Annotated in this window: 54 protein-coding genes (1 of these 54 only partly in view); 27 read left to right on the forward strand and 27 right to left on the reverse strand. The window is 29.3% G+C overall.

The features are described 5' to 3' along the window. The 3 genes in view from V8G69_RS09775 to V8G69_RS09785 are tightly spaced (at most 1 nt apart) and all read left to right on the forward strand, a layout consistent with a single transcriptional unit that may run on beyond the window. Positions 1-755, forward strand: the 3' portion of a protein-coding gene (locus V8G69_RS09775) for an aspartate carbamoyltransferase catalytic subunit (RefSeq protein WP_394881683.1). 175 nt of this gene lie to the left of the window's left edge; only the last 755 of its 930 coding nucleotides appear in the window; its start codon lies beyond the left edge, outside the window; it ends in the stop codon at positions 753-755. 1 nt (position 756) lies between these two features. Next, on the forward strand, positions 757-1,089 hold the full coding sequence (locus V8G69_RS09780) for a ribonuclease Z (protein ID WP_394881684.1): 333 nt from the start codon (positions 757-759) through the stop codon (positions 1,087-1,089). Then, the gene (locus tag V8G69_RS09785) at positions 1,090-1,998 is read left to right on the forward strand and encodes a ribonuclease Z (protein WP_394881685.1); all 909 of its coding nucleotides are present in this window, start codon (positions 1,090-1,092) and stop codon (positions 1,996-1,998) included. Here the strand turns inward: V8G69_RS09785 and V8G69_RS09790 are convergent. Then, positions 1,991-2,404 carry a hypothetical protein gene (locus V8G69_RS09790; protein WP_394881686.1) on the reverse strand — a complete coding sequence of 138 codons (414 nt, stop codon included), beginning with the start codon at positions 2,402-2,404 and terminating at the stop codon, positions 1,991-1,993. The genes V8G69_RS09785 and V8G69_RS09790 overlap by 8 nt on opposite strands. Before the next feature lie 82 nt (positions 2,405-2,486). Here V8G69_RS09790 and pdxH point away from each other — a divergent pair, with 82 nt between their 5' ends. Both pdxH and V8G69_RS09800 read left to right on the forward strand, forming a co-directional pair. Then, positions 2,487-3,134, forward strand: coding sequence for a pyridoxamine 5'-phosphate oxidase (pdxH, locus tag V8G69_RS09795; protein WP_394881687.1), 648 nt, complete (start codon positions 2,487-2,489; stop codon positions 3,132-3,134). Between the two features lie 165 nt (positions 3,135-3,299). Continuing rightward, complete coding sequence (locus V8G69_RS09800; RefSeq protein ID WP_394881688.1) at positions 3,300-3,794, forward strand: CAP domain-containing protein; 495 nt, start codon at positions 3,300-3,302, stop codon at positions 3,792-3,794. 95 nt (positions 3,795-3,889) lie between these two features. On the opposite strand, the gene fumC is transcribed toward V8G69_RS09800, so the two are convergent. Beyond that, complete coding sequence (gene fumC, locus V8G69_RS09805; protein WP_394881689.1) at positions 3,890-5,287, reverse strand: class II fumarate hydratase; 1,398 nt, start codon at positions 5,285-5,287, stop codon at positions 3,890-3,892. 208 nt (positions 5,288-5,495) lie between these two features. On the opposite strand from fumC, the gene V8G69_RS09810 reads away from it, so the two are divergent. Then, positions 5,496-6,137 (forward strand): peroxiredoxin, encoded by a 642-nt coding sequence (locus V8G69_RS09810; RefSeq protein ID WP_394881690.1) that lies wholly within the window; start codon positions 5,496-5,498, stop codon positions 6,135-6,137. 91 nt (positions 6,138-6,228) lie between these two features. Then, a complete protein-coding gene (locus V8G69_RS09815; protein WP_394881692.1) occupies positions 6,229-6,411 on the forward strand; it encodes a hypothetical protein in 183 nt (60 codons plus the stop codon). 64 nt (positions 6,412-6,475) lie between these two features. On the opposite strand, the gene V8G69_RS09820 is transcribed toward V8G69_RS09815, so the two are convergent. The 3 genes from V8G69_RS09820 to prfB all read right to left on the reverse strand — a co-directional run bounded on the left by V8G69_RS09820 (position 6,476) and on the right by prfB (position 10,557). Next, complete coding sequence (locus V8G69_RS09820) at positions 6,476-9,001, reverse strand: TonB-dependent receptor domain-containing protein (RefSeq protein ID WP_394881693.1); 2,526 nt, start codon at positions 8,999-9,001, stop codon at positions 6,476-6,478. A gap of 94 nt (positions 9,002-9,095) precedes the next feature. Then, positions 9,096-9,437 carry an arsenate reductase (glutaredoxin) gene (arsC, locus tag V8G69_RS09825; RefSeq protein WP_394881695.1) on the reverse strand — a complete coding sequence of 114 codons (342 nt, stop codon included), beginning with the start codon at positions 9,435-9,437 and terminating at the stop codon, positions 9,096-9,098. A 12-nt stretch (positions 9,438-9,449) separates the two neighbouring features. Continuing rightward, a protein-coding gene (gene prfB, locus V8G69_RS09830) for a peptide chain release factor 2 (protein WP_394881697.1) occupies positions 9,450-10,557 on the reverse strand; the annotation gives its coding sequence in 2 pieces (ribosomal slippage) (positions 9,450-10,493 and positions 10,495-10,557; 1,107 coding nt in all). Positions 10,558-10,714: 157 nt separating this feature from the next. Here prfB and V8G69_RS09835 point away from each other — a divergent pair. The 3 genes from V8G69_RS09835 (at position 10,715) to V8G69_RS09845 (ending at position 14,578) form a co-directional block, all read left to right on the forward strand. Beyond that, positions 10,715-11,842, forward strand: coding sequence for an ATP-grasp domain-containing protein (locus V8G69_RS09835; RefSeq protein ID WP_394881698.1), 1,128 nt, complete (start codon positions 10,715-10,717; stop codon positions 11,840-11,842). Positions 11,843-11,998: 156 nt separating this feature from the next. Then, positions 11,999-13,093: a hypothetical protein gene (locus tag V8G69_RS09840; protein WP_394881699.1), complete on the forward strand. Its 1,095-nt coding sequence runs from the start codon at positions 11,999-12,001 to the stop codon at positions 13,091-13,093. Positions 13,094-13,453: 360 nt separating this feature from the next. Further along, on the forward strand, positions 13,454-14,578 hold the full coding sequence (locus V8G69_RS09845) for an ATP-grasp domain-containing protein (protein ID WP_394881701.1): 1,125 nt from the start codon (positions 13,454-13,456) through the stop codon (positions 14,576-14,578). Here the strand turns inward: V8G69_RS09845 and V8G69_RS09850 are convergent. Then, complete coding sequence (locus tag V8G69_RS09850; RefSeq protein WP_394881702.1) at positions 14,575-15,228, reverse strand: hypothetical protein; 654 nt, start codon at positions 15,226-15,228, stop codon at positions 14,575-14,577. The two genes, V8G69_RS09845 and V8G69_RS09850, sit on opposite strands and share 4 nt — an antisense overlap. Before the next feature lie 112 nt (positions 15,229-15,340). Between V8G69_RS09850 and V8G69_RS09855 the strand changes: the two genes are divergently transcribed. Further along, a complete protein-coding gene (locus tag V8G69_RS09855; RefSeq protein WP_394881703.1) occupies positions 15,341-16,369 on the forward strand; it encodes a threonine aldolase family protein in 1,029 nt (342 codons plus the stop codon). A 6-nt stretch (positions 16,370-16,375) separates the two neighbouring features. On the opposite strand, the gene V8G69_RS09860 is transcribed toward V8G69_RS09855, so the two are convergent. Beyond that, positions 16,376-16,684 carry a YbaB/EbfC family nucleoid-associated protein gene (locus V8G69_RS09860; RefSeq protein WP_394881705.1) on the reverse strand — a complete coding sequence of 103 codons (309 nt, stop codon included), beginning with the start codon at positions 16,682-16,684 and terminating at the stop codon, positions 16,376-16,378. A gap of 82 nt (positions 16,685-16,766) precedes the next feature. Here V8G69_RS09860 and V8G69_RS09865 point away from each other — a divergent pair, with 82 nt between their 5' ends. The 3 genes from V8G69_RS09865 (at position 16,767) to V8G69_RS09875 (ending at position 21,403) form a co-directional block, all read left to right on the forward strand. Next, the gene (locus V8G69_RS09865; protein ID WP_394881706.1) at positions 16,767-18,827 is read left to right on the forward strand and encodes a S9 family peptidase; all 2,061 of its coding nucleotides are present in this window, start codon (positions 16,767-16,769) and stop codon (positions 18,825-18,827) included. An 82-nt stretch (positions 18,828-18,909) separates the two neighbouring features. Then, positions 18,910-19,950, forward strand: coding sequence for a PLP-dependent cysteine synthase family protein (locus tag V8G69_RS09870; RefSeq protein WP_394881708.1), 1,041 nt, complete (start codon positions 18,910-18,912; stop codon positions 19,948-19,950). Between the two features lie 193 nt (positions 19,951-20,143). Continuing rightward, positions 20,144-21,403 carry an aminotransferase class I/II-fold pyridoxal phosphate-dependent enzyme gene (locus V8G69_RS09875; RefSeq protein ID WP_394881709.1) on the forward strand — a complete coding sequence of 420 codons (1,260 nt, stop codon included), beginning with the start codon at positions 20,144-20,146 and terminating at the stop codon, positions 21,401-21,403. Positions 21,404-21,452: 49 nt separating this feature from the next. Here the strand turns inward: V8G69_RS09875 and V8G69_RS09880 are convergent, their stop codons facing one another. Together V8G69_RS09880 and V8G69_RS09885 are read right to left on the reverse strand one after the other, a co-directional pair. Then, on the reverse strand, positions 21,453-22,574 hold the full coding sequence (locus tag V8G69_RS09880) for a GNAT family N-acetyltransferase (RefSeq protein WP_394881711.1): 1,122 nt from the start codon (positions 22,572-22,574) through the stop codon (positions 21,453-21,455). A gap of 24 nt (positions 22,575-22,598) precedes the next feature. Further along, complete coding sequence (locus V8G69_RS09885; RefSeq protein ID WP_394881713.1) at positions 22,599-23,597, reverse strand: transporter; 999 nt, start codon at positions 23,595-23,597, stop codon at positions 22,599-22,601. Between the two features lie 156 nt (positions 23,598-23,753). Here V8G69_RS09885 and V8G69_RS09890 point away from each other — a divergent pair, with 156 nt between their 5' ends. From V8G69_RS09890 to V8G69_RS09905, 4 genes are read left to right on the forward strand one after another with little or no spacing between them, the layout of a single operon-like run. Then, positions 23,754-24,023 (forward strand): DUF4834 family protein, encoded by a 270-nt coding sequence (locus V8G69_RS09890; RefSeq protein ID WP_394881715.1) that lies wholly within the window; start codon positions 23,754-23,756, stop codon positions 24,021-24,023. A gap of 30 nt (positions 24,024-24,053) precedes the next feature. Beyond that, the gene (locus V8G69_RS09895; RefSeq protein ID WP_394881716.1) at positions 24,054-26,489 is read left to right on the forward strand and encodes a YfhO family protein; all 2,436 of its coding nucleotides are present in this window, start codon (positions 24,054-24,056) and stop codon (positions 26,487-26,489) included. After that, positions 26,476-27,759 carry a glycosyltransferase gene (locus V8G69_RS09900; protein WP_394881717.1) on the forward strand — a complete coding sequence of 428 codons (1,284 nt, stop codon included), beginning with the start codon at positions 26,476-26,478 and terminating at the stop codon, positions 27,757-27,759. Before V8G69_RS09895 ends, V8G69_RS09900 begins: the two co-directional genes overlap by 14 nt. Continuing rightward, complete coding sequence (locus V8G69_RS09905) at positions 27,759-29,219, forward strand: lipopolysaccharide biosynthesis protein (RefSeq protein ID WP_394881718.1); 1,461 nt, start codon at positions 27,759-27,761, stop codon at positions 29,217-29,219. Before V8G69_RS09900 ends, V8G69_RS09905 begins: the two co-directional genes overlap by 1 nt. 73 nt (positions 29,220-29,292) lie before the next feature. Here the strand turns inward: V8G69_RS09905 and V8G69_RS09910 are convergent, their stop codons facing one another. Together V8G69_RS09910 and V8G69_RS09915 are read right to left on the reverse strand one after the other, a co-directional pair. After that, positions 29,293-30,432 (reverse strand): hypothetical protein, encoded by a 1,140-nt coding sequence (locus V8G69_RS09910; RefSeq protein ID WP_394881720.1) that lies wholly within the window; start codon positions 30,430-30,432, stop codon positions 29,293-29,295. Between the two features lie 234 nt (positions 30,433-30,666). Beyond that, positions 30,667-31,305 carry a hypothetical protein gene (locus V8G69_RS09915; protein ID WP_394881721.1) on the reverse strand — a complete coding sequence of 213 codons (639 nt, stop codon included), beginning with the start codon at positions 31,303-31,305 and terminating at the stop codon, positions 30,667-30,669. Between the two features lie 167 nt (positions 31,306-31,472). Here V8G69_RS09915 and V8G69_RS09920 point away from each other — a divergent pair, with 167 nt between their 5' ends. Further along, positions 31,473-32,540, forward strand: a complete 1,068-nt coding sequence (locus tag V8G69_RS09920) for a DUF3667 domain-containing protein (protein ID WP_394881722.1) — start codon at positions 31,473-31,475, stop codon at positions 32,538-32,540. On the opposite strand, the gene uvrA is transcribed toward V8G69_RS09920, so the two are convergent. After that, entirely contained in the window at positions 32,541-35,321 is a 2,781-nt protein-coding gene (gene uvrA, locus V8G69_RS09925) for an excinuclease ABC subunit UvrA (protein WP_394881889.1), read from the reverse strand. Positions 35,322-35,637: 316 nt separating this feature from the next. On the opposite strand from uvrA, the gene V8G69_RS09930 reads away from it, so the two are divergent. Both V8G69_RS09930 and V8G69_RS09935 read left to right on the forward strand, forming a co-directional pair. Then, on the forward strand, positions 35,638-36,222 hold the full coding sequence (locus V8G69_RS09930) for an RNA polymerase sigma factor (protein ID WP_394881723.1): 585 nt from the start codon (positions 35,638-35,640) through the stop codon (positions 36,220-36,222). A gap of 54 nt (positions 36,223-36,276) precedes the next feature. Continuing rightward, on the forward strand, positions 36,277-36,423 hold the full coding sequence (locus V8G69_RS09935; protein ID WP_394881724.1) for a hypothetical protein: 147 nt from the start codon (positions 36,277-36,279) through the stop codon (positions 36,421-36,423). A gap of 28 nt (positions 36,424-36,451) precedes the next feature. Here the strand turns inward: V8G69_RS09935 and nth are convergent, their stop codons facing one another. Continuing rightward, complete coding sequence (gene nth / locus V8G69_RS09940; protein WP_394881725.1) at positions 36,452-37,111, reverse strand: endonuclease III domain-containing protein; 660 nt, start codon at positions 37,109-37,111, stop codon at positions 36,452-36,454. Between the two features lie 34 nt (positions 37,112-37,145). On the opposite strand from nth, the gene bcp reads away from it, so the two are divergent. Beyond that, positions 37,146-37,601, forward strand: a complete 456-nt coding sequence (gene bcp / locus V8G69_RS09945) for a thioredoxin-dependent thiol peroxidase (RefSeq protein ID WP_394881726.1) — start codon at positions 37,146-37,148, stop codon at positions 37,599-37,601. A gap of 1 nt (position 37,602) precedes the next feature. Here bcp and V8G69_RS09950 read toward each other — a convergent pair whose 3' ends face one another. The 4 genes from V8G69_RS09950 to V8G69_RS09965 all read right to left on the reverse strand — a co-directional run bounded on the left by V8G69_RS09950 (position 37,603) and on the right by V8G69_RS09965 (position 41,980). After that, entirely contained in the window at positions 37,603-39,054 is a 1,452-nt protein-coding gene (locus V8G69_RS09950) for a TonB-dependent receptor (protein WP_394881727.1), read from the reverse strand. A gap of 107 nt (positions 39,055-39,161) precedes the next feature. Next, positions 39,162-40,556: an NAD(P)(+) transhydrogenase (Re/Si-specific) subunit beta gene (locus V8G69_RS09955; RefSeq protein ID WP_394881728.1), complete on the reverse strand. Its 1,395-nt coding sequence runs from the start codon at positions 40,554-40,556 to the stop codon at positions 39,162-39,164. Then, entirely contained in the window at positions 40,556-40,864 is a 309-nt protein-coding gene (locus V8G69_RS09960) for an NAD(P) transhydrogenase subunit alpha (protein ID WP_394881729.1), read from the reverse strand. The genes V8G69_RS09955 and V8G69_RS09960 overlap by 1 nt, the downstream gene beginning before the upstream one ends. A gap of 3 nt (positions 40,865-40,867) precedes the next feature. Continuing rightward, entirely contained in the window at positions 40,868-41,980 is a 1,113-nt protein-coding gene (locus tag V8G69_RS09965; RefSeq protein ID WP_394881730.1) for a Re/Si-specific NAD(P)(+) transhydrogenase subunit alpha, read from the reverse strand. A 195-nt stretch (positions 41,981-42,175) separates the two neighbouring features. Here V8G69_RS09965 and V8G69_RS09970 point away from each other — a divergent pair, with 195 nt between their 5' ends. Both V8G69_RS09970 and V8G69_RS09975 read left to right on the forward strand, forming a co-directional pair. Continuing rightward, positions 42,176-42,937, forward strand: a complete 762-nt coding sequence (locus tag V8G69_RS09970) for an MBL fold metallo-hydrolase (RefSeq protein WP_394881731.1) — start codon at positions 42,176-42,178, stop codon at positions 42,935-42,937. A gap of 8 nt (positions 42,938-42,945) precedes the next feature. Further along, the gene (locus tag V8G69_RS09975; RefSeq protein WP_394881732.1) at positions 42,946-43,446 is read left to right on the forward strand and encodes a hydrolase; all 501 of its coding nucleotides are present in this window, start codon (positions 42,946-42,948) and stop codon (positions 43,444-43,446) included. Here V8G69_RS09975 and V8G69_RS09980 read toward each other — a convergent pair. Continuing rightward, positions 43,443-43,814, reverse strand: coding sequence for a DNA topoisomerase IV (locus V8G69_RS09980; RefSeq protein ID WP_394881733.1), 372 nt, complete (start codon positions 43,812-43,814; stop codon positions 43,443-43,445). The genes V8G69_RS09975 and V8G69_RS09980 overlap by 4 nt on opposite strands. 35 nt (positions 43,815-43,849) lie before the next feature. After that, on the reverse strand, positions 43,850-44,236 hold the full coding sequence (locus tag V8G69_RS09985) for a helix-turn-helix domain-containing protein (RefSeq protein WP_394881734.1): 387 nt from the start codon (positions 44,234-44,236) through the stop codon (positions 43,850-43,852). Between the two features lie 301 nt (positions 44,237-44,537). Here V8G69_RS09985 and V8G69_RS09990 point away from each other — a divergent pair, with 301 nt between their 5' ends. The 3 genes from V8G69_RS09990 (at position 44,538) to V8G69_RS10000 (ending at position 47,873) form a co-directional block, all read left to right on the forward strand. Then, entirely contained in the window at positions 44,538-45,689 is a 1,152-nt protein-coding gene (locus tag V8G69_RS09990; RefSeq protein ID WP_394881735.1) for a M14 family zinc carboxypeptidase, read from the forward strand. 70 nt (positions 45,690-45,759) lie between these two features. Continuing rightward, the gene (locus tag V8G69_RS09995) at positions 45,760-46,239 is read left to right on the forward strand and encodes an Lrp/AsnC family transcriptional regulator (protein ID WP_394881736.1); all 480 of its coding nucleotides are present in this window, start codon (positions 45,760-45,762) and stop codon (positions 46,237-46,239) included. Positions 46,240-46,421: 182 nt separating this feature from the next. Next, positions 46,422-47,873: an MBOAT family O-acyltransferase gene (locus V8G69_RS10000; RefSeq protein WP_394881737.1), complete on the forward strand. Its 1,452-nt coding sequence runs from the start codon at positions 46,422-46,424 to the stop codon at positions 47,871-47,873. Between the two features lie 4 nt (positions 47,874-47,877). On the opposite strand, the gene V8G69_RS10005 is transcribed toward V8G69_RS10000, so the two are convergent. The 8 genes from V8G69_RS10005 to V8G69_RS10040 all read right to left on the reverse strand — a co-directional run bounded on the left by V8G69_RS10005 (position 47,878) and on the right by V8G69_RS10040 (position 57,218). Next, a complete protein-coding gene (locus tag V8G69_RS10005; protein WP_394881738.1) occupies positions 47,878-48,843 on the reverse strand; it encodes a hypothetical protein in 966 nt (321 codons plus the stop codon). A gap of 99 nt (positions 48,844-48,942) precedes the next feature. Continuing rightward, on the reverse strand, positions 48,943-50,097 hold the full coding sequence (locus V8G69_RS10010; protein WP_394881740.1) for a GNAT family N-acetyltransferase: 1,155 nt from the start codon (positions 50,095-50,097) through the stop codon (positions 48,943-48,945). 52 nt (positions 50,098-50,149) lie between these two features. Further along, positions 50,150-51,217, reverse strand: coding sequence for a GNAT family N-acetyltransferase (locus tag V8G69_RS10015; RefSeq protein ID WP_394881741.1), 1,068 nt, complete (start codon positions 51,215-51,217; stop codon positions 50,150-50,152). A 121-nt stretch (positions 51,218-51,338) separates the two neighbouring features. Further along, positions 51,339-52,553 carry a GNAT family N-acetyltransferase gene (locus tag V8G69_RS10020; RefSeq protein ID WP_394881742.1) on the reverse strand — a complete coding sequence of 405 codons (1,215 nt, stop codon included), beginning with the start codon at positions 52,551-52,553 and terminating at the stop codon, positions 51,339-51,341. A gap of 93 nt (positions 52,554-52,646) precedes the next feature. After that, the gene (locus V8G69_RS10025) at positions 52,647-53,801 is read right to left on the reverse strand and encodes a GNAT family N-acetyltransferase (protein ID WP_394881743.1); all 1,155 of its coding nucleotides are present in this window, start codon (positions 53,799-53,801) and stop codon (positions 52,647-52,649) included. Positions 53,802-53,810: 9 nt separating this feature from the next. Beyond that, complete coding sequence (locus V8G69_RS10030; protein WP_394881744.1) at positions 53,811-54,842, reverse strand: GNAT family N-acetyltransferase; 1,032 nt, start codon at positions 54,840-54,842, stop codon at positions 53,811-53,813. Then, positions 54,839-56,605: a NeuD/PglB/VioB family sugar acetyltransferase gene (locus V8G69_RS10035; protein WP_394881745.1), complete on the reverse strand. Its 1,767-nt coding sequence runs from the start codon at positions 56,603-56,605 to the stop codon at positions 54,839-54,841. The genes V8G69_RS10030 and V8G69_RS10035 overlap by 4 nt, the downstream gene beginning before the upstream one ends. A 10-nt stretch (positions 56,606-56,615) precedes the next feature. Then, a complete protein-coding gene (locus V8G69_RS10040) occupies positions 56,616-57,218 on the reverse strand; it encodes a sugar transferase (RefSeq protein WP_394881746.1) in 603 nt (200 codons plus the stop codon). Between the last annotated feature and the right edge of the window lie 453 nt (positions 57,219-57,671).

Below are 57,671 nucleotides of genomic sequence, written 5' to 3' on the forward strand. Positions count from 1 at the left end.
GAACAAGGCTATCGTTTGAACTGGCAGAAAAAAGGTTGTCAGCAGATGTCATTAATTTTTCTTCTGCACAATCATCTGTAAAAAAAGGAGAAACACTTATTGATACGGTTAACAATATCTTATCAATGAAAGTTGACATGGTTGTTATGAGGCATCCAAATCCAGGAGCAGGTGTATTTTTATCAAAGCATGTAAAAGCAAGTATTGTAAATGCTGGAGACGGCGCACATGAACATCCAACGCAAGCTTTATTGGATTCTTATTCTATAAGAGAAAAATATGGAGAAGTTAAAGGTAGAAATATTGTAATTGTTGGAGATATTTTACATAGTCGCGTAGCTTTATCAAATATTTTTGCCTTACAACTTCAAGGTGCAAATGTAATGGTTTGCGGACCAAAAACTCTGATTCCTAAATATATAGATAAGTTAGGTGTTAAGGTTGAATTAGATTTAAGAAAAGCATTGAACTGGTGTGATGTGGCAAATATGTTGCGCGTTCAAAATGAAAGAATGGATATAAGCTATTTTCCAACAACCAGAGAATATACTCAGCAATATGGTGTTAATAAAGAGTTTTTAGATTCTTTAGATAAAGAAATTACCATTATGCATCCTGGGCCAATTAATAGAGGTGTTGAAATTACTAGTGATGTGGCTGATTCCAAACAATCAATCATTTTAGAACAGGTACAAAATGGTGTTGCAATACGAATGGCAGTTATCTACCTATTAGCATCAAAAATTAAGCATTAATATGATTTTAGATCAAAACGGAAATATTTCACTCATTACTCAAGAAAAAGCAACTCCTGTTGAGTTAGTTAAAAAAATAAATGACGTTTACTCAAAGCTTAAAAACGATAATATTATTCTGAACTTAACAAGTTTAAATAAGTTAAATTTAACCGATCTTTTAGAATTTTTAGAGCTTTCGGATGACCATAGAAAATCAAAACATTCTTTTGTTATTGTTTCAGATAAAATAGATTTAGATGAAACTCCAGATGAAATAGTTGTTGTGCCTACTTTACAAGAGGCATATGATATTATTGAAATGGAAGAGATGGAAAGGGATTTAGGTTTTTAGATGAAACTTACAATTTTAGGCTGTTACAGTGCGACTCCAAGAGAATTAACAAACCCAACTTCGCAAGTCATTGAAATTAAAAAACATATGTTTTTAATTGATTGTGGAGAAGGAACTCAAGTACAGTTAAGAAAGCATAAAATAAAATTCAATAGAATTAGGCATATTTTTATCTCTCATTTACATGGAGACCATTTTTTTGGCCTGGCTGGATTAATTTCAACTTTTAGATTGCTTACAAGAGAAGCAGATTTGCACATTTATGGTCCAAAAGGCATTAAAGAAATCATCACGCTTCAAATGAAGCTTGCCGATTCATGGACTAATTATCAACTTATTTTCCATGAGTTGGTTTCAACAGAATCTGAGTTGATTTTTGAGGATGATGAAGTTGAAGTCTATACGATTCCTTTAACTCATCGAGTTTATACTAATGGTTTTCTTTTTAAGGAAAAGGAAGGCGAGCGTAAATTAAAAATGGAAGCGGTATTAAAAAAAAATATAGATACTGCTTACTACAGAAAATTAAAGCAAGGTTTTGATGTAATAAATGAAGATGGTGAGCTTATCCCAAATAAGTTGGTGACAAAATCAGGAAAAAAACCTATGAGCTACGCTTTTTGTAGCGATACGGCTTATAAAGAAGATATTGTTCCTATTATAAAAGATGTTGATGTTTTGTATCATGAATCTACTTTTTTAGAACAACATGAAAGATTAGCTGATCCAACCAAACATAGTACTGCAAAACAAGCAGCTAGTATTGCAAAAAAGGCAAATGCAGGCACATTAATTTTAGGGCATTATTCAACAAGATACGGGAGTTTAAACGACTTTAAAACCGAGGCACAAACTATTTTCAATACTGTTGAATTAGCTGAAGATGGTAAAGTGTTTGAGTTTAATTAAATTCTTTTAGGTTTTTCATCCAATGGATGGCTTCATCTAAATTGATACATCTCTTTATGCTTTTGTTAGAAAATTGTTTTTCAAGAGTTGCGTTCTTATAACTAAAATCATTATAATAAATTATAGCACTGGCTAAAATAATTCCATATTTTTTATCAACTTTTTGCCAAGAATAAGGATCCACAGAATATGAATGTATTCTATTTGAAATATATCCCAATTGAATACCGTGTCCATAAAATTCAATAAGCTTGGACATTACCAGTTTTATTTTTTCCCAATCAAAATGTTCTCCTTCATTCAATTCTGCCACAAAAAAATATTTACACAAATAAAAATTCCCAAAAGAAAAGACTAGTTTTTTATATTCTAGTTCTTTACAATATTTACTGTCTTCGAAACGCATTGCTATTAATTATTGTTTAAATTTATATGATTTTTATTGAACCCTAAAGCAATTAGTTTATAATTATATTCAAAATTTCATAATGAATACAGACTTAAGTAATTACAGAAAATCGTATGAAAAGGAACAGCTGCTTGAAAGTAATATAAGCGATAATCCTATGGAATTATTTCAAAAATGGTTCTATGAAGTTGATACTAATTTTGAAGTTGAAGAAACAAATGCCATGACTATTTCCACTATAGGTTTAGATGGTTATCCAAAGAGTAGGGTAGTACTTCTTAAAAGATACACTTACGAAGGATTTATATTTTATACTAATTATAATAGTGAAAAAGGAAAGGCTATCGAGCAAAACCCAAATGTATGTTTATCTTTTTTTTGGAATAGTGCCGAACGACAAATAATTATAAAAGGAAAAGCCGAAAAAATCTCTGAAAACTTAAGTGATGGCTATTTTGAATCCCGCCCACGAGGCAGTCAGTTAGGGGCAATAGTATCCAATCAAAGTGAAGTTATTAAAAACAGAGATATTTTAGAAAACAAACTCGTTAAACTTGAAAAAGAATTTGAAGGCAAAGAAATACCAAGACCAAATTTTTGGGGAGGATATTTAGTAAGACCTGTAGAAATTGAGTTTTGGCAAGGGAGACCTAACAGATTGCATGATAGAATTAGATACCAACTACAAGACGATTATAATTGGAAAATTAATCGATTATCTCCATAAAAATCGGATGAAATACTGAAAAATATATTTTTGAAACGCATTTCATCGATTAAAAACATAAAAAATCGATTATCTGTTTGTTTTTTATCGATTTTAACATTTTTTTAACATTTGCTTCGGATTAAGTGATTTAAATTTATTGAACCAAATCTAAATTACTTAACCATGAAATCATTAACCCGACTACTTTTGCTAGTATTATTGACTAGTTTTAGTTTTTCTTGTTCTACTGATAGCTTAGATGATAATGCTAATGCTTTAAATGAAAATCTTGTTGTTCCTGAAGCAAAAACCATAGAAATTCAAATTTTAGAATTAATTAACAATCATAGATTAAGTCTAGGATTAAATCCTCTTGGTAAAATGGATATAATAAAAGGTCAGGCTTACACACATACAGAACATATGGTTATTGAAAATGAAGTGTCTCATGATAATTTTTACTCAAGAAGTAATTATTTAAAGGCAAATGCAGGTGCTAAAACAGTTTCAGAAAATGTGGCTTACGGATATACACAAGCATCATCAGTGGTTAATGCTTGGTTAAAAAGTGATTCCCACAGAGAAAATATAGAAGGAGATTATACAAATTTTGATGTATCAGCTGAACAAAATACAGAAGGAGATTGGTATTATACTAATATTTTTATTAAAAGATAAATTAAGGTATATTTTCTAATATAAATCCAATAAAAAACCTCTCAATTTAATTGAGAGGTTTTTTTATATAATAAGATAAGATGCTCTTGAACTTTTTATTTTAATCCACCAACCATCTCTTCAGGTTTAACCCAAGCATCATAATCTTCAGCAGTAACATATCCTAAATTTACTGCTTCTTCTTTTAATGTGGTACCATTTTTATGAGCTGTATTAGCGATTTCAGCAGCTTTATAATATCCAATTTTTGTATTAAGAGCAGTTACAAGCATTAATGAATTATTTAAAAGCTTGGTTATTACTTCACGATTTGGCTCAATACCTACAGCACAATGTTCATCAAAACTCATACACGCTTCACCAATTAATTGAGCAGATTGTAAAACATTTGCTGCCATAACAGGTTTAAATACATTTAATTCATAATGGCCTTGCATTCCGCCTACAGATACAGCTACATCATTACCAATTACTTGAGCACAAACCATAGTTAAGGCTTCACATTGTGTAGGATTTACTTTTCCAGGCATTATAGAACTTCCAGGTTCATTTGCAGGGATTGTGATTTCACCAATACCGCTTCTTGGACCAGAAGCCATCATTCGAATGTCATTAGCAATTTTATTTAAAGATACTGCTAATTGCTTTAAAGCACCAGAAGTTTCAACTAAAGCATCATGGGCTGCAAGTGCTTCAAATTTATTTGGCGCACTTGTAAAAGGAAGTTCAGTAAATTTTGCAATATATTCAGCTACACGTTTGCTATATCCTTTAGGGGTGTTTAAACCAGTTCCAACTGCAGTTCCTCCTAAAGCTAGTTCGCTTAAATGAGGCAATGTGTTTTCTAATGCTTTTAAACCATGATCTAATTGAGCTACATAACCAGAAAGTTCTTGTCCTAAAGTTAAAGGGGTAGCATCCATAAGATGGGTTCTACCAATTTTTACAACACTTTTAAATGCTTCAGATTTTTTCTTTAAGGTATCACGCAATTGTTTAACTCCAGGAATGGTAGTTTCAACCACTTTTTTATAAGCAGCAATATGCATCCCTGTTGGAAACGTATCATTAGACGATTGAGATTTATTTACATCATCATTAGGTTGAATTACTTTTTCTCCTTCACCAATAACTTTTCCTGCTAATTGTTGCGCTCTGTTTGCAATAACTTCATTTACATTCATATTGCTTTGTGTACCAGAACCAGTTTGCCAAATAACTAACGGAAATTGGTCGTCAAGCTCTCCTTTTAAAATCTCATCACAAACTTGCGCAATTAAATCGCGCTTTTCTATTGGTAAAACACCAAGTTCACAATTTGTAAAAGCAGCAGCTTTTTTTAGATATGCAAAGCCATAAATAATTTCTAAAGGCATTGATGCTGACGGACCAATTTTAAAATTATTTCTTGAACGTTCAGTTTGTGCTCCCCAAAGTTTATCGGCAGGTACTTTTACCTCACCCATAGTGTCTTTTTCTATTCTAAAATTCATTTTAAATATGATTTATATACATACAAATTTACGCTTTTTGAAATTCATTTTTTAAGGAATCATAGTTTATTTATTCTATTTTTTAACCATAAAATAATGTTAACACATCTAATTTATACCAAAAATTAGGTAATTTAGTATCACTCAAAAGCAGGCTTATTCAAAAGCAAGCATTTTTTAAAATTAATAATCAAAAAAATATATTAAAATGGCAACAATTAGATTAGGAGACGTAGCACCAAACTTTAATGCAAATTCAACAGAAGGAGAAATCAATTTTCACGAGTGGCTTGGTAATAGTTGGGGTATTTTATTTTCACATCCTGCCGATTACACACCAGTTTGCACAACAGAATTAGGAACTGTTGCTAAATACAAAGCTGAGTTTGACAAAAGAAATGTTAAAGTGGTTGCACTTAGTGTTGATGGTGTTGAATCACATAATGATTGGATCAAGGATATAAACGAAACACAACATACAACTGTGAATTTTCCAATTATTGCTGATGAAGACAGAAAAGTTTCAGAGCTTTATGATATGATTCATCCTAATGCGAATGATAAATTGACTGTGCGTTCTGTGTTTGTAATAGGCGATGACAAAAAAATAAAGTTGATAATAACATATCCAGCTTCAACAGGTAGAAATTTTGATGAATTACTCAGAGTTATAGACTCTTTGCAATTAACTGCTTATCATAAAGTAGCTACACCTGCAAATTGGAAAAATGGTGAAGACGTTGTTATTTCTCCATCTGTAACCAACGAGCAGATTCCAGAGTTTTTTCCAAAAGGGCATAAAGAGATAAAACCATATTTAAGAATCACTCCGCAACCAAATTTGAATTAATAACTGTGTTAATAAATCTTAAATTAAGTTTTGTATAAATACATCGTTTACCTTATATTTGCTTCAAATTTTTAAAAAAGCATTTGCAATTATGTTCACGTTTGACCAATATTTAGGATTTTTAGCATTTTTAACTATATTAACTATAGGTTTTTGGTTAATGATATTTTTAATAACTTTTGTAATTCCTTATTGGATCTTTGGCGCATCTATTGAACGCTTAAAAGAAATAAGAGCTGAAAAGAAAGCAAAAAGAGAAACTGTAATTCATTAATTGAATATATAAAATAAAAAAGGAAGCTAATTTAGCTTCCTTTTTTATTTTATATATAATTTTTTTATCCTTCCATATCAAAATCTTCTCCACCATTTCCACGTCCGCCATTTTCACGGTTTCTCTTTTTCTGTTGGTTAAATCTATACGTAAAGGAAACATTATAGGTTTGTCCTCCTCTAAACTGCATGTCTCTTGTGCTAAAAAAGGTATCGGTATTTGTTTCTCCTTTAAATCGTCTACTATTAAATAAATCACTAATGTTGAAAGCTATTGAAGCTTTCTCTTTAAATAAATCTTTACTAAAAGCTAAATCTGTAGAAAAAATTCCATTTCTAGTGTTTTGTGCATCTTCACTAGGGCCTCTATAATTTAGGTTTGTTTGCCAATCTATATTACCAGGAAGTGTGTATTTATTATTTAAGCGTATATTCCAACTAATATTATCTGCGTCATAATTAACGCCTTGATAATCACCTTTTGTAACAGATTTGAAGAAATTGAAATCTGTATTCATGCGCCATTTTTTAGTTGGGTTATAATTTAAATTAAACTCAAAACCATAGCGGTCATTCGTTGCCAAATTAATTGGTGTTCTTTGTACTACAGGTATTTCTTGATTGTTTATTAAAACGGTTTCCCCAGTTTCAAAACTTACCCAATTACTGTCATTTTTTTCATGCTGATAATAAATGGATGTACTTAATGTAAATTTATTAAATTGATTTAAATACCCTAAATCAAATAAACCAGAATAACTTGGGTCTAAATCTGGATTTCCTTGAAATATATTAGTAAGACTGGTTCTAGAAGGAAATGGATTTAAATGATGTCCTCTTGGTCGTTGTAATCTTCTACTGTATCCTAATGTAAAACTTTCTTTTTCACTCAGTTCATAGCTAAAATTAATTGTTGGAAATAAGCCTGTAATGTTTTTCTTTTTAAAATCACCACTTGTGGGTTGATCAATAGTGGTTTGGGTATTCTCCATACGTAAACCTAATAGATAGGAAAACTTATTTATTTTACTTCCAAACTGAGTGTATAAGGCATTTATATATACTTTGAAATTGAAAATATTAGAAAGATTAGTATCAATTTCAAAAGCATTTGTATTTGTATTTAAAAGTTCAACGGTATAGTCAGTTGTTTTTGTGTTAAAATTACCTCTATAACCAATTTCAAATTGACTATTTTCTCCAATTGGTAATACATAATCTGATTGTAATAAAATGTCTTGTTGGTCATCTAAGGTTTTAACATTTTCACTTTCAATATTTTCACTTATTATCAATGATTGTTTATCTTCATTACTGTCTTCGTATTGAAAATCAAAAGTAAGTTTATGGCCACTTGTTTTAAAATTCTTGGTGAAATTAGTTGAATATTGAATGGTTTTACTACTACCGTTTTCTGGATCTAAACGATTACTTTCTCCAGTAAAATTAAGATTTTCATCAAATTGCAATATTTTGTTTTTAGAATCTTGAGAATTGTCAGAATCTCTGTAGACCAATGAGGTTGTTAACGATGCAGAATCATTAATATACCACTCAAGCCCTGTATTAGTAGTTATTCCCTTTCTTGCATTGTTCCAATCTCTTTTTTCATCTACATAATTTCCTATATTTTTGTATTGAGTATTGGTATATGAGTGACCTATGGATTCTCTATAATTGTAACTTGAAGTATTAAAAAAGTTAACATTACCAGTTCTATAATTTACATTTCCAGAAATTCCAGCAGAATTTGGGTGACCAACATTTGCCGTGATAGCACCATTAAAACCTTGTAGTTTGCTTCTGCGTAAAATAATGTTTAAAATTCCTGCAGTCCCTTCAGATTCATAACGAGCCGAAGGTGATGTTATAACTTCTACACGTTCAATGGATTCGGCTGGAAGTTGACGTAAAGCATCGGTAGAATTTAAACCTACTAATCCAGATGGTTTACCGTTAATTAAAATTCTTACATTATCATTTCCTCGTAAAGCGACGTTACCTTCAACATCAACAGATACTGATGGTATATTGTCTAAAACATCACTTACAGTTCCTCCTCGAACAGTTAAATCTTTTCCTACGTTGTATATTTTTTTATCTAATTTAAGCTCAACAGTAGTTCTCTCTGCTATTACTTCAACGGCCTGAAGCGCTTCTAAGTTAATTTCTAAATAAAAATTACCAATATTTTCATCCTTATTTATTACTCTGTTTTGAATAGTTTGTTTTTTATAAGAAATATATTCTATTAAAATATCATAAACACCAACTTTTACTGGTATGCTGAAATGACCTTTAGAATCTGTAATGCCTCCAGTTTCTATTTTATTTTCTTTCTTATTAAAAAAACTTACAGTAGCATATTCTAAAGGATCATTGGTTTCACTATCAAACACTGTTCCTGTAATGGTTACATCACTAAGTATTGTTGTGGTATAATTTGTTGATTTTATATCATTCTGTTGTGAAAGACCAGTGTTAATTAAAGGTGAATATTTAAGATTGCCTGATTTTTCAGATAATGATTGAGAATTCACCAAAGTAGAAAACGATAGGGTAATAATTGTGGTTAGGAGTATTTTATACATTTATAATTTTTAATATAAGACTGTAAAAATATTCTAAAGTTTAAGCTGTATTGGTTAATGTTTTGTTAAAAGAAAATGTTTAAAAATATACCAATTATAATATGTCGATTATTTTTTCAGATGGTCTTCCAATGACTGCTTTATCACCATTTATTACAATTGGTCTTTCAATTAATTTAGGGTTTTGTACCATTAAACTAATAATATCAGAATCGGTTAATGTTTTGTCTTTAAAGTTTTCTTTCCAGACAGATTCATTTTTTCTGATCAATTCGATAGGTTTAATACCTAGCTTTGATATAATTTCTTTTAACTCTTTTTCATCAGGAGTATTTTCTAAATAATTAACTACTTCAAATTCTTTACCGAAATCTTCTAAGAGTTTTAATCCAATTCTAGATTTACTGCATCTATTGTTATGATAAATTTTGATCATGAGTATTTAATATTAAAATGATTTATCTTCTTCTTTTTGCCCCATCATCATTAAATAAGCTTTTAAAAATGGGCTAATATCTCCATTCATAACAGCATCAACATTGCTGGTTTCATGTCCCGTTCTCACATCTTTAACCAATTTGTAGGGTTGCATAACATAATTACGTATTTGACTTCCCCATTCAATTTTCATTTTGCCTGCTTCAATATCTTCTCTTTGAGCTAATTGTTTTTGCAATTCAATTTCATAAAGTTGAGATTTAAGCATTTGTAGAGCCCTAGCTCTATTATCATGTTGAGAACGTGTTTCTGAACATGAAATTTGAATTCCAGTAGGTTTATGTGTTAATTGGACCTTGGTTTCAACTTTATTTACATTTTGTCCACCAGCGCCACTCGAACGAGCAGTTGTTATTTCAATATCTGCTGGATTAATCTCAATTTCTATGGTGTCATCAACTAAAGGATATACGTAAACTGAGGCAAAACTTGTATGTCGTTTTGCATTACTGTCAAATGGAGAAATTCGCACTAATCGATGAACTCCATTTTCACCTTTAAGCCATCCAAAAGCAAAATCACCTTCAATTTCTATCGTTACAGTTTTTATACCTGCAACATCGCCTTCTTGGAAGTTTAATTCTTTAACCTTAAAGCCATTTTTTTCAGCATACATTAAATACATACGCATGAGCATGCTTGCCCAATCACAGCTTTCAGTTCCACCAGCACCTGCTGTAATTTGTAAAACTGCACTTAAGCTGTCTCCTTCATCAGAAAGCATATTTTTGAACTCAATATTTTCAAGAAGAGAATAAACTTTTTCGTAGTGTTCTTCAACTTCTAACATTGAAGATTCGCCTTCTTTGTAGAACTCGTAAAGAACTTCTATGTCTTCTAAAAGTGATACGGAATTATTATAGTCTTCAACCCATTTTTTCTTTACACGAAGCGATTTCATTACTAATTCGGCTGATTTTGAATCATCCCAAAAATTAGGTGCAAAAGTTTGTTCTTCCTCGTTTTGTATTTCTATAAGTTTGGCATCAACGTCAAAGATAGTGCCTAAGTTTGTCTAGGCGGTTTTTTAGAGCTTTGATTTGGTCTTGAGTAATCATTAACAGAATTTTTACAAAAATAACACTTAAATAGTAATTACAATATTAAAATCGTTTATGTAGGTAAATTATGCATTTGAAAGAATTTATTTGTTTAGCAAAGCTTATTTGATAATTTTATTTTTTAAATTTTGAAATTGTTTAATCATTAACATTAATGAAAAACCATATTACACCATTTTCAGTTTTAGTTTTAGAAGATAACATTAACCTTTTTGTTTTTGTTGTGCATTGTTTGAGCCAAATTAAAGGCATAAACATTTACGTATTATCTAATAAAAAAGATGCTGAAACAAGGTATTCCAGAAAAATCAAAAAGTATATTTTTTATAATAAACCGCCTAGTGAATTAGAATGGATATCAAACATAGATTTTGAAGTTGATAAACATCATATAGATCTTGTCATGCCAGTCAATGAATATGAGATTGAAACTTTGTTAAAGTATCAAGACCAATTTAAAAACAGGGACAAGTTAGTAATTTTGCCGACTTTGGATGATTTTTATAAAGCAAACGATAAAGGTCTTTTAGCAGAGCATTTAAAAAAGAACCAAATTTCAACACCAAAGAGTTTTCTAATAAAAGCTGGTGAAAAAAACATTAATGATGAAAATTTAAGATTTCCAATTTTAGTAAAACCCACAACTGGATTTTATGGTGGAGATGGCATTATAAAATTTAATGATGTTAATGGGGTTAAATTATATTTAAATAATAACAATTTATCTTACGATATCTTGCTTGAGGAATATGTCGAAGGTTACGATTTATGCTGTAATATATTGTGCAAAAAAGGGGAAATCTTAGCATTTACTATTCAAAAGGGTTTATTATGGACAGAAAAGCCTTTCTCCCCACAAATAGCACTTGAATTTATTTATGATGAAAAGTTATATGATACAGTAAAAAAACTAATGAAATCCCTTAATTGGTCGGGTGTTGCTAATATTGATATTAGATTTGATTATAAAACAAAACAATTCATGATTTTAGAGATTAACCCTAGATTTTGGTTGTCAACAGAAGCTTCAGAAATGGCAGGTGTTAATTTTCCTTACTTACTTTGCCTATCAAGTTTGAATGCTGATTTTGAACTGCCAAATTATAAACATAAAAAAATCTTAAATCTAAAGGGGTTAAGCTATAAGACCAAAATGAATAAGTTTTTTGTTTTTAAGTTTAAATTTATCTGTAACAATACTCCAATTAAATATTATTTAAAAGATCCTTTTCCTTTAATTTATATAATGTCCAATAAGATTAAAAGTATGATGAAAAATTAGTTTAAGAATTATACTATTAATAATTAAGATTTCAGATAATCGTTTTTTTATGAGATATAACTAATTTTTAAATGTTTAACATTGAATTTTTATAAATTCGAGTCATCTAAGGATGTGATTAATAGCAAAAAACAAATATTAATTAAAAATCACATTATGAAAATTAAACTTGCCAAAATTTACACTTATTTATTTAGTGTATGTATTCTTTTTGGAGCTGTAAGCTGTCAAACAGAACCTCTAAATACAAATGAAAATTTAACTACTGCTAAATCTTCAAACAGCAAAAGTGCTGCTATCGCAGAATTACAATGGGATGATTGTTCAACCAAAGCAACTCAAGTCGACCTTTTAGCAGGTCAAAACATGTTGGTTGGAAATGTTACAATTGAAAGTGATGGAATAAATTACACAATCACTTACAATATTACAGACGGTGGTTGGTGTTTAACTCAAACACATTTATCTGTTGGAGTTAGTCCATCAGACTTTCCTCATACAAAATCAGGAAACCCTAAAGTGGGTAATTTTGAATATGGGGAATCTCTAGAGTGTGCTTCTTCGGCCTCTTATGTAGTACCTGTTGAAGAAGGCACTTATATTGCAGCTCATGCGGTTGTAAATTGCAAATCAGTTGGGGATGAATTTACTGCAAACATAGAATCTTTGCCAATTACTATTCCAGTTTGTGTTACAGCAAAAGGTGATGGTGATAGTTATTTTGATGTTTCTTTAGGAGGCGAAAGCTTTTTAGCAGGCAACTATAACGCTTGGTGTATAGACCTGCACAAATCTCTAATTGACGGTTTTTGTTTTGAGGCCAATGCATTTTCTATGTATGGTGAAAACTTGCCAAATGTATTTGGAAAACCTGAAAATCTTGGAGCTGTAAACTGGATTGTAAACCAAGATTTTATAGTACAGGGTTACACTTTTGGAGAAATCCAATGGGCTATTTGGGAGTTGTTGGAACTTGATAATAATACAACCTATTGTTGTTTAGGAACTTGGGATAAGACTAAAGGACAAGAAATTGTAGCAATGGCATTGCAACACATGGATTTTATGCCAGCTTGTGGTGACTCAATAGGTATTGCTATTTTACCAACAGATGAATTCCCAGATACACAGCCAGTAATGATAACGATACCTGTTCCATGTGGAGGTGATTGCGAAGAGACTGCTTGGGGTGATGGTTGTAGCTTCCCTGGAAATAATTGGGCTACATATTTCCAATATGGAGAGCAATAACAATTAAATTTAATCATAAAATTAAATATAAAGCCTGATTCATGTGAATCAGGCTTTTCATTATTATAAAACTTTTTTACTTCAAATCTATATTCAAATTTCTTTCTTAATTTCTTCTTAACATTAAATAGGAGTAATGTGTTAAAATCATTAAACAATTAAAAAAGTTAGTTGATTGATTAAAGTGTTCATCTGTTGAAGTTATAGAAATATCTTTTGTTTATTATTAAAAAAAATAAAAACAATGATGTCTTTTTAAAGTTATTGATAGATAATAAGTACATTTAATTGTGTTTTTTCCATGGATATTATTAAAAAAAATAGGAAATATAGAAATCAATAACTAGAAGATTATATAATTTGAAATATAAAATAAATAAAAATCAAATTTCTGTTCTATTACCAGAAACAAGCATATTAAATTTCACAACTGTAGTAGTAAATTGTTTATCTGAACAGAAAAACATAAACATATATGTAATATCTAATTTTGAATTTCCAGAATTGAGACATTCAAATAAAATCTCAAATTTTAGTTACTATCCAAAAACAAAGAGCGAAAGTGAGTGGTTAACTAATATTGAAAAAGAATTAAAAAAATTCTCAATTGATTTTATTATTCCAATAGATGTATATAGCATTAAAACCCTTATTAAAAACAGGAATAATGTTTCATTTTCTAATAAAATAGGTCTTTTGCCAGATTTTAACAGCTTTAATATTGCAAATGATAAATCTTCTTTGGCAAAGCATATGTTAAAAAATAATATTCCATTTCCTAAAACATTTCATTATTCTAAGGAAGAATTATTAGAAAATATTGTTGATCGATATCCAATATTAATCAAACCAATTACAGAATCTGAAGCGGGAGAAGGAATTGTTAAGTTCAATGACTTTAATCAGTTAAAATCGTTTTTATTAAACAATGAATTGAGTTTTAGTTATATTATTCAAAAGTATATTGTAGGATACGATATAGACTGTAGTGTTTTGTGTGAAAAAGGAAAAATAGTAGTATTTACTATCCAAAAAGGAATTTTATCTGGAAAAACAGAATTTGGACCTAATAATGGAGTAGAGTTTTTATATGCTGAAAAATTGTATAGAGTTGTAGAGAAATTAATGAAAACGCTTAATTGGTCTGGCGTTGCTCATGTAGATTTGAGATATGATATGGATGAAGACTCATATAAAGTTATAGAAATTAATCCTAGATTTTGGTCGTCTTTGGATGCTTCATTGGCAGCAGGAATAAATTTTCCTTACATATATCTTTTAAAGAGCCTTAATATAGATTTTGTTAAGCCCATGTATAATCATATAAAATTTTTGAATTTACTTGGTTTAATGAAGACTATAAGAAACAATAAATTATTTATTTTTAATTTAAGGTTTATAATGAAATATACTACTATGAGGTTTTATTTAAAAGATGCTTTGCCATTTGTTTACTTAATTTATAACAAGTTTAGAAATAGTTAATTAAGTGATTTCTTCAAGTATTTATATGAGGTTGTATTAAAAAACAACATCCAACTAACAATTCCTAAAAACTTAAGGCCATCTTCAATAAAATATTCTAAACCACCACTTTCGAATAACATATCTATAAAGATTGATAAGCCTAAAAAGAAAAATGCCGTCCCTAAAATAAAATAATTTTCCAGTAATATTGTTTTGTAAAACCTTATTATGTAGAACAATGAAAAAATCATGTATGAGATTAAAACAATATTTTGAGCAAAATCAAAAGGAATGATCAAGTAAATACCATAATCATGAAACATAAACAAATCATCGAACATTAAAATAGCAGTAAAAATCCCTGAAAAGATTAAAAAAGCAGCATGCTTTTTATAAATATTCAATATAAAAACCCCAGAAAAAATGCATATACTTGCTGTACAGCACCACAATAAAACACCTAAATTTGATATTACCCCAACAAAAGGATTAGAATTAGAATTTAAAGCTGGGTCTCCAGTAAATTTTTCGAATGGGATGCTTAATTTGGTGCCTATTATTAGAACACTAATTAACAGTAATGAGGCTAAAGAATATGTAATTAAAATGGCTGTTTTAAATTTATTTTTCTTCAGCATAGAATTAAATTTTGTATCTATTGTATTCATGTTTATCAAACAATTTAATAATTGTAAGTAATATTAACACAAATCGATATTCAAATTATATTTATTAGTTAATAAGTAAGTATTAACGTTAATTTAAAAAAGAAAATTATAAATGAATAATTTAATTATAGACCTAAGAAGCGACACCGTTACAAAACCAACAAAACACATGTTGGAAGCTATGATGCAAGCCAAAGTAGGAGATGATGTATTTAGTGAAGACCCAACTGTTAACGCTTTAGAATCAAGATTGGCAACTATGTTTGGTAAATCAAAAGCTGTGTTTTTCCCTTCTGGAACCATGGCAAACCAAACGGCTATTAAGTTGCATACCAATCCTGGTGAGCAGGTTATTTGTGATAAATATGCCCATATTTATAATTATGAATCTGGCGGAGCTTCCTTTAATAGTGGTGTGTCTTGCAGACTTTTAGATGGAAACAGAGGCATGTTTACCTCAAATCAAGTGGTTGAAGTTATCAACCCGGATGCCTTTTATTATAGCCAGACAAGTTTAGTAGAAATAGAAAACACCACCAATAAAGGGGGTGGAGCTTGTTGGGATTTTAACGAAATTTTAAAGATAAAATCTGTTTGTGATGAGCATGAATTAGGTTTTCATTTAGATGGTGCCAGAATTTGGAATGCTTTAGTTGCTAAAAATGAAACAACTCAACAATATGGAAAGGTTTTCGATACAATTTCGGTTTGTTTAAGCAAAGGTTTAGGTTGCCCAATAGGTTCTGTGTTAATAGGTAGTGAGGATATCATGAAAAACGCCATTAGGGTTAGAAAAATATTTGGAGGTAATATGCGTCAGGTAGGATATTTAGCAGCCGCAGGACTTTATGCGTTAGATAATCATATTGAAAGATTAGAAGAAGACCATATGAAAGCAAAAGAATTAGGAAGCCTGTTATCGAAACAATCATATATTAAAACTGTTGAACCAGTTGAAACCAATATTGTTATTTTTGAATTAAATAATGATATTAATGAGACAGATTTTGTTCAAAAATTAAAAGACAATAACATTTTAATTATTGGCATGGGAAGTAATAAACTGCGTATAGTTACACATTTAGATTATACAGATACCATGCATGAAATAGTATTAAAAACCTTAGAAAACCTTATTTAAACATATCTAGTCCAGGATATTTGGTAATCCTTCTTTGGCAACAGCTGCAAGTTCAGTTTCATTAACTTTTGTTGCTTTTTCAATGGCTTTATTTAAAGTAAGTATTAAATAATCTTCAAGTTCATCTTTGTTAGTTAATAAATCGTCCGAAATAACAATCTCCTTAATTGTTCTGTTCGCTGTTAAGGTGATTTTTATTTTGTTATCATTACTTTTTTCGTCAATTAAAACGGTATCAAGACGTTTTTTAGTCTCTTCAACTTTCTTTTGGGTTTCTTTTAATTTGCCCATCATATTCATCATATCTCCAAACATAATTTTTAATTTTTTTATTCATTACAAAACTATATAAATTTTATATTTTTGACGCTTTATATTTAAACACAAAATCTTCCTTTTGAAAAAAGCAATAGAGCAACCAATAGCAAAGAAAATTCCAAAAGAACTTAAAATTCATGACGATGTAAGAATTGATAATTATTATTGGTTAAACGATAAAGAAAACCCTGATGTTATTGATTATTTGAATGCCGAAAATGCTTATACTAAGCAAATGATGGCTCATACTGAAGATTTTCAAAAATCTCTTTTTGAGGAAATGAAAGGTAGAATCAAGGAAGATGACACCACGGTTCCTTATAAATTAAATGGTTATTGGTATATCACACGTTATGAAAAAGGCAAAGATTATCCTATTTATATCCGTAAAAAAGAGTCGTTAGAAGCTGATGAGGAAATTTTATTTGATTGCAATGAAATGGCTAAAGACTTTGCTTATTTTAATTTAGGAAGTATTTCGATAAGTCCGGATAATAAATTAGCATGTTTTTCAACAGATACAGTAAGCAGAAGACAATATACTATTCAAGTTAAAAATTTAGTAACAGGTGAAATTTATCCTGACAAGATTTTAAACACTACAGGAAGTGCAACATGGGCAAACGATAATGAGACATTGTTTTATACCATGAAGGATGAAGTTACCTTGCGTTCACATAAAATCTTCAAGCATAAATTGCATTCAAATTCTGATGAAGACTCTCTTGTTTTTCATGAGAAAGATGAAACTTTTAACACGTTTGTTTATAAATCAAAGTCAAAAAAATATATCATTATTGGGTCTTCAAGCACTTTAACTTCAGAATACAGAATTTTAAATGCAGATACACCAGATGGAAAATTTAAGATATTTCAAAAACGAGTTAGAGAGTTAGATTATAGTATTGCTCATTATAACGATCATTTTTATATTATAGCTAATAATGATGGAGCAACAAACTTTAAGTTATTGAAAGTAAATGAGAAAAAGACCCAAAAAGAGTTTTGGGAAGAAGTAATTCCTCATAGAGAGCATGTTTTAATTGAAGATATTGAAATTTTTAAGGATTATTTGGTTGTTAATGAGCGTGAAAATGGATTGAATAACTTAAGAATTATTAGCTGGAATGGTAATGAAGATTATTACTTGCCTTTTGAAAGCGAAACATATACAGCATTTATTAGCAATAATCCAGATTTTGATAGTGAGGCTTTAAGATATGGTTTCAATTCTTTAACATCACCAAGTGCGATAATTGATTATAATTTTTATACAAAACAAAGCGAGGTAAAAAAAGAACAAGAAGTTTTAGGAGGTGATTTTATAAAAGAAGATTATGAATCTAAACGTATTTGGGCAACAGCTAAAGATGGCGTAAAAGTTCCAATATCATTAGTTTACAAAAAAGGTGTTAAGCTAAATGGAGAAAATCCTTTACTTCTTTATGCTTACGGTTCTTATGGTTCTACAATTGATCCATCGTTTTCTACCATAAGATTGAGTTTGCTTAATAGAGGCTTTATATATGCAATTGCACATGTTAGAGGTGGCGAATATCTTGGAAGACAATGGTATGAAAACGGGAAGCTTTTATCAAAACTAAACACATTTCATGATTTTATTGATTGTTCAAAACATTTGATAAGCCAGAATTACACATCAAACAAACATTTGTATGCATATGGTGGTTCGGCAGGTGGGTTGCTTGTAGGAGCTGTAATTAATATGAATCCAGAATTGTACAACGGTGTTTTGGCAGCAGTTCCATTTGTAGATGTAGTTACTACTATGCTTGATGATACCATACCGTTAACAACAGGAGAGTATGATGAGTGGGGTAATCCTAACGAATTTAAATTTTATAACTACATGAAATCATATTCCCCATATGATAATGTTGAAACAAAAAAATACCCCAATATATTAATAACCACAGGTTTATATGATTCTCAAGTACAATACTGGGAACCGGCTAAATGGGTCGCTAAATTGAGAGAATTAAAAACAGATTCTAATAAATTACTTTTTCATATTGATATGGATTCGGGTCATGGTGGTGCTTCTGGTCGATTTGAAAGCTTAAAAGAAGTAGCATTAGAATATGCCTTTTTATTAGATTTAGAAGGAATTCATTGCTAATAAATAAAAAATGTTTTATTTTTGCTCGATTTTAGGTTGCAATAATTTTTAGCTAAATTAGCGTGGCTTTTAAAAAGCATTTATGAAACATAAAAATCAAGTTTTTGACAATGTATTAGATTTAATAGGTAATACTCCACTTGTTAAACTTAATAAGGTAGCTTCAAAATTTAAAGGTGATTTCTACGCAAAAGTAGAATACTTTAATCCAGGTCAATCTACAAAAGACAGAATAGCAACATACATAATAGAAGAGGCAGAAAGGCAAGGTATTTTAACTCCTGGCTCAACTATTATTGAAACAACCTCTGGTAATACAGGGTTTAGCCTTGCTATGGTAGGTATAATTAAGGGATATGATTGTGTTTTGGCAGTTAGTTCTAAATCATCAGCAGATAAGATAGACATGCTAAAAACTATGGGAGCAAAGGTTTATGTTTGCCCTGCTCACGTTAGTGCTGATGATCCTAGATCTTATTATGAAGTTGCAAAACGATTACACGAAGAAATTAAAGGTTCTGTATATATCAATCAATATTTTAATCAGTTAAATATTGATGCACATTATAAATCTACTGGCCCGGAAATTTGGGAACAAACAGAAGGTGAAATTACACATTTAGTTGCATGTAGTGGTACAGGTGGTACAATTTCTGGAACTGCAAAATATTTAAAAGAACAAAACCCAAATATAAAAGTAATTGGTGTTGACGCTTTTGGTTCCGTGATTAAAAAATATCATGAAACAAGAGAGTTTGATGAAGAAGAAATTTATCCTTACAGAATTGAAGGATTAGGAAAAAATTTAATTCCAACAGCTACTGATTTTGATGTTATCGATGAATTTATTAAAGTGACTGATGAAGAAAGTGCTCATATGGCTAGATTAATTGCCAAAACTGAAGGATTGTTTGTCGGTTATACATCAGGCGCTGCTATTCAAGCTATTAAACAGCTAGGAGAAAGAGGGGAGTTTAAAAAAGATGATAAAGTTGTTGTTATTTTTCCAGATCATGGTTCACGTTATATGAGTAAAATATACAGTGATAAATGGATGAATGATCAGGGCTTTTTTGACAGTATTAATGCCGAAGCTTTGCAAACAGTTGAGTATATAAAATAAACTTAGACACTATAAATTAAAGAGATAGTATTGTTAATAAACAAAATACTATCTCTTTTTTTATTTTATTAATAATTCAATACTAAAAATTATGCACAAACCATATAAATATTTAATTTTGCGTCAACTAACTAACAGCTAAAAACATTAGATACTACGTTGGATTTTTTAATAGCATTAACATATACATTTGATGAAAGATTTATTTGAAAAAATTTATAAAGATAAAGGACCACTAGGAAAGTGGGCTTCACAAGCTGAAGGATATTTTGTGTTTCCTAAATTAGAAGGACAAATATCTAATCGTATGAAGTTTCAAGGAAAAGATGTTATTACTTGGAGCATCAATGATTATTTAGGATTAGCAAATCATCCAGAAGTTCGAAAAGTTGATGCAGAAGCTGGAGCAGCATATGGTTCAGCATATCCAATGGGAGCAAGAATGATGTCTGGTCATACAGATCTTCATGAAACTTTACAAAAAGAATTAGCCGAATTTGTAAATAAAGAAGCAGCTTATCTTTTAAATTTTGGTTATCAAGGAATGGTTTCTACTATTGATGCCTTGGTTAATAAAAATGATATTATTGTTTATGATGTTGATGCACATGCGTGTATTATTGATGGTGTGCGTTTGCATATGGGAAAACGTTTCACCTATAGACATAACGATGTTGAAAGTTTAGAAAAAAACCTTAATAGAGCTACAAAAATGGCTGAACAAACAGGTGGAGGAATTTTGGTGATTTCTGAAGGTGTTTTTGGAATGCGTGGTGAACAAGGAAAGCTAAAAGAAATTGCGGCTTTAAAGAAAAAATATAATTTTAGATTTTTAGTTGATGATGCTCATGGTTTTGGAACTCAAGGTAAAACTGGTGCTGGAACAGGTGAGGAGCAAGGTGTGCAAGATGATATAGATGTATATTTTGCAACGTTTGCAAAATCAATGGCTGGTACAGGGGCTTTTATAGCTGCCGATCAAGAAATCATAGATTATTTAAAATATAATTTACGATCTCAAATGTTTGCAAAATCTTTGCAAATGCAATTGGTTGTTGGTGCTAGAAAGCGTTTAGAAATGCTTAAAACTATGCCAGAATTAAAAAACAAACTTTGGGAGAATGTAAATGCTTTGCAATCGGGTCTTAAAGAAAGAGGTTTTGATATAGGGACAACACAAAGCTGTGTAACACCAGTATATTTAAAAGGAAGTATTCCAGAAGCTATGGCTTTAGTGAAAGATTTAAGAGAAAATTTCGGAATCTTCTGTTCTATAGTAGTTTATCCGGTAATACCTAAAGGATTAATTCTATTAAGATTAATACCAACTGCTACTCATACATTGGAAGATGTGAAAGTTACATTAGATGCTTTTGATGCTATTAGAGCAAGGCTTGAAAACGGAACCTACCAGCGTCTTTCAGCTGCAGTAATGGCTGCCATGGGTGAATAAAAGTATTATATTAAATATAAAAAAGTCCGACAAAAAATGTCGGACTTTTTTATGCTATGTTTTTTCTAAAAGTACATCGCCTTTTGTGAGTCACTGGATTAAAATTTTTCCAAATTTGATGTATCGCTATATTATCATCAAGTTCAGGTCCTCTGATACAAGTTTCAATACCTTTTTCGGTAAAAGTCTTATGAAACTCATTAAAAATAATAGCCGTTATTCCTTTGTTTTGATATTCTGGTAAAACTCCTATTAAGTAAAATGTTACCGTTTTGGCATGTTTTTTAGCATGAAATAAATGTCTTATTCCAAAAGGAAATAATTTACCATTCATTTTTTGTAAAGCAGTAGCATAAGAAGGCGTAACTATTCCAAAACCTATTAGTTTATCATCTTTGTCTAATACAAACTTAACATATTCAGGGTTTAAAAATCCAATAAATTTCTTTTTAAAATATTCTCTCTGTTCTTTATTTATTTCTACAAAAGAAGAAAGTACTTCATGAGATTTTGAAAATACTTCAAACATCTCATCAGTGTAAGGCATGATGTCTTTATTTTTTGTGAAATTCAATGCTCTAAGTTGATACCTTTTTTTTATGAGTTCTTGAATTTTAGCAAATGATTCTGGATGAATATTTTTAAAATCCATCTTATTTTCAGAATACTTTTTTGCAACTTCATATCCTAATTTTTCAAAATGTTCAGCATAATATGGATGATTATGCCAAGTTATCATATTTCCAATTTGGTCGAACCCTTCTGTTAAAACCCCAACCTTATCTAAATTTGAAAAGCCAACAGGACCTTCAACATATTCCAGTCCATTTAAACTTCCTATTTCATGAACTTTATTTAAAAGGACTTTGGTGACTTCTATATCATCAATCACATCAAACCAGCCAAAACGCATTTTCTTTTGGTTTTGTTTGTTAACTTCAATCCAATTTACAACAGCAGCTATTCTTCCAACTATTTCATTTTCTTTATATGCCAAAAATAAAGTTGCTTCAGCATCATTAAAAACAGGATTTATTTTTTTATCGAAAGTTCTCATTTCTTCTGAAATTATTGGTGGAACCCAATATTTTGAACCTTTATATAGTTTGAAAGGAAATTTTACGAATTCCTTTAAATCCTTTTTACTTGTTACTTCTTTGATTTTAATCATATTGAAATGAGAGGTCTATGATTTTTAATTGAAATCTTGAGATTTTCGTTTATGTTTTTTATTGTAATCTTCAATAACATCTGTTGTTTTTTTCTTGTTTCTGGATCTTCTTTCTCCTTCTTCTTTTGCAGATGTTCCATTATCTATTTCTTTGTCTTTATGAAAATCCAATCGGTAAGAAGCCCCAAAATTAACACTGAAAACTGAAGGTGTGTCTTTGGTGTTAAATGTTAATGCAGTGTCTAACTGAAAATCTTTTCCCCATAAATAGGCGCCTCCAAATCTAAAAAGATTGTCAGCATAAAAATCACTTTTAATTCCTTGGGTTTCACCAAAAATTACCCATTTAGGGTTAAATGAATGTGTTAGAGTTAAAATATACTGAAAATCGGATTGGTCTGTTCCTATTCTGTCTTTTATTAAATTGATGACAAAAACCCAACCACCATTCCAATTATTTTGTGTTGCTATCATAACTTTTGGGCTAAATCCTTCTATTCCGGGTGCTGTATAAGGATTGTTTTTGGTGTCATAATTAGCACCGGCATAAACTGAAACGGCAGGTATTAAAGAACTCCACTTAAATCTATGGTTAGCTTTCCAGCTATAAAGGTTTGGTTTTTCATTTTCAGAATTCTTATATGGGTCATAAACCAAATATTTAGCGCCTAGAGTAACATATTTAAAGTTAGAACGTGGTTCGTCAAAAGGAATACCGGAAAAATATGTTTTGGTGTCATTTTGGTAGGTTCCTTCAATATTCAGTTCTAATTCTTCAAGCAAAAAACCATATCTGGCTGCAAAATCAATTCCAAACCCAGAAACTTCTGTTCTTAAGGCAGGAGATCTTTCTTCATTTATAATATAAGGGCCAACTTCAAATTGAGCAACATTGGTACCAACAGAAAATGCGCTTCTTGAAACACCAGGTCTATTTGAATTTATGACATCTGTGTATTGGCTAAAGCTATTAAATGTTGTTAAACAAATAATGAAAATTAGGGTAGATTTGATACGCTTCATAATTAAGGTTTTGATTTTGTTATAATTAAAAAATCATAATACTATTTATTATTTACACAATTAAGGCTTTCCAAATATAGAGATTTTATAGTTTTTTTATCATTTTTGAGTCTTTTTTAAAAGTATAGAATTGTATTTTTGTTGAAAATTATTATTATGTTACAATTTGCATCTGCAACTGGGTTAATTAGAACCATCCTAATCATTTTGCTGATTTACTATAGTTTTAAAGTAGTGTCGAGATTGTTTGCTCCATTATTGATGAAATATGTTGCTAAAAAAGCTGATCAACATTTTGGTGGACAGTTTCAAAAACAAAATGAACCACAACAAAAAGAAGGAGAAGTAACTATTGATAAAGTACCTAACACTAAATCTTCAAATAAAAACGTTGGAGATTATATTGATTACGAAGAAATTGATTAATTTTCGCAATCATTGATCTAACATAAATTCATGCAATTTTCAATCAAACGAATTCTACCGCACCTATTAATTCTTATAGGTTTTGTAATTATTTCTTTATTATATTTTAGTCCGGTTATTCAAGGCAAACAAATATTCCAAAGTGATATCATGCAATATATCGGCATGTCTAAACAACTAACCGATTTTAGAGCTGAAACTGGAGAGGAAACTTATTGGACAAATAGTGCATTTGGTGGTATGCCTACGTATCAATTAGGTGCTAATTATCCGAATAATTATATTAAAAAGCTAGATCTCACATTGCGATTTTTACCAAGACCAGCAGATTATTTGTTTTTATATTTAATTGGATTTTATATTCTTTTATTGGTTTTAAAAGTAGATTATAAACTTGCTACTATTGGTGCCTTAGCATTTGGATTTTCAACGTATTTAATAATCATTCTTGGTGTTGGCCATAACAGTAAGGCACATGCTATAGCTTATATGCCATTGGTTTTAAGTGGTATTCTGTTAACTTTTCAAAGAAAATATATCTACGGATTTTTGCTTAGTACAATTGCTTTAGGATTGGAAATTGTAGCAAACCATTTTCAAATGACCTATTATTTGATGTTTTTGGTTATTATTCTGGGAATTGTTTTTCTGATTGATGCTTTTAAAAAGAAAGAACTTGCCCATTATTTTAAATCGGTTGGAATATTGGTGGTTGCTGCTATTCTTGCTGTTTGTTTAAATGCAACCAATATTTTGGCTACGCAAGAGTATGTTAAAGAAAGTACGCGTGGTAAAAGCGAATTAACCATAAATCCAGATGGTTCTCCGAAAGAGATTACTTCAGGATTAGATAGAGATTATATTACTCAATTTAGTTATGGGTTTTTAGAAACTTTTAATTTGTACATCCCAAGATTTATGGGTGGAGGTAATGGAGAAGATGTAGGTAAAGACTCTGCAACCTATGAAGCTTTTAAAAAATTGGGAGCAACTCCAGCACAAGCTTTAGAGGAATCTAAACATGCACCCATGTATTGGGGAGAGCAGCCTATTGTAGAAGCACCTGCTTATGTAGGAGCAGTTATATTGTTTTTATTTGTGCTTGCTCTATTTTTATTGAAAGGCAAAACAAAATGGTGGTTGGTTGCAGGAATTCTATTTTCTTTATTGTTGTCTTATGGTAAGAATTTTAGTTTACTAACGGATTTCTTTATTGACTATGTGCCTTTATATAATAAGTTTAGAGCTGTAACGTCTATTCAGGTTATTTTAGAATTATGTATTCCTATTTTAGCAATTCTTGGGCTTTCTAAAGTTTTTGAAAGTTCAGTTAAAAATGAAGAAAAATTAAAAGCCTTAAAAAATTCTGTTTATATAGCTGGGGGAATTGCACTTGTATTCTTAATTTTTAAATCTTCGTTATTTGATTTTGTAGGTATTAATGATGGTTATTATAGTCAAAACTATGGTCCCGATTTTGTTGATGCCATTAAAGAAGATCGTAAAAGCATATTTGTTGAAGATACTATCCGAACATTGATTTTGGTTTTGTTATCTGCAAGTGTCATTTTTTTATATCTAAAAGAAAAGTTAAAGAAATCTTATGCGTTAGTGATTTTCAGCGCCCTTATTTTGTTTGATTTAGTTGTGGTTGATAAGAGATATGTGAACAATGATGACTTTGTATCTGCTATTCAAGTAAATAAACCTTTTCAAGCAAATGAATTAGATACTGAAATTTTAAAAGATACAACCTTCTTTAGGGTTTATGATATGATATCTGGTCCATCAAAGCCATCTTATTTTCATAATTCATTAAATGGTTATAACGCTGCGGAATTAAAGAGATATAGCGAGTTGTTTGATTTTTATATTGGTACAGAAAAAATGAACTTCAATGTTATTGATATGCTTAACACGAAGTATATTATTGCCCAAAATAAAGAAGGTGCTTTTATATATCCAAATAAGGACGCTAACGGTAATGCTTGGTTTGTGTCAGGATTAAAGACAGTAAATTCAGCTAATGAAGAAATATTGGCTTTAGATAGTTTAAACACTAAAAAACAAGCCGTTATTAACAGTAAATGGATTGATAAAGAGAATTTACCAACAACATTTACGGTTGATTCTACTTCAACTATTTCGTTAATAAAGCATCAGCCAAATTATTTAAAGTACAGATCTAATAATGTAAACAAAGGGTTTGTGGTTTTTTCAGAAATTTATTACCCTCATGGATGGCAAGCCTTTATAGATGGTCAAACTGTCAATCACGTTAATGTTGATTATGTATTGCGAGGCATGGAAGTTCCTGCCGGAGAGCATACAATTGAATTTAAATTTGAACCTCAAGTTATCAAAACAGGTAGTTCTATTGCATTAGGAAGTTCGGTATTGGTTGCTATTTTAGTTATCTTAGGACTGTTGTATCAGTTTAAGCAAAAAAAGCATGACAGTGCGTAAAAAAGCACTTATTATAACATATTATTGGCCTCCTGCTGGTGGACCAGGAGTACAACGTTGGTTAAAATTTGTTAAATATCTTCCTGAGTTTGATATTGATCCCATTGTTTATATCCCTGAGAATCCTAATTACCCAATTCTTGATGGTAGCTTATTAAATGAAGTTTCTGTTGATTTGAAAATTTTAAAACAGCCTATTTCTGAACCTTATAAATTAGCTGGATTGTTTTCAAAGCAAAAATCAAAAACAATTAGCAAAGGCATTATTTCAGAAAAGACAAATCAGAGTTTCCTTGAAAAGTTAATGCTTTACATAAGGGGTAATTTTTTTATTCCGGACGCACGTATAGGTTGGGTAAAGCCATCTGTTAAGTTTCTTTCTGAATACATTAAAAATGAAAAGATTGAAACCATTATTACTACGGGTCCACCGCACAGTTTACATCTTATCGGTTTAGCTCTTAAAAAGCAACTAGGAGTGAAGTGGATTGCAGATTTTAGAGATCCATGGACTAGTATTGGATATCATAGGCATTTGAAATTAACAAAGAATTCGGAGATAAAACATAAAACTTTAGAAAAACAGGTTTTAAATAATGCTGATCAATTAATAGTTACCAGTTTTATTACTAAACAAGAATTTCAAAATATTACAGATAAACCAATTGAAGTTATTACGAATGGGTATGATGTTGGGTTTTCAGAAAAAATTGAGATAGATAATAAGTTTTCTTTATCACATATTGGATCTTTGCTTTCAAAAAGAAATCCAAAAGTTTTATGGAAAGTTTTGTCTGATCTGGTTAATGAGCATAAAGATTTTGCTACAGATTTTCAGCTTAACTTAATAGGACTGGTAAGTGATGATGTGATTGATTCAATAAACAAATATACTTTAAGTAAATATGTTAATAATGTAGGCTATGTTTCACACAAAGAAGCAATTAAATATCAAAAAAAATCTCAAATTTTATTGTTGATTGAAATAGATTCTGAAGATACAAGATGCATTATTCCGGGTAAATTATTTGAATACATGGTTTCTAATAGACCAATAATTGCTTTAGGCCCAAAAGCTTCAGACGTCGAAAAAATTATAAAGGAAACCAATACTGGACATTATTTTAATTATGATGATTATAACTCATTAAAAACACATATATTGAATTATTATAATGCATTTAAAAATGGAACATTACGTTCAAGTCCAATTGGTTTGCAAAAATATAGCCGTAAGGCACTTACAGAATCTTTATCTAAATTAATATAATGGGTGTAGTTGTTTCACAATCAATAAAAAATACAGTTACAACTTATTTAGGTTTTGGTATTGGAGCCATTAATGTATTGTTTCTTTTTACAAACTTTATTAGTGATACTTATTTTGGATTGATCACTTTTATGCTTTCCACCGCTAATATTATGATGCCGTTAATGGCTTTTGGTACTAACAATACTCTAATTAAATTTTATTCTATTTTTAAAACCAGACAATCACAAAACAGCTTTTTAACCTTAATGTTGTTTTTGCCTTTAGTTATTATCATTCCTTTAGGTCTTATAGGCCATTTGTCGTTTGAAGTTATTAGCAATTGGATATCTCAAACCAATCCCATCATTAAAGATTATTATTGGTTAATTTATGTCTCAGCAATTTCGTTTGCATATTTTGAAGTATTTTATGCATGGAGTAGAGTACAAATGCAAAGTGTTTTTGGCAATTTCATGAAAGAAGTGTTTCATAGACTTGCTACCACTGTTTTATTATTTTGCTTGTACTTTAATTTATTAAATGTAGAACAATTAATTTATAGTATTGTAGGCGTATACTTGTTGCGAATGGTGCTAATGGCTGTTTATGCTTTTAGCTTAAGGCACCCTGTTTTTAAGTTTCACAAATTTAAAAGTTTATCAAAAGTTTTAAAATATACTGCCTTAATTATTGTAGCTGGTTCTGTTGCGAATCTTATTTTAGAAATTGATAAGTTTATGTTGGGATATTATGTGGATATAGAAAAGGTGGCCTATTATGGTGTAGCTATTTATATTGCTAGTGTTATTGGTGTTCCATTAAGATCTTTGCATCAAATAATTAGTCCGGTTACAGCTAAACTTCTAAATGAAAAAGACCATATTGAATTAAAGAAGCTTTATCACAAAAGTTCATTAAACTTATTTATAATTAGCGGATTTATTTTTCTTTTGATAATACTGAATATCAATGAATTGTATTTGCTTATTCCAGAAAAATTTAGTGGTGGTTTAGTTATAGTCATACTAATTGGCGTTGCAAAACTTATGGATAGTATTCTAGGTAATAATAACGCTATTTTGTTTAATAGTGATTACTACAAGATGGTATTGTTATTAGGTGTTTTTTTGGTGATTACTACTATTGTATTTAATATGATTTTTATTCCTTTATTTGGAATTAACGGAGCTGCTTTTGCAACATTTATCGCAGTATTATTATACAATCTGTCTAAAATTCTTTTTGTTCAATATGCATTTAAAATGACTCCATTTACATTAGATACATTAAAAGCTACAGGTCTTATTGTTGTAAGTGTTTTGGTGTTTTATTTTTGGGAGTTTCCGTTCCATTCAATTATAAATATTGGGCTAAAAACATTATTGTTTTCTTCTTTTTATGGATTTGTTGTTTATAAATTTAGTTTTTCAGAAGACATCACTACAATTTTGAATAGATTTCTAAAGCCATTAAAATAAAAAACAGAAAACCCTGCGAAGTTGCTTTGAGGCAAACATATCGCAGGGCTTTCCAACTAACCAACCAAAATTTTTATAGTCTTCTTCTAGAATTAGACTTTGTATTATTACTTCTAGAATTATTTTTATTTTGTGAAACTACAGATCTACTTTGAGTAGTACGTTGTGTCACTTGTGGTTTACTTCTAGTTGTTTCACTTTTATTATATGTACGTGAAGTTGAAGTGTTTGGTTTTTGATTAACCGAATTATTTCTTTCTCTTACAACATTATTTGTTCTAGTTGTAGCTTTATTAGTGTTATTGTTTCTAATAACGTTTTCTCTAGTATTTGTATTGCTATTTACTTTAGAATTATTTCTGTTTGTATTTGAATTATTACGTCTTATAACTTCATTATTTGCTCTGTTATTATCACGTGTGGTACGTTGATTACTTTCAACTTTAGCGTAATCTCTTCTGTTATCAGTTGTATATGATCTTGCTTGAGTGTTTTCTCTATGTTCTACATTATTACTTCTGTATGCTGTAGCATAGCTTCTGTTTCTTTCTATAGTAGAGCCACGTCTTGATGCAACAGATGTTGTAGGTCTGTAATTATTATAATATGGTCTGCTGTAAGTATATCTAACAGGTCTATAATATTGTCTGTAAGGTCTGTTATAAACAACACAATGATTGTAAGATGGAACACTGTAATATCTATGCCAAGGTCTGTAAACATAATTTCTATTGTAAATGTTTATATAACCTGTAAAATAAGAGTATTCGTTGTATCTGTTATAATGTACGTATAAACCGCCAACTCTTGATACATAACCATAGTTGTTATAATAAATGTTTACGTTTCCAGCTTGAATTATTCTTCCAAAATTATCATAATAAATAGGCACATTTTCTATTTGAATTACGGCACCATATTCATCATATTGAACATAAGAATTATAGTCATATCCAGAATTAAAACTGATACTTGCATTTGGAGAACCAATAGATACACTTAAGTTTGAACGATTTCCCAAGATATTAAAATCAAATTGGCCATCGCGGAATACTGAAAACTCAATACCACCTTCTACAAATATGAAAGAATTTCCATAACCATTAATATAAGTGGAAGTGGTTTCACTATTTGCTGTAGTGTTGGTTGTGGTTGCTGTAGCTGTTAATCCTGTGAAGATTATCCCTGCTATTAAAAATATATACTTTTTCATAATTGTAAGTTTTAATTGTAATACATGATGATATTTACAAACAGCGTGCCAAAAAAAATAATTAATATGTAAGTTGTTGAAAATCAGATTAAAATAATTTTTAGCTTTATTTTATGTGAATTTAAGTTTAATTATTTTCGAAAGGGAAACAATTAACTTCTTCAGCTTTTCAAATAAAAAATCCCAAAAACTAATTAAAGCTTTTGGGATTTTTAATAACTAATTAAAAATATACTAATGTTTATTTTTTTTAAGTTTTTTTACTTCACCATATTTTTTATAGTAAAAATAATCATCATTGTAGTGGCTGTCATAAAAAGTGTCATCCACCATTGCTATTTGATAATTTAAGTTTCTGTTCAAACGGTTAACGTATCCAGAAGTGTTAACAATTTGACCCCAATGGTTATAGTTTACTCTTAAACCACCAACTTTATAAAGCAATTTATTACCTCTTTTATAGTTAATATCAACAGAACCAATTTGAGTTACATCACCCATTCGATCGTAATAAATTGGAGTATTTCCTATTCGAATAATTTTTCCAAATCTATCTTTTATAATCATGGGTTTATTATAGTAGTCCGAAGTGTATTGTACATTTAAACCTCTAGTTTTAAAACTTGCATTAACTGAGGTTCTTCTTGAGTTTGAGCTGTTGTAATAGCTTTCATGTCTTGTGTCAAAGTCAAAACTTCCATCAGGAAAAATCATAAACTCTATACCGCTTTCAAAAAACACAACAGGTTGTGCATAACGATAACGTTTGGTAATATCTAAATTATTTCCTTTTGGTTCAGGTTTTATGTCTGAAGCTGATACAGTTGTTAAGCTTAATAACAATCCTGTAATAAAAAGTACTAGTGTTTTCATAGTCATAGAATTTTATGTGATGCCTACTCTTTAGCTTTTCGGCTTTCGCTATTTGCTATAAAGATTTCAATTTGCGTGCCAAAATTTTAAATATCTAAATATCAGTATTTTAACAATAAATGATTTATGATTTCTTTTTTATATTTTTATATAAACCAAATGCTTTAATGGAGAAAGAGGTAATTATTTGCAAAAATTGTGAGAAATCATATGAGAAAGGATTTCAATTTTGCCCTCATTGTGGACAAAAAACAGATGATGAACTAACTTTAGGTGTATTGTTTTATAATACCATAAGTAATTATTTTTCTTTTGATGCCCGCTTTTTTAAAAGCTATATTCCTTTAATGTTTAAGCCGGGTTATTTGGCCAAAAAATTTATAGAAGGGAAAAGGTTATTGTATTTGCATCCAGCTCAAATGTATTTGTTTATATCTGTTGTGTTCTTTTTTTTATTTTCCTTCATTACAAGAGAAACTACAGAACAGTTTGATAAAGCACTTAAAAAAGATTTTGATAAAACAGAAACAGTAATAGATTCATTAAAGAACGGTAAATTATTGGATTCTCTAAAAACAGAACAATTTTTAAAACCTATATCAGAAAATAAAATTCCTATAGAAATAGTAAAAAACAACAAAGATTTAGACTCTATTTTAAATAATAAAGACAAAAAAGAGGTAGTGAATACGAGTTTTGGTTTTGATACTAAAAAGATTGATTCTTTAATTGAAATAAATGCAACAGATAGTGAAATTCATAAAGTAATGGGACTTGATGATAATGCCGGAACTTTTAAAAAGAAATTTTATTCGCAAATGCTGAAATTTTATAAGCAACGAAATGGCGGCTCAATATTACAGGCATTTTATGATACCATCCCTATAGCAATGTTTATTTTGCTGCCTATTTTTGCTTTATTATTAAAGCTGTTTTATTACCGAAAAGGTTCTTTTTCATATCATTTAGTATTTACCTTTTACTTCTTTTCTTTCTTGTTTATGGTGTTTAGTATTTTAATCTTGGCTGATTTAGTCACTACTTTGCCTGGATACTTAATAAGTTTGGTCATGTTCTCAACATATTTCTACTTATTGCTGGCAGTTAAGAATTTCTATAAACAAGGGTATTTTTTAAGTTTGATAAAAAGTGGAGTTATTTCCTTTTTATTTTTAATTTTTGTAATCCCGTTAGCTGTTATTATTATGGGAATTTCAGCATTTCTGTTTTATTAACTAAAGCTTGTCTTTTAAATACAAACCTGTTACAGAAGACTCGGTATTTACTATGTTTTCAGGTGTTCCTATAGCAACTATGTTTCCACCATTTTCCCCACCTTCAGGACCTAAATCAATAATATAATCGGCACATTTAATGAATTCTAAGTTGTGTTCAACTACAATAATAGAATGTCCGTTTTCAATAAGGGCATTAAACGATTTTAGAAGTTTCAATATATCATGAAAATGAAGACCGGTTGTAGGTTCATCAAATATAAAGAGTGCTTTTTCTTTGTTGTTGCCTTTCCCTAAAAATGATGCTAGTTTTATGCGTTGCGCTTCGCCACCAGAAAGGGTAGAAGAGCTTTGCCCTAAAGTAACATAACCTAATCCTACATCTTGTAGTGGTTGCAATTTAGTTTTTATTTTAATCTGTTTATTTTCTTCAAAAAAAGTGATGGCATCATCAATGGTCATATTTAAAATGTCATCGATGTTTTTATCGGCAAATGTAACTTCAAGCACTTCCTTTTTAAAGCGTTTTCCTTTACAAGTTTCGCATTCTAAATGCACATCTGCCATAAATTGCATTTCAATGGTTACTTCACCTTCGCCTTTGCAAGTTTCACAACGTCCGCCATCTACGTTAAAAGAAAAGTGTTTTGCTTGATAACCTCTAATGGCACTTAATTTTTGATTTGAAAATAAAGCTCTAATGTCATCATAAGCTTTAATGTAGGTTACAGGATTTGACCGAGAAGATCTTCCAATCGGGTTTTGGTCAACAAATTCAATGTGATTTACATTGCTGAAATTACCTTCTAACGCTGTAAACTGCCCAGGCTTGTCGCCAAAATCAGTTAGTTTTTTTTGTAAAGATGGATACAGTATTTTTTTAACAAGCGTACTTTTTCCACTACCAGAAACACCAGTAATAACAGTTAACATTCCAAGAGGAAACCTAACATCAACATTTTTTAAATTATTTTCTCGGGCTCCTAAAATATCTATATAATATTTTGATGTTCTTCTGGTTTTCGGAACTTCAATTTTTAAACTTCCGTTAAGGTATTTAGCTGTTAAAGAATCAGATGATAAAATATCTGTATAAGTGCCATGAGCAACAACATGGCCACCAAAAGTTCCAGCTTCGGGACCAATATCTATAATGGCATCAGCAGCTTTCATAATATCTTCATCATGTTCAACTACAATTACTGTATTTCCTAAATCGCGTAATGATTTTAAAACAGAAATTAATCGCTCGGTATCTTTTGGATGTAAACCAATGCTTGGTTCATCTAGAATGTACATAGAACCAACTAAACTGCTGCCTAACGATGTTGCCAAATTAATCCGTTGACTTTCTCCTCCAGATAAGGTGTTTGATTTTCTGTTTAAGGTTAAATAATCTAGTCCTACATTTGAAAGGAATGATAATCTGTTATTAATTTCTTTTAGTAGTCTTTCTGAAACTTTGGTGTCGTAATCATTTAATTCTAAACTTTTAAAAAAAACAGCAAGCTTATTTAAGGGCATTTCTACTAAATCGGTAATAGTTACTCCATTAATTTTTATATAATTTGCTTCGATTCGTAACCTTTTACCATTACAGGTTTTGCATTTAGTTTTTCCACGATAACGTGATAACATCACACGATTTTGAATTTTATAAGCTTTAGATTCAAGTTCAGCAAAAAATGAATTTAAGCCTTCAAAATATTTATTACCGTCCCAAATAAGTTGTTTTTGTTCATCACTTAACTCAAAGTAAGGTTTATGTATTGGAAAATTAAATTTATGCGAATTGTTTACTAGTTGGTCTCTATACCAGCTCATGCTTTCACCACGCCAAGGAAAAATGACATTTTCATAAATAGATAATCCAGTATTTGGGATTACCAAATCATCATCAATACCAATAATATCTCCATATCCTTCGCATTTTGGGCAAGCTCCATATGGGTTGTTGAAACTAAATAAATGCACATTTGGCTCTAAAAAGGAGATATTGTCAAGCTCAAACTTGTTACTAAAGTGTTTTAGTGAATTATCGCTTAAAATTTCTATGAAACATTCGCCTTTCCCTTCAAAAAATGCTGTTTGAACAGAATCGGCTAATCGGTTTTCAAAATCTTCATCATTTTTAATGATAATTCTGTCAACAACCAAAAAAACATCTTTAACGTTAAGCTCATTTGCTTCATCAATTCTTAAAACCTCATCCTTAACCTTAATTCTTGCATAACCTTGTTGCTGAAGTACTTTTAGCTTATCATTCATGTCTCTGCCACTTTCTAAATGGATTGGAGAAAGAAGCAACAATTTTTCGCCTTCAGGGAATTTTTTTAGATAGTTTAAAACATCTGAAACCGTATCCTTTTTAACTTCATCACCAGAAATAGGAGAGTAGGTCTTGCCAATTCGGGCAAATAATAATTTTAAATAATCATAAATTTCTGTTGTAGTGCCAACTGTTGAGCGAGGATTGGTAGAATTTACTTTTTGTTCAATAGCGATAGCAGGCGCAATTCCTTTTATATAATCTACTTTAGGCTTATTTAATCTTCCTAAAAATTGCCTCGCATAACTAGATAGGCTTTCTACATAACGTCTTTGTCCTTCAGCATATAAAGTATCAAAAGCTAAACTTGATTTCCCAGAACCTGATAAACCTGTAATGACAACCATTTTGTTTCTTGGTATCACTACATCAATATTTTTTAAATTGTGCAATTTGGCACCTTTAATAATGATGTTTTGTTTCGGATTTACTTCTGAAAGATTAGTAATCATAGCTTTTAAGGAATAATCTTGCAAAGATACTATAAGTATTTTATCCAACTAAATTTATTGCAATTCAAAGTCGTTTAAAAGAACAACCTAAATTAGCCATTCATCCTGATTTTTTTTTAGCATTTAATCATAAAAATTACATTTTTAAGTGTTTATAAGTTGAAAAAAGTATTTTTTTTTGTTTTTTAAGGATGTTTGTTGTTATATTTGAATAGTTATTAATCAAACACACACATCTAGCCTATAGCAGAACATTACTTTTAAACATTTAACCCCAAGCAATGAAGTGCTCTTCAATGCATTAAAAGTAATTATTATGCAATACGAACTAATTCCGGACTCTACCTTAGTCACAAATTATATTCAAGGTGAAGAGTATGCTTTAGAAATACTTATAACTAGACACAAACAGAAAATTTATAGTTTTATTTATTCAAAAGTGTATGATAGAGATATTACCGAAGATATATTTCAGGACACCTTTATTAAAGTAATTCGTACTTTAAAAAGAGGTGCTTATAACGAAGAGGGTAAATTTTTACCATGGGTAATGCGTATATCTCATAATTTAGTAATTGATCACTTTAGAAAAAGCAGTAGAATGCCAAAATTTGATAATAGTGGTGAATTTAGTATTTTTTCTGTTTTGAGTGATAACACTTTAAATGCAGAGAAAAGAATTATTAAAGATCAGGTTGAAAATGATGTAAGACGATTAGTTGAAGAATTACCTGAAGACCAAAAAGAAGTTCTGTTAATGCGTATTTACGAAGATTTAAGTTTTAAAGAAATTTCTGATAAAACAGGTGTTAGTATCAATACCGCTTTAGGTAGAATGCGTTATGCACTTATTAATTTGAGGAAAATTATTGAAAAACATAATATAGTTTTAACTAATTAAACAATAAAACAAGTTTTGCTCCGTTAATCTATTGATTAATAGAAATTTTAAATAATGGCAAAACTTTACACTAACAAATCTATTGAAAATTTTAACGACTTATTACCGAAAGAAGAAACGGTTAATTTTCTTCTAAATTATTCTAAGGCTTTAAGTGTTATTAATTGTAATGAGATGAAGTTTGAAGCACTTCTCAACTAAACTTTGAAAAAGTCCTGAAAGTTAGTCATCAGGACTTTTTTAATTTATAATAGTCTTCAATTACCGATTTTCTTCCAATTTTTTTGGTAATTATATCTTTTTCTAAATCCCAACCTCTTGCTGGCGAATATTGTCTGCCATACCAAATAATTTGAAGATGTAAATCGTTCCAAAGCTCTCTAGGGAACAATCTTTTAGCGTCTTTTTCAGTTTGAACAACATTTTTTCCGTTGCTCAAATTCCATCTATACATCAATCTGTGAATATGTGTATCAACAGGAAAAGCGGGTACTCCAAAAGCCTGAGACATGACGACACTGGCTGTTTTATGTCCAACAGCAGGTAAGGATTCTAATGCTTCAAAATTTTGAGGAACTTTACCATCATATTTTTCAATGAGAATTTTCGATAATCCATAAATGCCCTTACTCTTCATTGGAGATAGCCCAACGGGCTTTATGATTTCTCTTATTTCTTCTTCAGAGAGCTTAACCATTTCATATGGATTATCGGCTTTTTCAAATAACAAAGGAGTGATTTGGTTTACTCTAACATCGGTGCTTTGGGCCGACATTAAAACTGCTATTAAAAGCGTATATGGATCTTTATGTTCTAGTGGAATTGAAATTTCAGGGTATAAATCATTTAAAGTAGAAATAACAAACTCAACATTTTCTTGTTTAGACATTTATTGTATTTTAGCTATTACAAAGTTAAAAAATATGACCACATTAAAAGTAGGAGATAAGGCACCAAATTTTACAGCATTAAATGAAAAAGGAGATACGGTTTCATTATCTGATTATGCAGGCAAAAAACTTATTGTTTTCTTTTATCCAAAAGCTGATACACCAACGTGTACTGTTGAAGCTTGTAATTTAAGTGACAATTATAAAAAACTTCATGATCTTGGTTATGAGATTTTAGGAGTAAGTGCCGATAACCAAAAAGCACAAACTAAATTTAAAAATAAATTTAGTTTTCCATATCCTTTAATTGCTGATGTTGACAAAGAAATGATTCAAGCTTTTCAGGTTTGGGGTCCAAAAAAATTTATGGGACGCACTTTTGACGGTATTCACAGAACCACTTTTGTAATTAATGAGCAAGGTATTATAACCAAAGTTATTGGTGATGTAAAAGCTAAAACTCACACAAGTCAAATACTTGAATCGTAAATTATTTTAACTTACGTCTTCTATTAACATAACCAAATAGGCGTTGGTCTTTAATTATATCAGCGATACCATCAGGAAGCATTTCTTCCCAGCCTTCTTCATGATTTTGAATCATTTTAAGTACTTCTCTTGAAAGAATATCTAATATTTCTGGATTGAAATCTTTAATATCAAGCATTTTACCATTGTATTTAAAGAATTTGTACAATTCTTTCATACGAGGATGAACTTTTAAGTTTTCACTGGTATAAAACTCTCCAGTTTCATGGTTTTTAAGAGGATATAAGTACACTTTAAGATCTTTAAAGAAAAGCTTTCCAAAAGCTTCTAAAATACCACCACTTAAATGACGGTAATATTTCTCATCAAATATTTGAATTAAGTTGTAAACTCCCATAGCCAAAGCCATTCTTGCTTTAGTGAATTGAGCAAAATATTCAACCAATCTGTAATACTCTTGGAAATTGGTAATCATTACATTTTGTCCTAAGGAACACAGTAATTCGGCTCTATCCAAAAAGTCACGCTCATTTATTTTTCCTTCAGCTCTAAGATTAGTGAGTGTAATTTCAAAAATAACTTTAACATTATCTTTATTTACGGTCTTTTCATTAAGGAATAATTCTACCGACTTTTCAAAAATATCCATATTAACCTTTGTTACCGGCCTAAAACTACCACGAAGTGCTAATATGTTTTTTTTGTAAAGTTCTTGCGAAGGCAGAAGATTCATTCCATCGGGACCAAACATAACAGCTTCGGTCATGTCATTTTTAACGAGTTGTAAACTCATTAATCTATTATCAACATAAGTAAATCTACAACCAGAGAAGTTAATCATATCTATTTCAATCTGATCTTTCTCTATATTGTCATATAATGATTTTACAATTTCTTTTGGATCATCGTGCATGTAAAACCCACCAAAAATAAGGTTTACTCCAAGCATACCAAGGGTTTCTTGTTGCAATTGGGCATTGGTTTGTTTAAACCTTACATGTATTATGATTTCATTATAATCTTCTAAAGGATCTAGTTGAAATTTAACGCCAACCCAACCATGTCCTTTAAATTTCTTTGAAAAGTCAATAGTAGCAACAGTATTAGCAAATGCAAAAAATAGTTTGTCAGGATGCTTATCTCTTGTAATTCTATCTTCAATTAAATTTACTTCATGATTTAGCATCTTACGCAAACGAGATTCACTTACATAACGATTATCACTTTCAACACCATAAATTGCGTCACTAAAATCTTTATCATAAGCAGACATTGCTTTAGCTATCGTTCCAGAACTTCCTCCTGCACGAAAAAAATTACGAACAGTCTCTTGTCCTGCACCAATTTCTGCAAAAGTGCCGTAAATGTTTTCATTGAGGTTTATTTGCAAAGATTTCTGTTTGATAGTCAGAATCTTACTAATTTCTTTATCTCCTTTTAATTTTAAAGTCATAATTTTTGTGTTAGGACAAAAATAGAAAAAAAAACAAAGAATGTGTAAATAAGAAAGCCATTTCACAATAATGAAATGGCTTTAAAATAAATTATGATTTTCTTTCTTTACATACCCTTTAATTCAGAAATCAATGACTGAATGACTGCTTTTGCATCTCCAAATAGCATGGATGTTTTTTGATTGTAAAATAATTCATTTTCAATTCCAGCATAACCCGGATTCATACTTCGTTTGTTGATAATGATATTTTTAGCATTTTCAACTTCTAAAATAGGCATACCATAAATTGGACTTGATGGATTCGTGTGAGCTGCCGGATTAACAACATCATTGGCGCCAACAACAAACACAACATCTGTATTTTTAAATTCTGGATTTACATCTTCCATTTCAACTAATTTGTCATAGTCTACATTGGTTTCTGCTAATAAAACATTCATGTGCCCAGGCATTCTACCAGCAACAGGGTGAATGGCATATTTAACTTCAATGCCTTTGCTAGCTAATAATTGCTCTAATTCATGAATTGCGTGTTGCGCCTGTGCGACAGCCAAACCATAGCCAGGAACAATGATAATGCGTTGAGAATAGTTCATTAATATTGCGACATCACTAACTGTTGTCTTTTTGATAGATCCTGTGATAGTTTGAGAATCCATATCACCGACTTGCTCATCTGAGCTTCCGAAACTTCCAAAAATAACATTTACTAAAGACCTATTCATTGCATCGCACATAGCAAAGGTTAAAATTGTTCCTGCCGATCCCACTAAAATTCCGCCCGTTAGCATAACCATGTTGCCATATAAAAATCCTCCTAAAGCAGCAGCTAACCCTGTGAAAGAGTTTAATAGCGAAATAACTACCGGCATATCTGCTCCACCAATTGGCAGTACAAATAAAATACCGTATGCTAAAGCCACAAAGAATAATACATACAATAAAAGTTGGCTATCTGATCCAGACCAAGCAATATAAGCAGCAAAAATAATTAAGCAAATAATAACAAGGTTGTTCAGTAAGTTGTATTTAGGTAAGCGCAAAGGCTTTTTTAATGTACCATTTAGTTTTGCCCAAGCAATCATACTACCAGAAAATGAGATACTTCCAATAATGATTCCAGCTACAATAGTTGCAATTGATAATGTTTTTCCAGTATAGTGTTCAAATTCGATCAAACCTATTAATGCAGCACTTGCTCCACCCATTCCATTAAAAAGTGACACCAATTCAGGCATTTTAGTCATAGCTACTTTTTTAGCTATCATCCAACCTAAAATGGTTCCGATTACGATAGCTACAGCAATAAGAACATAAATAAATGTAGGAACTTCGCCTTGATACAAGAAGATCGTTCCCAAAATGGCAATACTCATACCTGCTGCAGCTATTAAATTTCCTCTTCTTGCAGATTCTGGTTTACCTAGCATTTTTAAACCAAGAATGTAGGTCATTGATGCTATTAAATAGATAAATTGTAGGCTAAATATATATTCCATTACTTTTTCTTTTTAAACATTTCTAACATACGGTCAGTCACCACAAATCCTCCTACTACGTTAAGTGTACCTAGTAAAACTGCCACAAAACCTAAAGCTTGTCCTAAATAATTTTCAGGATTCACACCAAGTAAAACTAAAATGGCTCCTATGATTACTACACCATGAATAGCGTTTGCACCAGACATTAAAGGCGTGTGTAATACAGCTGGTACATGACCAATAACTTCAACTCCAACAAATATCATCAGTATGACGATATAAATCATTTGGATATTATTACTTATAAATTCTATTAATTCTGTCATACTTTATGGTTTTTTTCCGTTTTGTCTAATTTTTCCATTTAATACTATCAAGGTTTCATCGGTGATTTGATCTTCTAAATCCCATTTAAATTTATTGCCATCTGTTAAATGAACTAAATAATTAAAGGTGTTTTTTGCATACAAATCACTTGCATTTGTAGAGACACTTTGTGGTGCAATGGTAGTACCTATGATTTTAACACCATATTTAATAATTGTTTTATTCATAACGCTAATCTCACAATTACCGCCTTGGGCAGCTGCTAAATCAATTATTACGGCCCCATTTTGCATTTGAGAGACTTGCTCTTCAGTAATTAATATTGGAGAAGTTCTACCTGGAACCATGGCTGTAGTAATTACTAAATCTGCTTTAAACAGAGATTTATTCACGGCTTCTTTTTGTCTTCTTGCATAATCTTCAGAAGCAACTTTGGCATATCCGTTTTCAGATTCTTCACCATTATTATCAACCATAATAAATTTAGCTCCTAAAGATTCGGCTTGCTCTTTAGTTTCAGTTCTAATGTCTGTAGCTTCTACAATTGCTCCCAATCGTTTTGCAGTTGCTATAGCCTGTAAACCAGCAACACCAACTCCATAAACTAAAACTCTTGCAGGTGAGATTGTACCAGCGGCTGTCATCATTAAAGGAAAAATTTTGGTCATCTCGTAAGCGCCTTTAATTACCGCTTTATAACCAGCTAAATTATTTTGTGAACTCAAAACATCCATGTCTTGGGCTCTTGAAATACGTGGCATAGCATCCATTGAGAAAGCAGTTGCTTCTTGTCCTGCTATAATTTCCATGTCATGTGGATGCGATTTATGGAAAAGTTGCGCAATAATGATTTGACCTTTTTTTAATTTTTCTAACTCCTTGTTGTCAAAAGGATTTATCTTAATTAAAATATCGGTATTATTAAAGAGATCTTCCTTAGATCTAATGTGCGCACCAGCTTTACTATAATCAGAATTCTTGTATGATGAATTTGCTCCTGCATCTTCTTCTACTTTAATTTCAAATCCTTTTTCTATAAGTTGTTGGGCTATTTTAGGTGTAATAGCTACTCTATTATCACCTTCTTGGGTTTCTTTTAAAACTCCTATTATCATTTGATAAAAATTTTTGATTTTTAATACCCTAAAAATAATTCTTTACAAGCGTTTTATATCTGATAATTATCATGTTTTTATTTAAATAAAATAATACATTTTTAATTAAAACACGCTCTGTTTTAAAAAAATGCAAGCTTAATAAAGGGTTTGGATAATAAGTATTAAATTTAAACTCAAATTTTATCACTTTTAATGAGAATTACTTTTTTAGGCACAGGAACTTCACAAGGTATTCCAGTTATTGGAAGTAAACACCCAGTTTGTTTAAGTAATGATTCTAAAGATAAAAGACTTCGGGTTTCTGTACTTATTGAATGGGACAATTATGCTTATGTAATAGATTGTGGCCCAGATTTTAGATATCAAATGTTACGCACAAATTGTTCAAAAATTGATGGAATTTTGTTTACCCATGAACATTCCGATCATACAGCTGGTTTAGATGACATAAGACCTTTTTATTTTCGTCAAGGAAATATTCAAATTTATGCACACGAACGTGTTATAGAATCGCTTTCGAAACGATTTGATTACATTTTTGAAAGCGAAAACAAATATCCAGGAGCACCAACACTAGATGTAAATATCATTAAAAACAAACCATTTTTTTTAAATGATTTACTTGTTATTCCGATTAATGCTATGCATCACCAAGTGCAAGTTTTTGGTTTTAGATTAAATAATTTTGCCTATTTAACAGATATTAAAACAGTTGCAGAACCCGAAATCGAAAAAATAAAAAACATTAAAGTATTAGTCATAAATGCTTTAAGAATTGAACCACATATTTCGCATTTTAATTTAGAAGAAGCCTTGAATTTTATTGAACAAGTAAAACCAGAATTAGCTTATATAACACACATAAGTCATTTATTAGGATTTCATGAAGAAGTTGAAAAAAGTCTTCCTGAAGGTGTGTTTTTAGCTTACGATAATTTACAAATCACCATATAAATTTTGCCATGAAACAACGAATTTTTATTTACCTTTTTATCTTTTCTGTTCTTATTATTTTATTTCAGTATGTAAATTCAAAACGATTGCTTGAATTTCAAAATAAAAAAATTGACGCTTATGAAGTTCATATTCAAACTTACAAAGATTCAATAGCAACAATGCAAAATGAGATTTTAAACTTATCGCATTTTAATTTGGAACGAAATGAAGATGCTTTAAGTTATTTTGAAAATAAAGGATATAAAGTTGATGAACTGATTCCTTTTATAAAAGATGAGCTTTACAAGTTAAATGAAGTATCTGGCGAACATCCTTTAGTGCCTTATGCAGCGAGTGAAGGAAGGAAAATGATGATAAATACAGTTAAGTTATTAAATCACAAATGGATTATTGCCGATTTTTCTGATGGAGTTTTTTGGGGAGAAATGTTCTTAATCTATGAAATAACAGATACCCAAGAATTAAAATTTAATGTGGTTGAATCCTTTTTGTATCCTTTTAATTAGTCTTTTTTAAAGGCAATTCCTTTTTGTTTTTTTGTTTCGCCAACATAAGAGTATTCGTAAGTATATGAAGAATCTGTGGTTGATAGAATTTTCAAATGAATATCTTTATGTTCAGCCATATTTTTTGGATTGATTGTTTTAAAAACAACTTCACAATCATTGATCCACCTTACTGTAGCTGAATCCGATTTCCCGTTATAAGTTTCTATTTGTTTGTTGTCAGTTCGTTTAAAGGTAGATTTGTACAATACACCATCAATAGTCACTTCACTATAAAATTCACCTGTTTTAAAGTTTGTGCAATTACGTTCAGATTGGTAACAACTTAAAAGAGTAAATATAATAAGGGAAACAGATATTTTTTTCATAAACTTAATTTGTTGCAAAGCTAATGAAGATGTTTTTAATTCTTAAAGTTTTTGAAGCTTCCGTCAGAATAAAAAATAACGATACGTTCTATTTCTTTATTATTTTGAGTGGAACCTTCCTTGACGACTTTTTTTACTTCAGGCTCAAATTCAATTTCTTTTTGTAAAGCTGTTTTAGGTTCTGATTTATTTTCACTTGAAGGAAATGTTCCTTTGCCATTTAGCAACCAGTATAATTCTACTTCAGGAAAGGAGGAAAGGATTTTTAAAATAAACTCCAAACTGGGCTTGTTTCTACCAGATAAAATATGTGAAATGCTTGATCGCTGAACACCAATTTTTTCAGCGAATGAAGAAGCTGTTTCACCGTAATAATCTATTACAATTTGAAGCCTTTTAGAAAAATCTTCATTGTTTACCATTGTAAACTATAATTTATTTAAATATTATTTACAAATGTAACAATTATATTTGAATATCAGGGGTTATCAATCTTTTATTATCAAAAAATACAAAGTATTACTTTACTGAATGGATGATATATATATGATAATCAAATAAATACAACACAAAAAATACAAATCAAAAAAATTATTAATATTTCACCAGCCGATGCTATCAAAAACCATATAAATTGTTTAATGATGTAAACAATAAATCATTTTATTAGTGTTTACAATTGTAAATAAGTAATTGTTTACATTTGTATTCTAATAAGTTTAGATGGAAGTTGAAGTATTAAAAACCCTTTTTGAAACGTATAACGAAAAGCGTCTTTTTCATCGTTATATAACCAATAATCATATAGAGCCTATGTTGAAAAAACTGGGTGATTATATTGATATTGAAAAAATAGGAGAATCTGTTTTAAAGAAACCTATTCATGGAATTAAAATTGGTCATGGAGTTAAAAAAATACTCATGTGGTCTCAAATGCATGGTAATGAATCTACAACCACAAAGGCAATTTTTGATTTGTTAAATACGCTCTTAAATGAAAATAAAGAGACCAGTCATATATTAAGTACTTGTACTATATATATTATTCCTATTTTAAATCCAGACGGAGCTGAAGCATATACAAGGGTAAATGCTAATTCAGTTGATTTAAATAGAGATGCACAATTATTATCTCAACCTGAAAGTAAGTTGTTAAGACAAGTTTTTAATGAGTTTCAGCCCCATTTTTGTTATAATTTACATGGTCAGCGTACCATATTTAGTGCTGGAAATTCAAATTATCCAGCAACCGTATCTTTTTTGTCACCCGCCCAAGATGAAAAATGCACAATAACATCTAATAGAAAGGTTGCCATGGAAATTATTAGCGTTATGAATGATACTCTGCAAGAATTAATACCTAATCAAGTAGGTGTTTATGACGATGCTTTTAATATTAATTGTGTTGGAGATACATTTCAAAATTTTAATGTTCCCACTATTTTATTTGAAGCAGGTCATTATTCTAATGATTACGAAAGGGAACAGACCAGAAAATATATTTATATATCATTGTTAAAATCCATTGATTATATTTCGAAAAATGAAATCGATGGAAGTAATTATTTGCCATATTTAAATATTCCTGAAAATGAGAAGCTTTTTTTCGATATCATAATAAGAAATGCAAAGTTAGATTCAAAAGAAGATCTAACAGATATTGGTATATTGTATCAAGAAATACTTAAAGATGATAAGGTAGAATTTATCCCTAAAATTGAAAATATTGAAAATTTGAAAGGTTTTTTTGGTCATAAGGAAATTGATGCAAAAGGGTATAAAGTTGTAAATGAACAAAATCAAATGTTGAAAGTAGCCAGCGAAAACGTTTTCGTAACAATAAATAATGAGATTTTCTCATTATTATTGAAATAAAGTGTGAAAAATGTGTGTATTTATCAGTGAAAATGTGTTAATTTTGTTTTTTATTTAAAAATAATCAGCCATGGGGAAAATTAAATTAGACGAAATAGACCATCAAATTCTTGATATGTTAATCGATAACACAAGAATTCCTTTTACCGATATAGCCAAAAAATTATTAATCTCGGCAGGAACAGTTCATGTACGTGTTAAAAAAATGGAAGAAGCTGGTATTATAAAAGGTTCTTCACTAACATTAGATTACAAGAAATTAGGGTATTCATTTATAGCTTATGTTGGCGTATTTTTAAATAATACCTCTCAAACAAAATTTGTTTTAGAACGTATTAATGATATTGCTTTTGTTACAGTTGCTCATATTACCACTGGAAAGTTTAATATTTTCTGTAAAATAAGGGCTAGAAGTACAGAACACGCAAAAGAAATTATTTTTATGCTAGATGATATCGAAGGTGTTTATAGAACAGAAACTATGATTTCTCTTGAAGAAAGTATCAATGACAAAAAGCGTTTGATGCATTCTATCTTCAATGAAATGTAATAATTTAGATATATTATAAAAAAAGCTCTTTATTAAGGGCTTTTTTTATATAATTTATTTTGCATCTTACGCTGATTATTTGGTTATTTAAAGAATAATTTTGAAATGTAATGTTAAAAGTAAGATGTTTGTTTTCAATTAAAAAATCAGCAATTAATCAAGTTTTATATATTTAAATATAAATGGTATTTAATTCTTTAGAGTTTTTCATATTCCTTCCGGTTGTATTTATTTTATATTGGTTTGTTTTTAACAAGCATTTAAAAGCACAGAATGTACTCGTTTTAATTGCTAGTTATGTGTTTTATGGATTATGGGACTGGAGGTTTCTTTCTTTGATTTTATTAAGTACTGTAGTTGATTATTTTGTTGCCATTAAAATTAATTCCTCTGAGAAACATAATACAAGAAAATATTGGTTATGGGTTAGTGTTTTTTTTAATGTTGGTCTTTTAGGGTTTTTTAAGTACTATAATTTTTTTGTTGACTCCTGGGTAGATTTAGTTTCTGTATTTGGTTATCAAATGAAAAGTACCTGGACGTTGCGTGTCATTTTGCCTGTAGGAATATCGTTTTACACCTTTCAAACCATGTCATATTCCTTTGATGTGTATTATAAAAAGCTAAAGCCAACTAATGATTTCTTATCTTTTGCTGCGTTTGTAAGTTTCTTTCCTCAATTGGTTGCAGGGCCCATTGAGAGGGCGTCCAATTTATTATCTCAAGTATTAAACAGGCGTACTTTTAATTATGACCAAGCTGTCAGTGGCATAAAATTGATTTTATGGGGTTTGTTTAAGAAAATTGTAATTGCAGATTCCGTTGGGCCAATAGTTGATGATATTTTCTCTAATTATGCCTCATATCCAGCATCGACCTTAATTTTAGGAGTCACTTTATTTAGCTTTCAAGTGTATGGTGATTTTAGTGGATACTCTGATATAGCTATTGGTACTTCAAAACTTTTTGGAATTGAACTGATGTCAAATTTCAAGTTTCCTAATTTTTCACGAAATGTTGCTGAATATTGGCAAAGGTGGCATGTGTCTTTATCAACTTGGTTTAGACATTATGTATATATTCCATTGGGTGGCTCAAGGGAAAGTAAACTAAAATCTATCAGAAATATTTGTATTGTTTTTTTAATTAGTGGGTTTTGGCACGGCGCAAATTGGACTTTTATATTTTGGGGAGGTTTTCATGCTTTGGCTTTTATTCCGGTATTTTTAATGGGTAGAAATGCTATTTATAAGGATTCAGTAGTTGGACAGAACACTATTTTTCCAAGTTTAACAGAAATAGGGCAAGTATTGCTAACTTTTTCAATAGTAACCTTTTCAAGAATCTTTTTTAGATCAGAATCTATCACAGATGCATTTGGGTTTATTAAGCAGATTTGCAATCATTTTTCGTATGAAACGTATCATCATCCAATGGGATATAGAATGATAGATTATTATATTTTATTGGGTTTATTTGTGTTTTACGAATATCTTATTAGAAAAGATGAGCGTTCACCATTTAAATTTAAATCGAAAATTGTAAGGTTTATGATTTATACAATAATTATCTTATCAATGTTATTATTTTATGATGATGGTGTAGATAGATCGTTTATTTATTTCCAATTTTAACTAATTAAACCTTCTTTTTTTCTTTTATATAATTGGCTATAACCGATGCTATAATTTCTCTTCCATGATTATTCCAATGATTATCATAAATTAATGTTGTTGGTGTTTTAGAATTTTCAAGGATTTTCCCAAAATCTAAATATTTATAGGCCATAGAATCACAATAATCTAAAAATGATTTGCTTGTTTTTCTTGAATCAAGAAGAAAAACTGTTTTATTTTTATCAAAGCCATAGGTGTTAATTAATTTTTTGAAATTATTTAAATATTGCAGGTTTCTATTATCAACAACGTCTTGGTTTTCTACTTTTTCAGTGTGTTTTTCGGGATTATTTCCAAAGGAAACGATTTTGGATTTTAAATTTCTTAAAGGTTGTAAAGCTCCAATGCCATCCATATAAGAAAGCAATTTTACATTTTTTTTGATTTTTGAAAAAGTGAAATATTGTGAATCTATCCAATATTGGTCTGGCTTATAAAAGTCGCGTTTTAAGTCGTTTTCAAATTTTAAATAGATTATAATTTGATCTATTAATTTAAATTTTTCACTGTAAGCAGAGATTAAATGTAATTCGTCAGCAAAATCATATCCCGAATGGCCATATTCAAACACATCTACACTATCATTTAGTTTTTTCTCAATTTTTTCACCAATTGAATTATAGTAATTTTGATGGAGTCCTTCTATATATGAGTCCCCAATAAGTGCAACGTCTATTTTATCTTTTGTTGGTGTAAATTCACTGTAAGAATTGAATCCAGTTTTATTTATGTGGTATTCTGCAAAATTCATTCTTCTATTACCAACAGCATAATATCCTTCTTGATTTGGTAGATAGGTTTTTACATTTTTATCATTAATTATGAATGTGGGCGATTCTTGATATAAATGAAATACCCTTGTAATTATTTCTAAACAAATAAAAACCAATAAAGTATATAATAGTATTTTACCAAATAGTAATTTCATAACGAAACTTAATTGTTTTTTAATTATAAATATAACGACTTAGAATATAAAAAATATTTAAAATTTTGGATTTTAAAATAAATTTAGACTACAATTTATCTAAAAAATTATTTTTTCTGTTACGTTTTTACCACAAATCAAATATGATTTTGAGGTTTCTATTTCAAATACCTTTATTTGGTCAATGTGTTCTTTATGTTTGAATAAGAAATCACAAATCATTTTTTGAAGATGATCATTGTTAATATTGAAATGGTCTATTTCTGTAAGATACTTTAAATCAACTTCAGGACTAGTTTCAATGGTATATTCAATATGGTTTGTGTAATTGTTTTTTTTCAGTTTTAAGTTTTTTAACTTTTTAACCAAAGCATCTATATGGTATTTTTTTAAAATATTTTTTGCTTTAATTATTAAAACTTCTAAATCTCCTATTAAATTAAATATAGGTTTGCCTTTTGGTGCTATTATATGGTGCTGAAATGAATACATGTAATTGCTCCAACGCTTTTTATATTCTAAATTGCCGTAAGCCATATCTAACATATAATACTCGTTTTCTAAACACCATTCTAACAATTTATGAATAGAAATGTTGCCTAATGAAAATTTTGAATAATTGATATCGTACGACGGAATTGAAACAAAAAGAATATTTTTAAAATGATGGTTAACACAAACATGAATCAATTTTTCATTTGCATAGATTGCCAATATTGATGCTTTTTTTTCTAAAATAAAAGCATAAATACTTTCAAAGTAATAATTCCAGTTTTTAAGTGCATGTGTTGAATCTCCACGCTGATCAAAACGTTTAATAAGCATGTTTTTTAATGAGGCCATTAAAGTATTATATACCTCTTTTTCAATAGAACCATAATGAATCTCGTACTTTACATTAAAACAGGCTTCAAAACGATTAACAAATCTTTTTATATTATCCTTAAAACTCTTTTTATACTCTTGCTTAAAAAATGTCTCTAAATTTTTATGCTCTTTTATCAAAATGGCATAACCAATAATGTTTTTTTGATCTACTTTTTTAAGTATTAATTCATCCTTTTTAAAAAAAGAGTATTCTAAAAATGAAGGACATAATGATATTGAAATTGTTCTTTTTATTAGAGAACCCTTTTCTGTTCTTTCAAACAAGCAATTATTATTTAAAGCATTAGTTAATCTATCATAATAGGGGAGTATTATGAGTTTTTGTGACAAAGAGTCGTAAAAATATTCCTTTTGTATAAATTTCACTTTATTGTCTAGTTTTTATTATTATGATTTTACAATCCATTGAATTGTTATCTTATTTTGAAATAAACTTCGATGGTTTTTTCCCCATTATGATGAATGAATTGTAGCTGTCATTTAATTTATACACTTTTACTTTGTTTTTTTGTTCAAAGTTTAAATATAAATAATCATATATTATATTTCTTAAATTCATAAACTCTTCATGTTCAAAATTAATTTCAGTATAATTGTTTTCTAATTCTGAATTTTTAGGAATTTCATCAGTTTTTAATTGAAAAACTTCTATGGTATTGTCTTTTGCGTAATTATTTGAGGTGTCTAAAATTTTATTTCCTTTATCCTGTACAATGTTATTTCTGTCTAAAAAGATTTTTAATTTATAGAATAAAAACAAAGAAGAAGCAAATAACGCTTTTGTAAGTGAAGTTTTTTTAAAAATAATATAATTCCTAAAATCATAAACAACGTTGCACCATTGCTTTTTATAGGTTAAAATACCTGGGCCTAAATCAAAAAGCTTTATTTTGTTTTCAAAGCTCCATTCAAGTTGCTTAAAAATATCTACATAGCCTAATTTAAATTTTGAGTAATCTATATCATAAGCCCTAATAGAATTTATTATAATATTTTCATAATGATAGTTTATACAAATGTCAATAGGTTTGTTGTTGTCATAGATAACAAAAAGTGATGTGTTTTTATTTAGAATCTCTTGATAGATGCTTTTTTTATAATAATCCCAATCTTGCAGCGCCTGGTGTTTGTCACCTCTTTGATCAAACCTTCTTTTTATCATAAGTTCCAATTGATCAAAAAGTAACTCATATGCAGGTTTTTCTATAGAACCATAATAAAATTTGTAGTCAATATTAAAACAGGTTTCTAGACGTTTAACATACGACCTAATTTTAGATCTGCTTTTTGATCCAAATTGGGCCATCATATAATCTTCAATTGAATTAAAATTTTCAAGGTTTATTAAAAAACCTTGAAATCTGTTAAACGAAAACTTTTTAAATTTTTTATTTAAAGTTATTTCAACAAAAGTGGGGATATAAGTAGATATATATATATTATCAATTACGTTAAGAATGTTTTTATTGTCATTTAACGTTTTCATTGATTTATTTGATACTGTATTTATTATGTTATCAAAAAGGGGAGACCCCAACCTTTTTATAATATTAAGATTATAAAAATCAAGAATTTTTATTTTAGAAAAAATGAATTTTTTATTCATATTATTTTATGACTATTTTTTGAAAAGAATTAGCCCCTTTTAAATAAAACTCTTTATTATTAATATCCATATAAACCATTATTTCATCTATAAATTCAACATTTAAAAAAGCAAAATCTATAATTGGTTTTTTTAAGCATGTATAATCATCATTGTTTGGATTAATCAATTTTAAATTGTTAAAATTGTCAATTGCCAATAACTTTTCCGTTTCAATAATTATTTCGGGCTGTGAACTAAACTCTTTAAATACATGTCTGTTTTTTATTCTTTTATATAATGTATTTAATTTATTTAGTTTTAATTTTTTTAACCACGGCAATACGATGTAAATAATATTTAGCTTGAGTATTAGTGCTTTTGCTTTTATTGATGCATTAATGTTATTTGTATCATAAATTATATGATTTTGAAAAGTATACGTTCCGTTTCTGAAACGTTCTTTATATGAAAAGTCACCTTTAGACATATCTATTAAATCAAAATCATTATTAATAGCCCATTCAACAATTTTTATAAATATGAGGATACCTATATTAAATCTTGAGTAGTCAATATCATAGGCTACTACTTCATTGAAAATAATTTTATCATAAACTGAATTTATATAAATTGATATAGGAGTATCGTTATGGTAAATAACATAAATACAAGCTTTTTTTTCATTGATAAGATTAAATGTAGTTGCATAACGGTCTTTCCAATAATCTAATTCTTCCCAATAAGACTGTTTTTGTTCTAAACGTCTAAGAAGCATTTGCCTATAATCATTGAATATTATATCATACTCTTTTTTTGAGATGCTTCCATAATACATTTTGTAAACCGGCTTGATGCAGTTATCAAGACGTTTTTGTCGTCGACGTATTTCTGATCGTTCTTTTGTGCTTATTTCATTTATTAGATAATCTTCAATGGTATTGTACTTACTTAAATTTATAAAAGAGCCTTGATATGTGTTTATTTTTTTAAGTTTAATTTCTTTAGAATCGTTGCTTTTAATAGTATCCAAATAGTTAGGAATATCACTAATAAAAACTAATTTGTTTTTAAATGAAATTGTGTTGGTTACTGGTGAAGAGTAAAGCAGCTTGTTTGTTTCATTATTGAACAATTCAGAATAATAAGTCCCGATTTGACCATTCTCAAGAATGTCTAAACCAAAATTTAGTTTTTGCAATTTATCTTTATTGTTATCTGAATTAATATTACTCATGTTCTTTACCTTTTTAAAATCTAAATCATAAATCCAGAAAGGGAATTACAGGTTGTGGTTTAATGTAAAATAATAAAATAGCTACTTAATCATTCAAAATTCAAGTTCTAAAATAGAATTTTTTCCATGAATAATATATGAATTTGGTTTTTCCGGCATTTTATAAATACTAATATCGTTTAGGTGCTCTTGATATTTATATAAATAGTCATAAACAGGTTTTTTCAAAAACTTATTTTCATTAGTTTTCAAATCTAGATTTTCCATTTTGAGAATGTCGCTCGGTAATGATGTTACTGGTATAAAGTTATATTCTAAAATTGGTATAGAATTGTTTTTCTTTTTTATTGCATCAAACACGCCATAAATCTTGTCGTTTATTTTTTTGGAAATCAAATAGTTTATGATTCTGTATTTGCAATTTTTAATTAGCGAATAACAAGATCCTATAATATTAAACTTATTGTAAAAAATATGGTCTTCAAATTCATAAATCTCGTTTGCCCATCTTCTTTTATAATCAAAATCGCCGTATCCCATATCAAAAAAATCGATACCATTTAAAAGGCACCATTCCAGTTGCTTATATATTTCGATGTTTCCTAAACTAAATTTTCCATAATCTAAGTCATAAGAAGAAATTGAGCTATACATTATCGAACCTACGTGGTAATTTACTGAAATCTCGATGGGTTCATCATTTTGATAAATAACAAATATAGAGGCTCTTTTTAGTTTGATTAAATCTAGGGTTTGATCAACATGGTGTTTCCAGTTATTCAAGGTTTTGTTTCTGCCTTCACGGTGTTGAAATCTGTTTGCTATCATGTCTTTCAAAGTGCTCATTATAAATACATAATGGTCAACAGGCATATCTCCAAAGTAGGTTTTGTAGCTTATATTGAAGCTTGATTCCAACCTATTTGTTGTTCTTGTTATATTTTTTCTGTGTTGCGGAGAACATGTTTCTTTAAGGTAATCGCTAATTGTTTTATAGTCTTTAAGATAAATTGCAAAACCTAATTTCTGCTTTATTTTTTTTAACCTAAAATGTTTTGATAATAATAAATTATAATTCAAATAGGCAGGAAATAGTTGATAGGAATAAACTTGTGCGGACTTAAGGGCAATATGATTAACAATTAATTTCTTTTCTATTTTTTTGTCCATATACCCTAGAACATCATAGGTGTTTGATACCGAATGATTTTCAAATAATAATTGATAGAAATTGTTGTTTTTAAACATGTAAAAAAACTAATTTGTGATATTTATTGAAGTGCTTTTTTTAAATTTAAAAAGATATGTTACTTTATGAAGTAACACATTTAATTTTAAACCTCTTAAAAATTGCTTTAACTTGAAAAACAATTTCAGGAAATGGGCAATAGAAATAGCACTAATTGAGTACGAATCATAATATATATGATGCTCAAAATTATAGTTTACATTGGCCCATCTTTCTTTATAATCATAATATCCTTTTGATAAATCAAAGATTTTTATATTATTTTCAAAACTCCATTTATAAAGTTCCATTAAATGTACTTTACCTATATTGTATTTAAAGTAATCCATATCGAAAACAGTAATGGCAAAAAATAAAATATTGTCAGAAAAATAGTTGAGCGATATGGCAATTGGTTTTTTATCATCATAAATCACAAATAATGACGCTTTTTTTTCAAGTATCAATTCAAAGGATGAATCATAATAAAAATCCCATTCTTTAGGATTTAGATTATTATTGGTTTCAAGTTTGTCATCAAATCGTTTTTTTAACAGAGCATTAAAATATTCGAAAATATCATCATAAGATTCTTTAGATATGTTTCCATAAAAATGTTTATAGTTTATATCAAATGAACTTTCAAGAACTCTTTGATAGCTTTTAAATTTATAACGACTTTTTTTACTAAAAGTGGAGGAGAAGTAGTTATTAAAATCTATATATGTTTCAAGATTTGTTAAAAAACCAGGGTATTGCTTTATTTTAATTGCCTTTATTTTTTTTGGAAGCGTTTCCGTTTTAATATTAAAATATTCAGGTACATCATAAATCAACAATACTTTATTTTTAAAATCATGTGATATAATAGACGAATTCAAAACATACGACATGCCTTTTGTAAGGTTCTTTCCGACGTTGATGAATAAGGGCATAAATGTTGGCTTATAAAAGCCAACTTCCTTTATGAAATTAAATGAATAAGATGCTTGATCCTTAATGAAATGTAAGCACCATTTTTTAACAAATGTATTAGATGTAAATGGATTATGCTTTATCACAACGTTACATTTATATCGTCTAAAGATCTATATAAAGGAAAAAAATTGGAATCTGTATCGACACCTTTTTTTAAAACAAGCTCATCATAAACTTTTTGATTACAAATAAATTTCCACAAGAAAAAATCTTTAAAATCCTTTGAAAAAGAAGCTTTAAAATTAAATAATGAATCATCATCTTTACCTCCTAAACCTCCACCTAAATTAAAATAGGTATAACCTTTTTCTGATGCAATTAGTCGCATTTCATCAATGAGTAATTTTGTTGGAGTTAAGTGTAAGAAATCATTTTTGGTTCCAGATAGATGATACTGTACAATATTGTTAGTCATCACAAATTGAGAAGCTGCTATTGTTTCTCCAGATTCATTGTCGATAGCCAATAAGACTTCAGATTTAAAATCTTGGCTTGACACCATTTTTTGAAAATAATCCTTTTTAAAATAGTAAGAATTTTTAGCATGAACCCTATCCATGTTCTCATAATAAATATCCATAAATTTTTGAAGACCTTCTTCTGATGCAGCTCTTTTAATAGTACAATTTCGTCTTGCTTTATTGATATGTGTTTTTAATCTATTTTGAAAATTCTGTCTCTGAATGTCTATATCAAGTTTCAAATTAATGTTTACAACCTTACCCTGTCTGGTTATGGTCCCAAGATTTATTAAAGCCCTACATTGTCCTGATATAAAAGGATTTAACCTAGAAAAAACAGAAACAAAATTATTTACTTCGAAGTATTCCTTTATTTTTTCTTGAAACTGGGTATTATCAAAACTGAATGATAGGTTTTTGCTAATAGGTCCGGCATAGCCATATACAGATGTTGCATCTTTGTAATTTGTGTTTTCTATTTTTCTAATTAACAATGGGATGGCTATAATAATGTCGTTTTCAACATATTTAAGTAATAAGGGTGTTTCATTATCATTTTTTGATAAATCATGGTAATCATAGGTGTGATAAAAATCATAGTACCCTATTTCTTTTAATACATCATCCCAATCCTTTTTATTGTAAATTTCTTCTAATGTGGAATTAATTTCAAAAACCTCCTTTGGTTTGACAAAATCTTCAGCATGATATAAATATTTTTCACCTTCATTGATAGTTCTAATAACTTTAGCAGGAATACCATATACCATTTTATAATCTTCAACATCCCTGTTTACTAAAGCACCTGCACCTATTATTGAATGTTTACCAATGGTTATATCTTGAATGATGTTGGCACCCAAACAAATTGCACTAAATGATCCAATTGTAACGTTTCCTCCAACAGTGGCATTAGGAGCTAAACTAGAGAATTTTTTAATGTCACCATCATGATCTAAAGACGCTTTAGTGTTTAAAATACAAAAGTTACCTATTTTGGAATCAATATTTACAATAACCCCCGGCATAATAACAGTTCCTTGCCCTATTGTAACATTTTTTCCAATTATTGCACTAGGATGTATCGCAGAAATATATTTAAAGTCAGGAACTAATTGGGTTATTTTATCATGAACTAACTTCCTTATCCAATTATCTCCAATTGCAATAATTCCAGCATTAAAATTGAAATTTTTAATTAAATCTGGTAAATCATTTTCAGTTCCTAATATTTTATATTGAAATATTGACATTCCTTTTGGTTTATATGAATCTATTAAACCAATAATGTTGTACTTATTTTCTCTTTCAAGAATATCAATAACAACTTTAGCATGTCCCGATGCTCCAATAACTACAATATTTTGTTTTTCAATGACTGACATGATTATTCAATTAATTACCTTTAAATAATGGCATATTTAAGTTATCTGAACTATTGACTCCTTCCTTTTTTAAAACTCTTTTTATAGTTAATAATAATATTTTTACATCTAGTGAAAATGATAAATTATTAACATACCATGTATCTAATGAAAATTTTTCTTTCCATGATATGGCGTTTCTACCATTTACTTGAGCCCAGCCAGTAATGCCAGGTTTGACGTTATGGCGCTTTTTTTGATCTTCATTATATAATGGAAGATATTCTGTTAATAAGGGTCTGGGACCTACTAAACTCATGTCTCCTTTAATAACATTGATGAGTTGAGGGATTTCATCTAATGAATATTTTCTAATAAAAGCACCTGTTTTGGTAATTCGTTTTTCAAAAGGTAATAAATTTCCTTCTGTATCCTTTTTGTCATTCATGGATTTGAATTTGATTATAGAAAAGATACGTTCTTTTTTACCCGGACGCTTTTGAAAAAAGAACGGTTTTCCTTTATTGCTAAATAATAGGCAAATGGTAATTACAATGAAAATAGGAGATAGTATAATAAAGCCTATAACCGCTGAACAAAAATCGAAAAGAGGTTTTATTAATTTTTTATACATAGTAGGTTGGTTAATTTGAGTAAAATTAGTTTAAATATTGATTTCTAATACTTTTAATTGTTGAAAAGCTATTATTTTTGATAAAATGAATTTGTAGGCAATATATTACTTAAATTTAATTTTTGTGCAAAGATGATTTGGTTTTATTGCTGTATTAGGAATTATATCTAATATTTTTATAACAGATTGAATTTCAGCAACTTAGTGATATATGAGAATTTTAAATGTATCCCACTAAAACAAAAGAAATGTCTGATTTGGTTTTTTTGTTAAATGAAAGTGGGAGGTGGATGGATTCTAAGTACTAAAACAAGTTCAGTACAGGCAAGTTTGTTGTAATAGGTATAAAGGACCTTTTGATGGGCTTGGGTTGACAGGCTATTTTTGAAGTTTTTTTTAATGTTTTTAAAAAAAGATTTTTGTTTTACCTGATTTTAAAGCAATAAATTTAAC

This window comes from Gaetbulibacter sp. M235, assembly GCF_043876835.1.
Classification (GTDB): domain Bacteria; phylum Bacteroidota; class Bacteroidia; order Flavobacteriales; family Flavobacteriaceae; genus Yeosuana.

Excerpts from the sequence above, each read along its gene's own strand:
- V8G69_RS09880 (WP_394881711.1), bottom strand. The coding sequence starts at position 22,574 with ATGATTAAAATCAAAGAAGTAACAAGTAAAAAGGATTTAAAGGAATTC.
- V8G69_RS09895 (WP_394881716.1), top strand. The coding sequence starts at position 24,054 with ATGCAATTTTCAATCAAACGAATTCTACCGCACCTATTAATTCTTATA.
- V8G69_RS10020 (WP_394881742.1), bottom strand. The coding sequence starts at position 52,553 with ATGAGTAATATTAATTCAGATAACAATAAAGATAAATTGCAAAAACTA.
- V8G69_RS09890 (WP_394881715.1), top strand. The coding sequence starts at position 23,754 with ATGTTACAATTTGCATCTGCAACTGGGTTAATTAGAACCATCCTAATC.
- V8G69_RS09995 (WP_394881736.1), top strand. The coding sequence starts at position 45,760 with ATGGGGAAAATTAAATTAGACGAAATAGACCATCAAATTCTTGATATG.
- V8G69_RS09820 (WP_394881693.1), bottom strand. The coding sequence starts at position 9,001 with ATGTATAAAATACTCCTAACCACAATTATTACCCTATCGTTTTCTACT.
- arsC (WP_394881695.1), bottom strand. The coding sequence starts at position 9,437 with ATGATCAAAATTTATCATAACAATAGATGCAGTAAATCTAGAATTGGA.
- V8G69_RS09930 (WP_394881723.1), top strand. The coding sequence starts at position 35,638 with ATGCAATACGAACTAATTCCGGACTCTACCTTAGTCACAAATTATATT.
- V8G69_RS09950 (WP_394881727.1), bottom strand. The coding sequence starts at position 39,054 with ATGACTTTAAAATTAAAAGGAGATAAAGAAATTAGTAAGATTCTGACT.
- pdxH (WP_394881687.1), top strand. The coding sequence starts at position 2,487 with ATGAATACAGACTTAAGTAATTACAGAAAATCGTATGAAAAGGAACAG.
- V8G69_RS10005 (WP_394881738.1), bottom strand. The coding sequence starts at position 48,843 with ATGAAATTACTATTTGGTAAAATACTATTATATACTTTATTGGTTTTT.
- V8G69_RS09985 (WP_394881734.1), bottom strand. The coding sequence starts at position 44,236 with ATGGTAAACAATGAAGATTTTTCTAAAAGGCTTCAAATTGTAATAGAT.
- V8G69_RS09780 (WP_394881684.1), top strand. The coding sequence starts at position 757 with ATGATTTTAGATCAAAACGGAAATATTTCACTCATTACTCAAGAAAAA.
- V8G69_RS09800 (WP_394881688.1), top strand. The coding sequence starts at position 3,300 with ATGAAATCATTAACCCGACTACTTTTGCTAGTATTATTGACTAGTTTT.
- V8G69_RS10000 (WP_394881737.1), top strand. The coding sequence starts at position 46,422 with ATGGTATTTAATTCTTTAGAGTTTTTCATATTCCTTCCGGTTGTATTT.
- V8G69_RS09815 (WP_394881692.1), top strand. The coding sequence starts at position 6,229 with ATGTTCACGTTTGACCAATATTTAGGATTTTTAGCATTTTTAACTATA.
- V8G69_RS09790 (WP_394881686.1), bottom strand. The coding sequence starts at position 2,404 with ATGCGTTTCGAAGACAGTAAATATTGTAAAGAACTAGAATATAAAAAA.
- V8G69_RS09885 (WP_394881713.1), bottom strand. The coding sequence starts at position 23,597 with ATGAAGCGTATCAAATCTACCCTAATTTTCATTATTTGTTTAACAACA.
- V8G69_RS09920 (WP_394881722.1), top strand. The coding sequence starts at position 31,473 with ATGGAGAAAGAGGTAATTATTTGCAAAAATTGTGAGAAATCATATGAG.
- V8G69_RS09905 (WP_394881718.1), top strand. The coding sequence starts at position 27,759 with ATGGGTGTAGTTGTTTCACAATCAATAAAAAATACAGTTACAACTTAT.
- V8G69_RS09960 (WP_394881729.1), bottom strand. The coding sequence starts at position 40,864 with ATGACAGAATTAATAGAATTTATAAGTAATAATATCCAAATGATTTAT.
- V8G69_RS09970 (WP_394881731.1), top strand. The coding sequence starts at position 42,176 with ATGAGAATTACTTTTTTAGGCACAGGAACTTCACAAGGTATTCCAGTT.
- V8G69_RS09900 (WP_394881717.1), top strand. The coding sequence starts at position 26,476 with ATGACAGTGCGTAAAAAAGCACTTATTATAACATATTATTGGCCTCCT.
- V8G69_RS10025 (WP_394881743.1), bottom strand. The coding sequence starts at position 53,801 with ATGTTTAAAAACAACAATTTCTATCAATTATTATTTGAAAATCATTCG.
- V8G69_RS09875 (WP_394881709.1), top strand. The coding sequence starts at position 20,144 with ATGAAAGATTTATTTGAAAAAATTTATAAAGATAAAGGACCACTAGGA.
- fumC (WP_394881689.1), bottom strand. The coding sequence starts at position 5,287 with ATGAATTTTAGAATAGAAAAAGACACTATGGGTGAGGTAAAAGTACCT.
- V8G69_RS09990 (WP_394881735.1), top strand. The coding sequence starts at position 44,538 with ATGGAAGTTGAAGTATTAAAAACCCTTTTTGAAACGTATAACGAAAAG.
- V8G69_RS09965 (WP_394881730.1), bottom strand. The coding sequence starts at position 41,980 with ATGATAATAGGAGTTTTAAAAGAAACCCAAGAAGGTGATAATAGAGTA.
- V8G69_RS10040 (WP_394881746.1), bottom strand. The coding sequence starts at position 57,218 with ATGTATAAAAAATTAATAAAACCTCTTTTCGATTTTTGTTCAGCGGTT.
- V8G69_RS09975 (WP_394881732.1), top strand. The coding sequence starts at position 42,946 with ATGAAACAACGAATTTTTATTTACCTTTTTATCTTTTCTGTTCTTATT.
- V8G69_RS09870 (WP_394881708.1), top strand. The coding sequence starts at position 18,910 with ATGAAACATAAAAATCAAGTTTTTGACAATGTATTAGATTTAATAGGT.
- V8G69_RS09935 (WP_394881724.1), top strand. The coding sequence starts at position 36,277 with ATGGCAAAACTTTACACTAACAAATCTATTGAAAATTTTAACGACTTA.
- V8G69_RS09955 (WP_394881728.1), bottom strand. The coding sequence starts at position 40,556 with ATGGAATATATATTTAGCCTACAATTTATCTATTTAATAGCATCAATG.
- V8G69_RS09785 (WP_394881685.1), top strand. The coding sequence starts at position 1,090 with ATGAAACTTACAATTTTAGGCTGTTACAGTGCGACTCCAAGAGAATTA.
- V8G69_RS09850 (WP_394881702.1), bottom strand. The coding sequence starts at position 15,228 with ATGAATACAATAGATACAAAATTTAATTCTATGCTGAAGAAAAATAAA.
- V8G69_RS09810 (WP_394881690.1), top strand. The coding sequence starts at position 5,496 with ATGGCAACAATTAGATTAGGAGACGTAGCACCAAACTTTAATGCAAAT.
- V8G69_RS10035 (WP_394881745.1), bottom strand. The coding sequence starts at position 56,605 with ATGTCAGTCATTGAAAAACAAAATATTGTAGTTATTGGAGCATCGGGA.
- V8G69_RS09835 (WP_394881698.1), top strand. The coding sequence starts at position 10,715 with ATGAAAAACCATATTACACCATTTTCAGTTTTAGTTTTAGAAGATAAC.
- V8G69_RS09840 (WP_394881699.1), top strand. The coding sequence starts at position 11,999 with ATGAAAATTAAACTTGCCAAAATTTACACTTATTTATTTAGTGTATGT.
- nth (WP_394881725.1), bottom strand. The coding sequence starts at position 37,111 with ATGTCTAAACAAGAAAATGTTGAGTTTGTTATTTCTACTTTAAATGAT.
- uvrA (WP_394881889.1), bottom strand. The coding sequence starts at position 35,321 with ATGATTACTAATCTTTCAGAAGTAAATCCGAAACAAAACATCATTATT.
- bcp (WP_394881726.1), top strand. The coding sequence starts at position 37,146 with ATGACCACATTAAAAGTAGGAGATAAGGCACCAAATTTTACAGCATTA.
- V8G69_RS09980 (WP_394881733.1), bottom strand. The coding sequence starts at position 43,814 with ATGAAAAAAATATCTGTTTCCCTTATTATATTTACTCTTTTAAGTTGT.
- V8G69_RS09855 (WP_394881703.1), top strand. The coding sequence starts at position 15,341 with ATGAATAATTTAATTATAGACCTAAGAAGCGACACCGTTACAAAACCA.
- V8G69_RS09915 (WP_394881721.1), bottom strand. The coding sequence starts at position 31,305 with ATGAAAACACTAGTACTTTTTATTACAGGATTGTTATTAAGCTTAACA.
- V8G69_RS09910 (WP_394881720.1), bottom strand. The coding sequence starts at position 30,432 with ATGAAAAAGTATATATTTTTAATAGCAGGGATAATCTTCACAGGATTA.
- V8G69_RS09860 (WP_394881705.1), bottom strand. The coding sequence starts at position 16,684 with ATGTTTGGAGATATGATGAATATGATGGGCAAATTAAAAGAAACCCAA.
- V8G69_RS10015 (WP_394881741.1), bottom strand. The coding sequence starts at position 51,217 with ATGAAAACGTTAAATGACAATAAAAACATTCTTAACGTAATTGATAAT.